The sequence below is a fragment of the Clostridium uliginosum genome, from assembly GCF_900112485.1.
Classification (GTDB): Bacteria; Bacillota; Clostridia; order Clostridiales; family Clostridiaceae; genus Clostridium; species Clostridium uliginosum.
In genome coordinates, this window is sequence record NZ_FOMG01000022.1 from 1 (window position 1) to 57,671 (window position 57,671).

A 57,671-nucleotide genomic window follows, 5' to 3' on the forward strand; every position below is an offset into this window, starting at 1 on the left:
AAGAAAACTTCGTACCAAATCTTTGGTAAGCTTCATTTATAGAGTAGCATAAATTTTATCATATTTCAAAAAAACAGATGTAAATCTGTTTATTTATTGCGCCCAAAAATATTATTTTGTGGCATGTGTAGTAAAACAAAAAAGTCACCTAAGAATATTTTCAATATCCTTAGATGATCTTGACAAGGATAAATCCTTATCTAAATGACATTGGCATTCTGACTTGTTATTTTTTTGAATATGACTTAAGTTATTTCGCTAATTTAAAATATACAGAAAATGTTGTGCCAACTTTTAATTCACTTTCTACATGAATTTCACCATTATTGCTATCTATTATTGATTTTACTATAGAAAGTCCTAATCCATATCCACCATGTTCCCTAGACCTATGGGAATCACTTCTGAAAAATCTGTCATATATTTTACTAAGATGCTCTTTTGGTATCCCTGTTCCATTGTCTATTATTTTTAAGACTGCAAAAGTTTCATCTTTTAAACTTTCTATGCTCGTAGATATTGTTATAATTCCATTGTTTTTATCTGTATGAAGCACTGCATTTTGAGTCAAATTAAATATAACCTGTTTAATTTGATTTCTATTTATATAGACCATTATATTGTTCTTCAATTCTAATTTTAATTTCCTATTCTTACAAAGAATCTGAAGCTGTGGAAATATTTCTTCTATCACATTGTTTATATTTTCTGTATTCATTTCAACAATTAATTGTTGATCTAACTTAGTTAACACCAAAAGATCATTCACCAATTTTGCAAGTCTCTCACTTTCCATTAATATACTATTTAATGCTAAATTCAATTGATCTTGATTTTTTGCTGCTCCTCTTAACAAAACTTCTACAAATCCATGAATTGATGTAAGAGGTGTTCTTAATTCATGAGATGCATCAGACACAAATCGCCTCATTTTTTCCTTAATATATTGTTCTTTTTGAAATGACGATTCTATTCTTTTAAGCATAATATTAAAGGATTTTGCTAATCTATCAGTTTCTAATTGACCATTTTCTTCTGGCAATCTTTTATCTAAATCAGTTATATTTATTCCTTCAACAGTATTTGTTATATTGTATAAAGGCTTTAATGTACGTTTAAAAATTGTGGTTCCAAGTAATGTACCTATTATTAAAATTACCATTGAAAGAGTTGTATGCACATATACTTGTTGATTTAATATAGCCTGAATATCTTCTATTGGCGTACTTAATTGTATTAATCCAGATGGCAAATCTAAATCACCTACTTTTATCCATGCAACTAATTGAAAATTACAGTTTTCGTCTTCTACAATTTCATATATTGTTTCTAAATTTCCCTTTTCATTACAAAGATTCATATAGTGTTCTTTAGAAAGTACCGGTACTGGTATTGCTTTTATTTTTTTTTCAAATAACTCCTTAAAATCCTCATCCCTATCATTATCATCTTCTGGAGCATCTACATTCCTTATTTCAAGTAACAAATCTCCATTTTTATCTATTAGGGCTGTACTCATATTTTTATCTTTTAATTTTTTTAAAATTTCTTTAGAATCACTTTCAGTTATATCTTTTATATTTTCTTTTGATAAAACCCCAAAATCTAGATTATGAAATCTTTGTTGTAAAACCTGCACTTTAGTTCTATATAAATACTCCTTCATACTTATATACTGAAAAATTCCCATTGCACCTAGTAAAATAATTAATATCATAAGGAAACGAAATAATAGTTGCCATTTTAAACTCTTTATTTTAAGTTTACGTCTTAACATTTTCATTTTGCCACCATTTTATATCCAACACCACGAACAGTTCTTATAATACTATGCTCCTTATCTTCGATTTTATCACGCAAGTATCTTATGTATACCTCAACAATATTTTCTTCTCCATTAAAGTCATATCCCCAAACTTTTTCAAGTATCAATGATTTACTTAATACTATTCCACTATTCATAAGTAAAAATCTTAATAAATTATATTGAGTAGGAGATAAATCTAATACATCCCCACAATATGTAAATTCATGTGCTTTATCATCTAAGGTAAAATCACCAATACGAATTACAGCTTCTAATTCTTTGAAATCACTTCTTATTCTTGCATTTATACGTGCTAAGAGTTCCTTGAAGCTAAAAGGCTTAGCCATATAATCATCTGCTCCAATATCTAATCCTCTTACTTTATCATCTACTTCATCTCTTGCTGTAAGCATAATAATTGATGTTTTTATAGATTTTTTAATCCGTGAACATACTTCATACCCATCCATTCCAGGTAACATAATATCTAATATAATTATATGAGGCCTTACCTTTTCTGCTAATTCAATTGCTTCCATTCCATTAAAAGCTTCATATACTAAATATCCTTCTGATTCTAAACCCATTTTAATAAATTCTACTATACTTTTTTCATCATCTACTATGAGAATAGTAATTTGTTCTTTTATTAATAAACTCATCATATATCTCCTTTCTTATTAAACTAACAATCTTGTGAACCACCACCGAAACAAGCAACGGTGGCTTCGTGAGAGGTTTGATAATTAAGTTTCCGCCTTTAACAGGCAACCCTTACTCTCAACGGGGAGGACACACTCCCCTTATCCCTCATAGTTTGAACTATTTCGGGAATACATTTTTCTTCTTTTCTTAATATATTTAATGAGCCATTTACATCACTATTAACTAATCCCAAACTTGATTTGAACAATCCTCTAACCACTCTACGAGTTTTATCATAATACTTTTTATTTATTGGTTCTAAATCGAAAGCACTACAACCACTTGTATAACTTTCCTCTTTGAACTTAACTTCAATACCTTGTAATTCTGCTTTATATTTAATTAATTCAGCAAGTCTTTGTACTGGTATTTGGACAAAAGATTTATTATAATCCATGTCTTGTTTAATACCTTTAATTTTGCCTATAACTATCTTTTTTACTTTATTCTCTATTGCTTTATCCATAATGTTTTTACTTACTTTGTGGAGATAATCATTAGCATAATTATTTCTATATCTTCTTAAAGAATTTATCATTTTCGTGTTTTTAAACTTATCTGAACCATATTTATTCATTTCAATACTTTGATAATAAGCAATTTTCTTATTTGCAAAAGAATTAATACTCTTAAGTTTTTTACCACAAAAAAGATAAGTTTCATTTCCTTCTTTGAAGGTTAATGTAGCAAGATTGTCTAATCCCAAATCTATAGACATAATATTAGTATTATTTACTGGCTTTAATTCTTGCTTATTGTAGATTACAATTAAATACCATTGTTTTAAAGAATTATCCCACTTTATTCTAACTTGTTGCAATTTATTCCAATTTATAAGGCTTTGAAGTTTATTAGAAACTTCAAAATTTAAACTGTCTACCTCAAATAGTTTCTTAATTGCTTTAGAAAGAGATAACATTAATATGTTTTTTTTAAATCTTATAGCAAGATTAGTAAATATAATCTCATTCTTTTTATCTTCCATATTTTTAAAATTAGGTGGTTTAGGAAGTCCTTTGTATTTATGTGGATTTTCCTTATAACCTTTGATACTTGCAAAATATGATTTCCAATTCTGTTCTAATAGTTTAAAACAATGTTGCCTTGTATGACTATGCAGAAAATCACAATGCCAATTAGATTTATAAGCATTTTCAATATCCACATATGATTTAAAACCTTTCTCTCTTAAATCATAATTAATTATATTGTAGAGTTTAGTTGTATGATAAGATAATTCTTCTATAATGCTTAATTGTTCTACTGTAAAACTTGGTTTAAATTTAAATGATAATTTCATTAATTCCACCTCCTTTTGTCATATTAAAACGCATGAAAATAAATAACAAGTCCAAAGTTGCAATGGATATTTTTCATCAGGCAAGGAGACGAATTGCCATCATATCAGGCTTAAAGGATATTAGAATACTTGCATTGCAAAAAGGTACTAATGCTAATGACTTAATAGAAGAAGGTATGAAATATGTCATTGAAAAATACTTAAAACAAAACAACGAGTCACAGCAAGTATAATATTAATTATCATATTGTATTTTGTCCTAAATATAGACACTCTATATTTAAAGGTGAACTGGAATAGGAATTATCTAAATGTTTTAAAGTTATATGTCATAATTATAGCTATGACCTTATTGAACAGGAGTTAATATATATAATAACTATTCCACAAAAAAGGTTATAAATGTTATCTAATAACTTTATATTGTATATTAGAAATTATTTATAACCCTTTGTGATTTAATTGTATCGCTTTTTTAAAACCGTGTTGATATTGTTATATATTGTAAAGTTGGTTAAGAAATTTAACTTAAGAATTTATTAGAATCAATCTTTTCCAAAAACTTGTTCTTTAAGTCTTAGACCTTCTTTAGTTGCTGCTATACCACCTAAAGCTGTTTCTCTAAGTGAAGGTGGTAAACTTTTTCCAACCTTGTACATTGCACTTACTGCATCATCAAAAGGAATTTTAGCAACTACACCTGCCATTACCATATCTGCTGTACATAAAGCAGTTATAGCTCCTTGAGCATTTCTTTTAGCACAAGGTATTTCAACGAGACCTGCTACTGGATCACATACTAATCCTAAGACGTTTTGAAGTATTATTGATCCTGCATCTAGACTCATTTTAGGAGTACCACCCATCATTTCAACAACTGCTGCTGCTCCCATAGCTGAAGCTGAACCACACTCTGCTTGACATCCTCCTTCTGCTCCAGATAAAGTAGCATTAAATGCTATAACAATTCCAACAGCTGCTGCTGCAAATAATCCTTTTAGAAGTTCATCCTCATTTAAATCAAGCTGTTTACCTGTTGATAAAATCACTGCGGGTAAAATACCACAAGATCCCGCTGTTGGACATGCTACTATTTTCCCCATAGATGCATTAACCTCAGATGAAGAAAGTGCCATTGCCATTGCCATTGTTGTTGCAGTACCTGTAAGTGTTTTTCCCTTACTAGCATAATTATGTAATCTATATCCATCTCCGCCTATTAAGCCACTTACTGAATAAACTTCTTTTTCCATTCCTTCATTAGCTGCTGAAGTCATGACTTTTAGATTTTTTCTCATTTTTTCTATTACTTCTTCTCTATCTAATCCCTTTTCTTCGACTTCACATCTTATCGCATACTCACTTAATGAGATATTATTATCCTTACATATTTCTAATAATTCTTCTCCACTTCTTGCAATCAAGTTTACTCACCTTCCTTTGCTGGGCTTATTGAAACTACATTTCTTACAGACTCTAAGCTTTTTATTTGATTTAATATTTCATCACTTATTTTATTATCTACCTCAAATATCATATTAGCTTCTTTACCCCTTTGGTTTCTAAATACTTTCATAAAAGCTATGTTAATATTCCCTCTATAAAGCACATCACTAACTTCGCGAATAACCCCTGGAACATCTTGGTGTGCCATAATTAATGTTTCATATACACCACTAAAATCTACTTTATTTCCATTCACTTCAGAAACTTGAATACTTCCTCCACCTATAGAAGATCCAATCACTTCGCAGGTTTTACCATCCTCTGTCTTTATTATAAATTTAACCGTATTCGGATGAACATCCCCTAAATCAAATTCCTTAAAAGTAATTTTAATCCCCTTTTCTTTTGCTATATCAAGAGAATTTTTAAGATTACTGTCACTAGGTTCCATACCTAATATTCCTGCTACTAAAGCCCTATCAGTTCCATGGCCCTTATAAGTTTTTCCAAATGATCCATGTAACAAAAAAGTTACCTCTATTATTTTCCTTTGAGCTATACTCCTTGCAATTTTTCCAAGTCTTGCAGCACCAGCTGTGTGAGAACTAGACGGCCCTATCATTATAGGTCCTAAAATATCAAAAACTCCTACATTATTCATCGTGCGTTATTTAGCGAAACACCCCCAATATTTCACCAAAAACCCCCTTTCATTTAAATTTAAATATTATTTATTTTTTAATTAAATTTTTTAATCTTATATATAGAATGCATAATTTATTTAACATAGTCAAGGGGGATTTTTATCTTTCAATTATAATGAAAGGTAAAAATTAAAATTCCACTAAATTAACTTATGAATTTTTTAAAATTACGCATTGTAAAATAAAGGGGCTGTATCATAATACAAATCATTTAATGATATGATGTATATTCCCCCAAAATAGAAGTAACATTTGTGGAAGAAGCATTGAAAAATAAGCTTAGAGTTTCTTCATTTGAAGTTGTTCCATAAATGATTGTCCTAATGCATATTAGGAGCAATCTTTTATGGGTACAACTTTAAATGTTAGAAACTATTAGGCATATTCAACAAAATAACAAGTCAGTATGTTAGTCTATTTTGAGTGATACTACGTCAGTAACATTAGCTAATAGTCTACTATTAGCTAATGTTACTTCCTTGTCTGACTCAAAATATACATCACATCTTTGACTTGTTATTTTGTTTCATATGCCTTAGCGAAATTTTTCTAGTCTTCTTTAATAAATGTTATTTCTATTTCTTTGTTATTACTTTATTTGATAATTCTGAGACAGCCCCTGTATTGGGAGATGCCTTACACATTAGTAATCTTTATAACTAAGACACATTAAAATAAATAACAAGTCAGTATGCTAGTCTATTTTGCGTGATAAAGAAGCTCGACTCGTATACACTCGCTGAGTAAGTGATTCACACAAAATCATTTTTCAATGAGGTTAACGCCCTTTGGTTGTTAACTAAGTTCGAGAAATCAAATATAAAATTTGGACTCTCACTTATCTACTCACGTCAGCAATATTAGCCCATAGCCTGCTATGAACTGACATTACCTCCTTGTTTGACATAAAGTGAAACTTTTCAGGTGGAGTTTTATACTCCACCTGAATTTAGTTGAACTTATCTTAAGACAAAATATACGTTGCATATTTGACTTGTTATTTTCTTTAATGTGCCTAACTTTTAATATTGATAAAAACAGCTTCCGCCTATAAATTCTCTTAATATAGAATTTGTAGGCACATAACACATATCCACTTCTTTAAAGAAAATTAAAATAGATTTTAATCTTACAGCTTCCTCATATACAGAACTATTTTTATTGATTTTATTTAATTCTTTTAATGCATATGGTTTTAATAAACTTAATTCATATACTAATGTAGAATTAAACATTGCATCAGCTTTATTTTGATAAACAAAAATGTTATTTTTCTCCCCTCTTTTTATTGAAGGCCACATTTTCAAAGTTGCTTCTGCATCATGTCCTCTACTTAAAGAGTCTCTAACAATTCTTCTTACTTTCCTTACATCAGTTGTAGATATTCTATTATGATTATCTAGATTCAATTGAGTTAAAGCTGATATATAAACTTTAAATATTTTTTCTTGTGGTACACTCGAAGTTAATATTGGATTCAAACCATGAATTCCTTCAAGTATCAGTACTCCATTTGATGGTAACTTAATTTTCTTCCCATTCCATTCTCTTTCACCTGTCTTAAAGTTATAAGTTGGAACTTCTACTTCTTCTCCATTCATTAATGAAATTAAAGCTTTATTAACTAAGTCTAAATCTAATGCATAAATAGATTCAAAATCATAATCCCCATTTTCATCTCTTGGAGTATTTTTTCTTTCAATAAAATAATCATCTAACGATAATGGTATTGGTACTAATCCATTAACTCTAAGTTGTATTCCTAGTCTATTTGCAAAAGTTGTTTTTCCTGAAGATGATGGTCCTGCAATGAGTACTATTTTAACCTCTTTTTTAGTTGCTATTTGATCTGCAATATTGGCTATCTTTTTTTCATGAAGAGCTTCTGAAGTCAAAATTAAATTTTGTGCCTCATGACTAGAGAGTTTTTCATTTAAAGTTCCAACTTCTCCAATGTCCAATATACTAAGCCATCTTTCTGTCTCCAGAAAAACATTACTTAATTTTCTTTGCTCCTTATATTCTGGTAAAACATGTAAATTGTCTTTTTCAGGACTTCTTAATATAAAGCCTGGTTCATAATACATTAAGTCAAAAGCCTTAATTATACCTGTAGAGTATGCCATTGGCCCATAAAAATAATCCTGTCTACCTTCTAATTCATAAATTCTAACATCTTTAAAATCCGAATATTCTAGAAGTTTAACTTTGTCTTCCATATTATATTCTTTAAATATTTTAATTGCGTCCTCTTTCAACATTCTAATACTATTTATAGGAACATCTCTTTCAATAAGTTCCTTCATTTTTTCTTTGATCAACTTAATATCACTTTCATTTAAAGGTGTTTCCTTACAAATCTCTCCAAATAACCCCTTACTTATAGAGTGCTCTATTTTTATTTTAGCCTGTGGAAATAAATCTAATGCCACCTTAATAAAAATAAATTGTAATGTTCTAGTATAAATCTTCATCCCTAACTCGGTATTAAACTCTATAATTTCTATTTCTCCAGAATCTGTCACTAAATTGCTTAACTCAAAATATTGTCCTTTTAGCTTACAAATAGCTGCATTATTAACTTTATTACCATAATTTTTACTAATTAAATCATAAAAGGTCACACTCTTACCAGATTTTACTGCATTTTTATCTATGTCAAAATATATATTAACCATATATGTTATCTCCTCCCAAATATAGTATTGGTCTTAATTATATTATATTTATTTTATTTAAAAAAGATAAAACTATTTTTATTTCGCATATTAATACGATTTTTTACAAATATTACTTTTGTGAGGTGTTTTTTTATGTTTATAGTGTTTATTAGAACTACAATACTTTATTCGTTGGTTGTGTTAGTAATGCGTTTAATGGGTAAACGTCAAATAGGAGAACTTCAACCCTACGAATTTGTAATAACAATTATGATTTCTGACTTAGCTGCATTGCCTATGCAAGATTCAAGACTTCCATTACTATTAGGAATTATACCTATTATTACATTATTATTTTTAAAAACAATATTAACTTTAATTCAATTAAAATCTCAAGAGGCTAGGAAAATTATTGATGGTGAGCCCTGTATTTTAATTTATAAAGGAAAAATAAATTATGATGCATTAAAAAAACAACAAATAAATTTAGATGAATTATTAGAGGAGCTAAGAATTGCAAATTATTTTAATCTTGAAGAAATTCAATATGCAATTTTAGAAAATGGTGGACAATTATCTGTATTGCCTAAAAACTATAATTCTAATTCTCAATCATCTAGTACTAGCGAAAACACATCTAAAACTAAAGAAGTCCAATTACCCAAAATATTAGTATCAGATGGGAAAATAAATAAAAGCTCGTTATCTCGCATGGGGAAAGATGAAAAATGGATACTTAATGTACTTAAAAATCATAATATAAATTCAATTAATGAAGTTTTAATAGCCTTATATGATACTGAAGGCAATTTTAAATATCAACTTTATGATGAATTTGAAAGGGAGTGTAGTAAATGAAAAATGCAATGATTTCTATATTTCTATTTTTATCAATTATGATACTTATATATTTTGCTAATAATTCATTATTAAAGTTATGTGGACGTATTACTACTCTTTCTGAAGATATTGAAATAACCCTTACACAAGATAACTTTGAAGAAGCTTATACTCAATCTATACAATTAATGAATTTAATTCAAAGTGAAGGTTTTATAACATCAATCTATGTAAATCATCAAGACTTTGACATATTAGTTAATGATGCAGTAAAACTTTCTGTATATCTTACTTATAAAGATGCAGAAGATGCAGATGCAACACTACATTCATTAAAATATAATGCTCAAAATATAAAAAAGCTCCAAATACCTACATTAGAGAATATATTATAATACAGAAATGCGTTATAAATGTTATTTTAACAAAAATATTTAACTAAAATTTATAAGTTCTTACAAAAATTGTGATAATGCAATGATTTTTTAAACTTTTAACTCGTTATATGTAGAAAATACATAAAGTATGGTTTATAATTAATTTGTTAAGGCAGACTATAGTTTGCTTGAATCTTTAAATTTTGAAAGGTGGTAAAACAAACATGGCATTAGTTACTACAAAAGAGATGTTTAAAAAAGCTTACGAAGGCGGATATTCTATCGGAGCTTTTAATATCAACGATATGGAAATAATTCAAGGTGTTGTTAATGGAGCAAAGGCTAGAAATTCAGCTGTAATTCTTCAATGTTCAACTGGAGCAATTAAATATGCTGGAGCTAAATATTTAAAAGCAATGGTAGATGCTGCTATAGCTGAAACTGGAATAGATGTTGCACTTCACTTAGACCACGGTCCAAGTTTTGAAGCTGTTAAAGAAGTTATAGATGCTGGTTTTACATCAGTAATGTTTGATGGATCACACTATGATTATGAAGAAAATGTAAAGAAAACAAAAGAGATTGTAGAATACGCTCACGCTAGAGGAGTTGTTGTTGAAGCTGAACTTGGAGTATTAGCAGGAGTTGAAGATGACGTTGTTGCTGATTCTCACGTATATACTGATCCAGAACAAGCTGTTGACTTCGTTACTAGAACTGGAGTTGATTCATTAGCTATCGCTATTGGAACTTCACACGGTGCTGTTAAATTCCCACCAAACGCTAAACCACAATTAAAGTTTGATATATTAGAATCAATTCAAGCTAAATTACCAAATTACCCAATAGTTCTTCATGGTGCATCAGCTGTTGATGCTAACACTGTTGCAACTTGTAATGAATTTGGTGGAAACATAGCAAACGCTAAAGGTATTCCAGTAGATATGTTAAGAAAAGCATCATCAATGGCTGTATGTAAGATTAACATGGATACTGACTTAAGATTAGCTATGACTGCAGCTATAAGAAAAACTTTCGGAGAAAAACCAGAAGTTTTTGATCCAAGAGCTTATCTAGGTGCTGCAAGAACTTCAATACAAGAAGTTGTTGAATCAAAGATTGATAATATTTTAGGTTCAAAAGATTCAATGAATAAATAATTTTATTAAAAAGCGAGGGTAATACCTCGCTTTTTTTTGTTTAGAATTACTCTATTAATAGGCTATATTTTAATTGAATGTTGATATTGTAATATAATCGCGAACTGGCATTGAAATTTGCTTTGTAGAACTCTTAATGAATATTTGTAATATTAATCGCTTGTCACAATCTTTGATTGGGAGCATGCATTATAGGACTAATATTCGTTTTAGAATTCTTAAAGCAAATTCCTCTATCCATGAGCTTTTATATTACAATACCAACACTACTTTAAAATATAGCCTATTAATTATATATAAATATTTTATTTTCAGCTCTTTAAACTTATCTTCTAATATTTAGAGCCTTACCTCTAGATAATGATTTTCTAATCTTCATATGGAATCAACCCCCCATCAAAAACTAAAAACTCTGTTATTTTCTTTACCACTCCTCATAATCTTAATTATTTATGCTCTGTTTTAATATCAACACGGTTTTAAAACATAGTCAATATTTAAATACACAATAATTTCCCGTAACGTAAAGGACATAACCCCTATTAAGGCCTGTGAAAGAAAATAATGTGTCTAATGTTGAAATTAAACATTGCTATTAGGCACATGAAAGAAAACAACAAGTCAATACTACTAAATAATACATATCTTATATTATTTAATATTTCTTTTATTAATGCCTCTCTAAATAAATCTAATATTAATACTCTATTCTTTCTAAAAAAGTTCAGCAAATTATAAAGAATTCCTATTATGCACTTATTATGTATAATTATAGTTATATTTATGCATGCATAATTAAATATATTTTACATTTATTAAATTTCATTCATTAGATTTTTTTGTTATTTTTATTTTATATTTTTTTATTAATAATTTATATTTTGAGATAATATTTTATATAAACATCATATTTCCATTGTTTTTTTTATTGTTTTATTATATCATTAAGTATAATATAATTTAATCACTTGCTTATCTATAACCATTTTATTATATATTTTATGAATAATTCTAATTTTGTTATTGATTAATTATTCATAAAAATGTATAATTATAAAAAATATAAATATTATATTCATAAAATATACATTTTTGAAATTGAAATAAGGGGGCTTTTAAAATGAAAAATTTAAATAAAGTAGTTTTAGCATATTCAGGAGGATTAGATACTTCAGTAATTATTCCATGGCTTAAGGATACTTACGGATGTGAAGTTATTGCTGTTGTTGGTAATGTTGGGCAAAAAGATGAGTTAGAAGGTTTAGAAGAAAAAGCAATTAAAACTGGGGCTTCAAAAATATTCATTGAAGATTTAACAGAAGAATTTGTAAATGACTATATTTTTCCTACTATTCAAGCAAATGCTATGTATGAAGGTAAATATCTTTTAGGGACTTCATTTGCAAGACCATTAATTGCAAAAAGAATAGTAGAAATAGCTAAAGCTGAAGGTGCAGATGCAATTTGTCATGGATGTACTGGTAAAGGTAATGATCAAGTAAGATTTGAATTAGGTATCAAAGCTTTTGCTCCAGATATGCCAATTATCGCACCATGGAGAATCTGGGATATAAAATCACGTGAAGAAGAAATAGCTTATGCAATAGAAAAAGAAGTACCAATTAAAATAAATTATGAAACAAACTACAGTAAAGATAAAAATATATGGCATTTAAGTCATGAAGGATTAGATTTAGAAGATCCGGCAAATGAACCAAAATATGCTGATATATTAGAACTTTCCACTACACTTGAAAATGCTCCTGATAAAGCAACTTACATAACATTAACTTTTGAAAAAGGAAATGCTGTTGCTTTAAATGGAGACAAAATGTCTAGTGTCCAATTATTAGAAGAATTGAATAGAATAGGTGGCGAAAATGCCATTGGAATTATTGATATGGTTGAAAATAGACTTGTTGGTATGAAATCAAGAGGTGTTTATGAAACTCCAGGTGGAACTATTCTTTATGAAGCTCATAAAGCTTTAGAAGAACTTTGTTTAGATAAGGATACATGTCATTATAAACAACAAGTTGCTTTAAAATTTGCAGAATTAGTTTATGATGGACTATGGTTTACTCCACTTAGAGAAGCATTATCAGAATTCGTTAAAAAGACTCAAGAAACAGTTACTGGAGAAGTTAAATTGAAATTATATAAAGGTAATATTGTAAATGCTGGTATGACATCTGCCTACTCATTATATAGTGAAGAATATGCTACTTTTGGCGAGGATGCAGTATATGATCAAAAAGACTCAGCTGGGTTTATAAACTTATTTGGTCTTCCTCTAGTTGTTAGAGCAAAAATGCAAGAAGTAATAAAAAAAGAGGAGAAATAATTATGAAACTTTGGGGCGGAAGATTTAAAAAAGGAACTGATGAATTAGTTAATGATTTTAACTCTTCTATAAATGTTGATTCAAGAATGTATAAAGAAGATATCGAAGGAAGTTTAGCTCACGCTTCAATGCTAGGTGAGCAACAAATAATTTCAAAAGAAGCTAGTGATAAAATCACTTCTGGTCTTCTAGAAATGTTAAAACGAATGGATAATGGAACTATTGAAATTGATCCTACTTCTGAAGATATTCATAGTTTTGTTGAAGGTACTTTGACATATTATATTGGAGAATATGGAAAAATGCTTCACACCGGTAGAAGTAGAAATGATCAAGTTACTCTAGATTTAAGATTATATTTAAAGAAAGCTTTAGTTGACTTAAAACAAGATATCTTATGTTTAGAGGAAGTAATTTTAGAAAAATCCAAGGAAAATATAGAAACTATAATGCCTGGATACACTCACATGCAAAAAGCTCAACCAATTACATTTGCTCATCATCTTTTAGCTTATGCAGAAATGTTTAAAAGAGATATTGGCAGGTTAAGTGATGCTTATAAAAGAACTGATGAGATGCCTTTAGGTAGTGGTGCTTTAGCTACTTCTACCTACCCTATTGATAGAAATATTGTAGCAAGAGATTTAGGTTTTTCAAAAGTTACTTTAAATAGTTTAGATTCTGTATCAGATAGAGATTATGCTATTGAGACTTTATCTGCACTTTCTTTGATTATGATGCATCTTTCAAGATTTTCAGAAGAAATAATTCTCTGGTGTACAGGAGAATTTAACTTTATTGAACTCGATGATGCTTATAGTACTGGTAGTAGTATAATGCCTCAAAAGAAAAATCCTGATGTTGCTGAATTAGTTAGAGGAAAAACTGGTAGAGTTTATGGTGACCTTATCACTTTACTTACTGTTATGAAAGGAATTCCTCTTGCTTATAATAAAGACATGCAAGAAGACAAAGAAGCTCTTTTCGATGCATTAGATACTGTTACTTTATCAATTAAAACTTTCTGTGGCATGATTAAAACCATGAAAGTAAAGAAAGAAAATATGAAAAAAGGTGCTGCTTTAGGATTTACTAATGCTACCGATGTAGCTGATTATCTAGTTAAAAAAGGACTTGCATTTAGAAATGCTCATGAAATAGTTGGAGAAATAGTACTTGAATGTATTAAAAAAAATAAGATGATTGAAGAATTAACTCTTGATCAACTTAAAAGCTTCTCCCCTATTTTCGAAAAAGATATATATAAAGCTATAGACTTATTAACATGTGTTGAAGAAAGAAAGGTTATAGGTGGTCCTTCTACTCAATCAGTTAAATTACAAATTGAAGCATTAGAAAATTTTATAAAGGAGCTTAAGGAGGATAATTAAAATGATTAAGGCTGGAATAATTGGTGCTACTGGTTATGTAGGTGCTGAGTTATTAAGATTATTACTAAATCATCCTTTAATAGAAATTGGAGCTATAAGCTCCGTTTCTTTTGAAGGACAAGAAATTAATAAAATATATAAAAACTTTTTAAGTAAAACTGACTTAATTTGTGAAACTATGGATGATGTCATTAAAAAATGTGATGTTATATTCACTGCATTGCCTCACGGTTTAAGTGAAGGTATAGCAAAAAAAGCAATTGATAGTAATAAAATCTGTATTGATATGGGGGCAGATTTTAGATTAACTGATGAAGAGGAATATAAACTTTGGTATGGAAAAGATTTTTCTGAGCCTGAGCTACATAATCAAAGTGTTTATGGACTTCCTGAATTAAATAAAGAAAAAATTAAAGAAGCTTCATTAATTGCTAATCCTGGTTGCTATCCAACAAGTATAGAGCTAGGATTAATGCCTTTATTAAAGAATTCTTTAATTGAATTAAAAGGAATAATTTGTGATTCAAAATCAGGAACAACAGGAGCTGGAAGAGGCTTAGCGTTAAATACTCATTTTCCTGAAGAAAATGAAACTTTTGCTCCATATAACATAGGGGGACATAGGCATACTCCTGAAATTGAAGAAATGTTATCAACTATAGCACAAGATAAGGTAACTGTAACATTTACTCCTCATCTACTTCCAATAAATAGAGGTATACTTTCAACTATTTATTGTAATCCTAAAGAAGAAGTAAATCTTGAATTTTTACACAAATTATATACAGATTTCTATAAGAATAAGCCTTTTGTAGAAATATTACCCATTGGAGAAACTGCTTCAATTAAAAATATAAGATTATCAAATAATTGTCATATATCATTACATTTAAATCATAGAAAAGATCAAATAATAATAATAAGCACTATTGATAATATGATTAAGGGTGCTGCCGGTCAGGCTATCCAAAACATGAATATTATATTAGGCTTTGATGAAACAGAAGGCTTAAACTTTATTGCACCAGCTTTCTAACAACAAGTAAGACACATTCAAACAATATTTATAAAGGGGGTTATAATTTTGGATATTAATTATATAAAAGGAGGAGTTACTTCTCCTAAAGGATTTTTGGCTTCGGGGATACATTGTGGACTTAAAAAAAGCACAATAAAAAAAGATTTAGCATTAATCTACTCAGAGGTTTGTGCAAATGCTGCTGGAGTTTATACTAAAAATAAAGTTAAAGGTGCTCCTCTTTATATAACTAAAGAGCACTTATCAAATAAAAAAGCAAGAGCAATAATAGTTAATAGTGGTAATGCAAACACCTGCAATGGTGATGAGGGTTTAAAGAAAGCTAAAAAAATGGCTTCACTTCAAGCTAAAGAATTAAAATTAAAAACAGATGAAGTTTTAGTTGCATCAACTGGAGTAATTGGGGTTCCTTTAAATATAGATGCAATTAAAAATGGCATTCCAGAGCTTACAAAAAAATTATCTAAAGATGGCTTTGATAATGCTTCATCAGCAATTATGACAACTGACACCTTTAAAAAGCAATTAGCATTAGAATTTTATATAGGTGATAAAAAAGTTACTTTAGGTGCAATGGCAAAAGGTTCTGGAATGATTGAACCAAACATGGGAACAATGCTATCATTTATAACAACTGATCTTGATATTTCACCTAATTTACTTGATGAAGCATTAAAAACAAGTGTTAAAATAAGCTACAACAGAGTTAGTGTTGATGGAGATACAAGTACTAATGATATGGTATTAATCTTAGCTAATGGCTTAGCTGAAAATGAACCTATTACAGAAAAAGATGAGAAATATGAAGCTTTTTTAAAAGCATTAAATGATTTAAATATAAATTTATCAAAGAACATTGCTAAAGATGGTGAAGGTGCTACTAAATTAATTGAATGCCAAATATTTGGTGCTAAAACTGAGGAAGATGCTATTACTCTCGGTAAAAGTGTAATTAATTCAAGTTTAGTTAAAACTGCAATATTTGGTAGTGATGCAAACTGGGGAAGAATTTTATGTTCTTTAGGATATGCAAAAGTAAATTTTAATCCTGAAACAGTTGATATATATTTTGAAAGCTGTGTTGGATCTATAAAAGTTTGTCAGCAAGGTTCATCCATAGATTTTGATGAAAATAAAGCAAAAGAAATACTTATTCAAGATGAAATTATTATTAAAGTTAACTTATTTTTAGGTGATGAAAAGGCTTATGTTTGGGGCTGTGATTTAAGTTATGACTATGTAAAAATCAATGGTGATTATAGAAGTTAGTTTAAAGGGGGGGATATTTATGCTTAATCATAATGAAAGAGCGGATATATTAATTAATGCCTTACCATATATACAAGAATATTATGGAAAAACAATAGTGGTAAAGTATGGCGGAAATGCTATGATAAGTGATGAATTAAGAGAAACTGTTATAAATGATATTATATTAATGAAATGTGTAGGTTTTGAACCTGTTGTAGTTCATGGTGGTGGCCCTGACATTTCAGACTTTTTAAATAGATTAGGCAAAAAAAGTGAATTTATTAACGGCTTAAGATATACTGATGAAAATACAATGGATATAGTTCAAATGGTTTTAGGTGGAAAAGTAAATAAAAATTTAGTTTCTCTAATAGGAAAATTTGGTGGAAAAGCTATAGGGCTATGTGGAATGGATGGCGGACTACTCAAGGCTAAAAAAATAAAGACAGATATTGATTTAGGATATGTTGGTGAAATAACTCATGTAGATACTAATATTTTAAAAACAGCTTTATCTGCTGGTTACATTCCTGTTGTTGGTAGTGTAGCTTTAGGTGAAGATGATAATAAAGCTTATAACATAAATGCAGATATATGTGCTTCAAAAATTGCTGCAGCATTAAAAGCTGAAAAATTAATATTGCTTACTGATGTGCCTGGAGTACTTATGGATCCAAAAGATAATAGTTCACTACTTAATATATTACGATTACACCAAATTCCCAAACTCTCTTCAGAAGGTGTAATAAAAGGTGGTATGATTCCAAAAATTAATTGTTGTGTAGAAGCAATTAGAATGGGTGTTGAAAAAGCACATATTATTGATGGACGTGTTCCCCACTCTCTTATTTTAGAGTTATTCTCTAATGAAGGAATTGGTACAATGATTTATTAAGGTACATTCAAAAAAATAACTAGGCAAAGATCCTTAGGATTTTTTGAACTAAACAAGGAAATGAATGCAGTTAATACTGCTGTTATTATATTCCTTTACTGACGCTGTATAGTGCACAGAAAAGACAAGAAGACTGATTAGTTAGTTGTTTATTTGGAGATACTTAAGGCATATTCTGAGTTCTAAATTATACATTGTTTATAGTTAATTGAAATTTTTATGTTAGGAGGCATTATTTATGTTATATGATTTTAATGAGGCAAAAGAACATCTTGTAAATTCATACGGTGTTTTAGAACCTATTATCTCTTATGGTGATGGAGTTTATCTTTATGATACAAGTGAAAATAAATATTTAGATTTTACAAGTGGTATTGGTGTTAATAGTCTAGGTTACAATAATGAAGCATGGGTTGAAGCTACTACTAAACAAATCAAAACTCTTCAACATGCCTCAAATTTATTTTATAATCCCACAACTGTTGAACTTGCTAAAAAATTAACTGAAAGCGCTAAAATGAGCAAAGTATTTTTAGCAAATTCAGGTGCTGAAGCTAATGAAGGCGCTATAAAGCTAGCTAGAAAATATAGTTATGATAAGTATGGCGAAGGAAGACATAAGATACTTTCTTTAGTTCAATCTTTTCATGGAAGAACGATAACAACATTAAAAGCTACTGGGCAAAATAAATTTCATAATTACTTTTTCCCATTTCCTGATGGCTTTGATTATGTAAAAGCAAATGATTTAGAAGATTTTAAGGAAAAAGCTACTTCAGATGTTTGTGCTATTATGCTAGAAGCTATACAAGGCGAAGGTGGAGTTATACCACTTGATAAAACTTTTGTTCAAGATGTTGTTAATGTATGTAAAAAGAAAGATATCCTTATAATTTTTGATGAAGTTCAATGTGGTATTGGTAGAACTGGTAAGATGTTTGGGTACAACAACTTTGATGTAGAAGCTGATATAGTTTCTGTTGCTAAAGGACTAGGTGCTGGCCTTCCTATCGGAGGAGTCTTATGCGCAGAAAAAGTTTCTAATGTTTTTGGTCCTGGTGATCATGGTTCAACATTTGGTGGAAATCCTGTTGCTGCATCAGGCGCATTAGTTGTACTTGATAAAATTTGCAATGAAAATTCATTTAATGAAATATCTGAAAAGGGTGCTTATATAAGAGAGTTATTAATACAATCTAAAAATCCTCAAATAGTAGATATTAGAGGAATGGGCTTAATGATTGGAATTAAAACTAAATGCACACCTTCCATAGTTCAAAAAGAATGTATAAAAAACGGATTATTAATATTAACAGCTGGTAAAGATGTTGTAAGACTTCTTCCCCCTTTAGTTATAACTAAAGATGAATTAAAACATGGAATAGATATTCTTTTAAATATATTAGACAATATCAAGTAATTCTTAGTTGCAAATAACTTTAAGCATCTTTAAAAAAATAACTAATCAATATGCTGTTTTTTTAAGACGCTTTATAATTACTCTTTGGTTTAAAACCGTGTTGATATTGTTATATAAAGCTCATGGACGGTGAAATTTACTTTGAGAACTCTAAAATGAATATTAGTCCTATTAATGCATGCTCCCAATCAAAGATTGTGACAAGCAATTAATAGTACAAATCTTCATTAAGAATTCTACAAAGCAAATTTCAATGCCAGTTCGCTATTATATAACAATATCAACACTCTTTTAAAACATAGCCTATAATTAAATAAAAAAATATGCAATTATCTATATTCAAAATAATAAAAATGGAGGGATAATTTTTTATGAAAAAAGATTTATTGAAAATGGATGATCTTTCTAAAGAAGAAATTTTAGATATTTTAAATTTAGCAGATCAATTAAAATATGAACAAAAACATGGAATAGAACATCATCATTTAAAAGGAAAAAGTTTAGGTATGATATTTGAAAAGTCCTCTACTAGAACTAGAGTTTCTTTTGAAGTTGGAATGTATCAATTAGGTGGAAATGCATTATTTTTAAGTAATAGAGATTTACAAATTGGTAGAGGGGAACCTATTGAAGATACTGCAAGAGTTCTTTCAAGATTTATACAAGGTATAATGATTAGAACATTCTCTCAAGAAGGGATTGAAAAATTAGCTAAATACTCATCAATTCCAATTATTAATGGATTGACAGATGAAGAACATCCATGTCAAGTGTTAGCTGATTTAATGACAATTAGAGAATATAAAAATATCCTTGAAGGATTAAATGTTGCATTTATTGGTGATGGTAATAATATGGCAAACTCTTTAATGATTGGTTGTCTAAAGGTTGGAATGAATTTTTCTGTTGCATCTCCAACAGATTACACCTCTAATGAAAAATATTTAATTCGTGCGAAAGAAATTGCTGAAAAAGAAGGAGTTAAATTTGTGGTAACAACTTCTCCTTTAGAAGCTGCTAAAGATGCTGATGTAATTATCACTGATGTTTGGGCAAGTATGGGGCAAGAGGAAGAACAACAATTGAGAGTTAAATCATTTAAAGGATTCCAAATAAATGATGAATTAATGAGTGTAGCAAAAAATAATGCAATGGTACTTCACTGCCTTCCAGCACATAGAGAAGAAGAAATCACTGCTAAAGTCTTAGAAGAACATTCTGCTGAAATATTTGATGAAGCAGAAAATAGATTGCATGCACAAAAAGCTGTGCTTGTTAAATTAATGAAATAAAATTATATTTTTATATAGAATAGATAAAGCTGAAACTTAAGCTTTATCTATTCTATTTTTTTATATATTTTTTCTTTAATTACATATGTACTAAGCCAAACATATTTCTATATGTATATTAAAAAATATGCTATAATTTATGATATACTAAACATTTTTGGTAAAATAATATATTAATTATAAATTTATACTTATATAAAATGCAAAAAAATAAATATTCATTATTTAATTATGTCAAAAACATTTTCTAATACATGATATTAATAGTATATTTTTAAAATTTATTTTATTACTTTATGTAAATTAAATTTAATTTTTATTTACATAATTCGAGGTGACATTAAAATGAATAAAAGTTTTAAAATTAATAATAAAAAATTTATTGTTGGATTATTGGTATTTTGTTTAATTATTTTTTTTATATCAATTTTAAATTCAAATAAATTCGCTCAAGATTACAATATTCAATTAATAGATAAAAATATTATAGAATTAAATAGCGATTGGAATGTTATAGATGAAGATGCGAATAGTAAAACTAATATAAACTTTCCTACCACATTAAAATATTTTAATGATAAAACATATTCTTTTTCAAAAAAGTTGAATTTAAATATAAATAATGACTCAAATATCCTCTGTCTATGTGCTGGTTTTGCAAGTTTAGATGTATATATTGATAATGAATTAATATATACTTTTTTTAATAAAGACTATGATAAATTTTTAAATAAAGGTAAAGATACAATTCATTTTATTAAATTACCTTTTGGCTTTCAAAATAAGGAATTACATTTTAAAATGAAAATGTTATCTAATAAATATTTACCTTACGATATAACTCCGCCAATTATAGGTAGTAAGTTAGCTGTTACTTATAATTTAATAACTAGTCAATCATTAAATCATTTTTTACTTTTTTTAATGGTTATTTTTACTTTAATAATATTTATTGTTTCCATAATAGCTCTATGTAAACAAATAAAGAATATATTTCATTTGCTTCATATAGGGGGTTTCGCATTATTGTCATCTATATATGCAATTTCTGAAACACATATTATTGAATTATTAATTCCTAATACACATTTATTAAATACGTTTACGTTTATGTCTTTGATGTTACTTCCAGTTCCTATTGTAATGATAATCATACAAACTACTAAAGAAAAATATACTAAATTGCTTTTTAAAACAGTATATTTATTAATTTTTAATTTTATTGTTCAAGGAATTTTAAATATTTTTGGTGTTTTTGATTTTAGAAGCATGTTAATTATTTCACATCTTATAGTAATATTAACTATTATTGTAAGTGTTTATACAGTGATAAAATCATGGAATGATAAAAATATTATAGGTAAATATTTAGCAATAGCAATAATCCCAATGTTGATTGGAACACTTTTAGATTTACTATTATTTTATTTGAGAGTATCATCATATCACGGAATTTATTTCCAATTAGGTGTATTAATATTTATTATTATACAACTTGGATATGTTATATCCTCATATTTTAATTATTATGAACTATCAATTCAATCTACTATTTATGAAAAAATGGCTTTTACTGATATTATGACTTGCATAGAAAACAGAGCAGCATTTGAATGTAAGATTAATAACTTAAACAATAATCTAAAAAACTATACTTCTATATGGTGTCTTTCTATGGATATAAATAATTTAAAAGAGATTAATGATAATCTTGGACATATTAATGGAGATAAATTAATTACTGATTTTTCTACTATTATGAAAGCTACATTTCAAGATGTAGGAAATTGCTACCGTACTGGTGGAGATGAGTTTATTGTTATGATATTAAATTTATCTAAAAATGAAATAATAAGTAAATTAAATATATTTTATGATATGATTAAAAATCATAATACGAAAAGCAGTATTAAAGTCAGCGTAGCTATTGGATATGATGATTTTAAATTCAATGAGGATACTAACGTAACAGATTTAATTACTAGAGCAGATCAGTTAATGTATAAAAATAAAAAAGTCATAAAAAATATTAACATCCTTAAACCTAGAGTAACGTACTAAATTAGGCACATGAAAGAAAATAACAAGTCAAAGATGCGACGTATATTTGGTGTCAGACAAGGAGATAAAATTAACGCATAGCAAGAAACGCATAGCAAGCTATGGGCTGATTTTATTGATGCAGTATGACGCAAAATAGACTAGCATACTGACTTGTTATTTATTTTAATATGCCTTATATAAAAACATGAGCGATGAAGACTATATAATTCTGTTTTAAAACCGTGTTGATATTGTTATATAAATTTCATGGACGGTGAAATTTACTTTGAGCACTTAAAAAGGGGCTGTATCATAATACAAATCATTTAATGATATGATATTCAAAAAAAGAAATAGAAATAACATTTGTGTAAGAAGCATTGAAAAATAAGCTTAGAGTTTCTTCATTTGAAGTTGTTCCATAAATGATTGTCCTAATGCATATTAGGAGCAATCTTTTATGGGTACAACTTTAAATGTTAGAAACTATTAGCGAAATTTTTCTAGTCTTCTTTAATAAATGTTATTTCTATTTCTTTGTTATTACTTCACTTGATAATTCTGAGACAGCCCCTTTCTTGTCTATTTAGTTATAAGGCATCTTTAAATAAACAACTAATTTAAACTCTAATTATCATTTTTAATTTCATTTATCCATTTCTTTGCACTTAAAGCATTATTTTCTTTATCTTTTTTTAGTGGATCTTGAAATAATGTTTCTCCTAGAAAGATATTTTCTTTTAATTGTTCTTTAAACTTAATAAAAGTTTTTCCTTCTCCTCCTCCACCATGACAACAAAATAATGCGATTTTTTTATCTCTAATATTATATTTTTGAAAAAATGTATTAAAAACTGGTGCAAAATTACTTGCCCATACTGGAGTTCCAAAAACAATTAAATCATATTTAGCAAAATCAACTTTTATATCCTCTATTTCAGGCTTTTCATTAAATAATACTTGTTTCCCACCCCAAAGAAATTTTCTAAATCCTTTACTAGGAATTTTTTTCTTTGGCTTAAGTTCTATTATATCTCCTTGCAATTCTTCATTTATCACATTTGCAATAAATCTTGTGTTACCTTCTAATGAATAAAAAATTATTAAAGTTCTCATAACCTCACCTCATATACATTAAAATTTTGTATTGGTTCATGTGTTATAACTTATTTAAATATAAGGCTATGTTTTAAGTGAATGTTGATATTGTAATATAAAGCTCATGGACAGTGGAATTCACTTTAAGAACTCTAAAATAAATATTAGTCCTATTAATGCATGCTCCCAATCAAAGATTGTGACAAGCAATTAATAGTACAAATATTTATTAAGAGTTCTAAAAAGTAAATTCCAATGCCAGTTCGCCTTTATATTAAAATATCAACACTATTTTAAAACATAGCCAAATATAAAATTCAAGGAATCTACTTGCTCACAGAGAAAGTGACTAGCACCAAATATAAAATTTGGGCTATCTACTTTTCTATATAGTTTATTACGTTTTTTACTATCATGTTTATGCTTCCGTCACCATTTCTTTGTATTTCAAATTTGCTTGAGTCATTATAAATCTCTTCATTTATATATAAATCTATTTTCTTATCTATATTTAATCTAACTCTCTTTAAATTTTTATCTACCCATGTTTTATCTACTGCTACTTCTTTATTTAATCCTTGTTCTTTAATATAACTAGAGAAATTTTCTTTTACTTGAGGATGCTCTGTAAATAATTCTTCTGAAAATTTATCTATGTTTATGCTATCTTCTTCTTTAAGTTTAGTTTTAATAGCAGTTCTAATTTCTTCTGCTTTTTCTGCATTGTCTGTTATATTATTTCTAGTCCAATTTTCAGCAGCTTTTACAAATGTTTTTGTCATATCTCTTTCATTTGCTATAAGGGTAGCTCCTAAGAATGTCTTTATAAAATAATTTGCTACACATTCATCTTCCTTACTACTCTTTTGTTTATCTAATACCATTAAATTAAATTCTTCATCTTCTCTAATAGGCTTAATAAATGCAGCCTTTTGTATCTTTTGACCACTTCCTGGAAGACCTGCTACTTGTGGTACTATACCTATTCCTATTTTTTCATTCACAAATTTAATTTCATGTGTGAAATTTTTAATATAATCCATCTTTAATATCCCTATCATAGGTCCTTGATCCGTAACTAGAGATACTATTATTAAGTCTCCTGATGGAATATTTTCATTACTTTTTATTGTTATAAATAATCGTCTAGCAAGTTCTTTAGATAAACCTATTAAATCATGTTCTATTCCATTTAAATAATCTTGAACTACTTCTTTAACTATATTTCTTTCTGGATTGAAAACTCCATATTTAAGTTCATCATCTTTTAAACATTTTTCTATATGTTTATATAAAAATTTATATATATCTTCATCTAAATCTAAACTGTATTCATTAAGCACAGGTTCTGAACCGTTACTATCCAATATATGTATAATTGCTTCATTTATGTTAATATCATTTATATATTCCATTATAATTTTCACCATCCCATTAATATTAATTAGGCATATGAAAAAAAATAAAAAGTCAAAGATACCACGTATATACTAACTTATTATTTTTTTGAATATGACTTACATTAGATATTATAAACTTTTATTACATTTTTAAAAAGACTTGAACCTTTATTACTTTTCAAAATTCATTAAAAAAAACTAATATATGATAATACTTTTTAACTGTTACAGCTTAATCGAATATGATGAACTATTAACAATGAAGTTCTATAAGACATATGAAAGAAAATAACAAGTCCAAAATGCCATGATTATTTTTCATCAGGCAAGGAAGCCGATTGGTCTCATAGCGCGCCTATTAGGGCAATCTGCTGATGCAGCATGATGGAAAATAGGCTTGGCAGATGGACTTGTTATTTTTTTGAGTGTGCCTAACATAAAAAGAGCACTATAAAGTGCTCTAATTGATAAATTGTTAGTTATTATTTTAAAAAAGCAGTTGCAATAGACTCAAAAGTTAAAATAGCTGTTAATATAATTAACACTACAATGGTTACCCATCCAACTGAATTTTTAATTTTATCATTTACGTACTCACCCATAATTTCCTTATTATTTACTATAAGCATCATACAAATTAACACTACTGGTAATAACATACCATTTATAACCTGTGATCCTAATGTTATCTGAATTAAAGGTGCTCCAGGAATTAATATGATAGCAATTCCAACAATAATTATAATAGTAAATAGTGTGAAAAACTCAGGTGCTTCTTTTAATGTTTTATTTATACCAGCTTCAAAACCAAAAGCTTCACAAATATAAAATGCTGTAGCCAAAGGTAGTATTGTCGCTGAAAAAATAGACGCTATAAAAAGTCCAAAAGCAAAAATTTGAGAAGAAAAAGCTCCTGCAAGTGGTTTTAACGCTACTGCTGCATCCTTAGCCTCTTCTATTTGAATTCCACTTTTATAAAGTGTTGCTCCACAAGCTACAATTATAAAGAAAGCAACTACTACTGTAATAACACTACCAACAACTACATCCCAAAATTCGTATTTAAAGTCTTCAACCTTAAGACCTTTTTCTATAACTGCTGATTGCATATAAAACTGCATCCAAGGAGCAATAGTAGTTCCTACAATACCAATAACCGTACCTATATAGTCAAAATTAGTTTCAATAGTAGGATGAATTAAAGCACTGCCTATTTCATGCCAGTCTGGTTTAGCAAGAAATGCAGAAGCAATGTAGGATAATAAAAATAAACTAAAAACCAAAAATAACTTTTCAGTAGTTTTATAAGTACCCTTTACTACCAAAATCCATACTGCAATAGCAGCCAAAGGCACCGATACATATTTACTTACTCCAAAAACCTGCATACTACCTGCAACACCTGCAAATTCAGTAGCTGTATTTCCTATATCTGCAATGATTAACCCAATAAATATAAAGAAAGTTACCTTAACGCCAAAATTTTCTCTAATTAAATCTGCCAATCCTTTTCCAGTAACTATACCCATTCTGGCATTCATTTCCTGTACTACAAGAAGCACAATAAAGCATGGAAATAATGACCAAAGCAATTTATAACCATATGTAGCACCAGCTACAGAATATGCTGTAATACCACCTGCATCATTATCTACACTACCTGTTATAATTCCAGGACCTAAAACACTTAAGAATATTAATAGATTCGCCATCCATGTTTTTCTTTTTGCATTCATTCTTTACACTTCCCTCTATCTATATCTCTTATTATGCTTAGTAAATTCATAAACAATATCATTCATACTTACAATTCCTATTAGATGCATTTGTTCATCAACTACAGGCATAGCAAATAAATTATATTTTGATATAGCCTTAACTAAATCACTTATTTTATGTGTATCCTGCATAGATATAACTTCTTTATTCATAATATCTTCTAACTTTTTATCAGCAGCAGAAACAATTAAGTCCCTTAAAGACACTACGCCAATAAGTTTATGTGTATCATTTACAATATAGACATAATAAATTTGCTCAACTTCTTCTGTTAATTGACGAATATCATTTATTACATCAGCTACTGTATAGTCAATTGGACATGATATAAAATCAGTATTCATAAGGCTTCCAACTAGATATTCCTCATATTCCATAAGTTCTCTTATTTCATCTGAAGCTTCTTTTTCCATATTATTAAGCAATTCTTCTGCTTTATCTTCATTTAATCCATCCAATACATCAGCTGCCTCGTCTGCTGGCATTTCTTCTAGAATATCAGCTGCTTTATCTGTAGACAGTGTTCTAAGTAAGCTTACCTGTACATCTTCTTCTAATTCTTCTAACACGTCTGCAGCCTTCGCATTATCTAAGCTAGAAAAAATAATTGCTCCTGTATTTACATCAAAATCTTCAATTATATCTGCAAGGTCTGAAGGATGAAGTGTGTGTAGTTTATTATAAGTTTTTGAAAGCAAAATATCTTTCGAAGCAAAGGCTGTTTGAACGTCATCCCATAACATTAGTTTGCCTGATACTTTAATTCCTAATCTTTTTAATGGTTTAGCAATTCCAATCCTTCTTAATAATCCTTCTATACCAATATCTACTGCTGCAATGAACATCCCTGAAGACAAGATAACTAATCTAACATCATTAGCTCTAACTACCTTTCTGCCGTTAACATCAATAATTTGTTTATCTAAAACATACTTTTTCAATAGCATGAAGTTCCCTAAATCTTTATCTTGAACTTTATTGCAGATTAAAACATATTGTTTTTTTTGCTTAGAAACATCAATATTATCAAAATCAATAAATTTTATTCCTTCTTTTGTTTTAACCACAGCTATAATAACTTTAGGATTTTTAAAATTCACATCAACAGCTAAATCCTTTAAAGTTCCTATTACTTCTTTATTAGCTGTATATATTTTATTACCTAATATTCTGCTTAGATAAACACTTCTAAATTGCATTGAACACACTCCTTTTCTTTTAGAGTGTACAATGCAAAGTTTAATGCAAGTACACCCTTATTATATTTTCTAATAATAAATTTCTAATTTTTATCTTGTCATATTTATAATACAGGTTAACATCCATTAAACTTATTACTTCCTTTATGTTTAGAATTTAAAATGATTTTTATACATTTTATTACACGTATACATATAAAGTGATTCATATAATAAAAAAAGAGCTCTTTAAAGCTCGTCAACATAATACAAAACTTTTTAATGTAACAGAAAAAGGAATACCTTTTTTAGATATTCCCTCCATTGTTCCTAGATAGCTTATACAATTGTTATTAATATTGAAAGTATCTACTGTCTCATTATTCATTTGAATTACTTTCTATATTTGCATAAGTTTTTTTTATTTTATTACTTTAAAATTTATAACTATTTCTAAATATCCTCGTATTGCTATTGCACTCACTGTACCGTTCATCTTTTCTGTTAATAACTTAACTATCGCTAACCCTAAACCTGTTCCTTTTTTACTTCTAGCTTTATCACATTTATAAAATCTTTCAAAAAGCTTTTCTGTATCAATATTTTCTTCATCATCAATACTATTCTTTACCTTAATCCGTACTTGATCTTTTTCTTCAAGAGTTATTATAAAATCTTTTTTTGAATACTTAACTGCATTTGAAATTAAATTTTGCATTATACGTTTTAACATAGCTTCATCTGCATATATAAACACTGGCTTATGTGAAATATTCACCTCAAGATTTAAATTTGCATCTTCTATCATTTTAATGTTTTCAAGGATAACATATGATAATAAATTTTCAACATTAATTCTAGTGAAAATAGGAGTTACCTCACTTGATTCTAATACAGATAGTTCAAAAAAATCATCTGCTAAATTTTTTAATTCATAAGATTTATTCTGTGTAATTTCTAAATATCCTCTTTGTTTTTCATCTAGCTTACTTCTACCTAGTAATTGAATATAACCAATTATTGAAGTAAGTGGAGTTCTAAAATCATGTGAAATATTTGCAATTGATTCCTTTAAGTTTTTTTCACTTTTTAGAACCTCAATTCTTAATTCATCCTTAGTATTTATAATTCTGTTTATTTCTGCAGCCAATTCTATAACATCATTATTAACTAATGAAACTGAAATATTATTTAAATCGCCACTGTTTATTTCCTTTATTTGCGATAATATATTTTTTATTTGTCTTTTAACATTATAGAGAACTACAAATAGAAAAATAATAAAAGTTATTAGAAATATTAATGCAACCTCCATTTATAATCCTCCTGTAAATCTTTTTATTTTAACTCAACTCTTCTAAATATAAAATATGATGCACATAATAAAATAGATATTATAATTAATTTTGAAATTATTATGGATGTTACTTCAGAATAAGTAAGTACTTTATTAACAATTATTCTTGCTTGACTATGAGCTGTAAAATTATAAATTGTTTTTATTAGAGCACTTTTAGTGCTTAATTGAACTAAACTAATAGCTCCTACCATAAATATAAAAAAAGAGATTCCCATTGTTTTTGCAACATCCTTAAATAAGAAAGCCACAAACACCCATAAACTTATGCAACTGGCATCTAATATCATTCTAAGCAAAATTGTTCTAACTATATATATAATAGTTGTTCCATTAAAGACCTCGCCCCATCCACTTAATATTGTATTAACAATTACACTAGTGATTGGATATATTAACATTATAATTTCTGTTGCGAAAAAAAATGTAATTGCCTTACTAACTAAAATACTTAGTCTACTATGTCCTGCTACAATCTCTTGATTAATTATCCTATCTACAAAGTCTGTTCCAATAAATATTCCAGCAAATATTGATCCTAATAACATTAGTGTAGCAATATCATACATGCTACCTTGAAAGGCCCTTGCTCCTGTTATTGATCCATTTTTTATAACATTAATAATTTCAAAAAAGATAGTAACAGCTGAAATCAACAAAAATGATTTGCTATGCTTTAGCTTATAAATTTCTAACTTTAATAAATTAATCATTTTCTTTTCCCCCTATCAATTGTACAAAATATTCTTCTAAACTATCACCTTCAACAGCAATTTGTGTAATAATTAATCCTGCCTTTGAAAGTTCAGAAGATACTCTTTTAATATCATCTAAGTTATCATACAATTTAATAGTTTCATCACTCATAACCTTAAAGTTAGATGTATTTAATTTATTTTCAATTATTGTTACTGCAAGTGAAACATTATCAACCTTTATAGCAATATGTTTTTTACACTTTTCATCTAATTCTTCTAATGTAAGTTTTTCTAAAACTTTTCCTTTATTAATTATTATATAATTAGTTGCTAATTGATAAAGTTCTGATAATATATGGCTTGAAATTATAATGGTTATCCCCTTTTCTTCATTAAGTTTTTTAATTAACTCCCTCATTTCTACAATTCCTATTGGATCTAATCCATTAGTAGGCTCATCTAAAATAAGCAAGTCAGGATTACTCAAAAGTGCCATTGCAATTCCTAATCTTTGTCTCATTCCAAGTGAAAAGTTTTTAACCTTCTTCTTTCCAACATCTTTTAGTCCTACTAATTTTAATACTTTTCCTATATTCTCTTTATTAGGAATACCCCTACAAATTCTTTCAGCTTCTAAATTTTGATATGCATTCATAGATATATATAGCGTTGGACCTTCTATTATACTTCCTATTCTTTTTCTTTGCTTTTCTAATTCCGTACCTTCTTTTTTAGAAAATAACTCAATCTCTCCGCTTGATTGAAATGAAAGGCCCATTAAAATCCTTATGAGGCTCGTCTTACCTGCACCATTTTGACCAATAAGAGCATAAACCTTGCCCTTTTCTATGGTAATATCTATATTGTCTAATACTATATTATTTTTATATCTTTTGGTTAGATTCTTTGTTTGTACCAATATGTTTTTATTCAATTTGATTTCCCCCCTTCAATGATTATAGTTTACTAGTCTTTTCTAAAGGAAATCTAAAATCAATTCTAAAGAAAATCTAAAGCTTATATAAGCGATATCCCAATCCCCATATTGTTTCAATATATTTTTCTTTATTATTAGCTCTTTTTAACTTGTTACGTATATTACTCATGTGGGTATTTAATGTATCATCATCACTATAATATTCTTCATTCCATATACTTTCAAATATATTAGCTTTTGAAAAAACTTTGTCTGTATTACTTAATAATAACTCTAAAATTTTATATTCTTTTGATGTTAAAGCAATCTCTTTACCGCTTACTATAACTTGTTTACTTTCTATATTTATTTTAATATCTTTATAATTAAGAGTTTTATTATTTTTTGTCTTTAAAGAATCTTGTAACTCACATCTTCTTATGTTACTTTCCACCCTTGCTAAAACTTCTTCTAAATCAAAAGGTTTTGTAATGTAATCATCAGCTCCAAGCCTTAATAATTCAACCTTTGTTTGTGTTAATCCTTTTGCTGATATTATAATAACTGGTATAGATGAGAATTGCCTTAATTCCTTTAATACTTCATCTCCACTTTTATACGGAAGCATTACATCCAAAATTACCAAATCAAAAACTTTATTTTTAACTAAACTTATTCCTTCAAGACCGTTAAATGAACATTCTGTTTCATATGTATTTTGCTTTAATATGTCACAAATCAAATTATTGATTTCTTTATCATCTTCTATAACTAAAATTCTTTTCGTCATTTGTGCACCCTTCTTTACAAATAATTCTATAATTGTATTCATTTATCTCTTAAAATTATAGCATAAATTTTGCTTTGTATAGTTCAAAATTACTTTTCCTTTTTACTAGTAATTCTAGAAGTTATATTATAATATTATAAATATACACTATAGCTAGGTTATACAAGGAGGATATTTAAATGCAAGAATTAGAAACTAGAATTGTTGATATTGATGTTGAAAATATAAGAAACATACTATCATCAAATGGTGCTGAAAAAGTTAAGGTGGAAGATCAAATTAATGATATATATGATTTTGAGGATGGTAGATTACTATCAAAAAAAGGATATGCTCGTATAAGAACTGTAAATGATAGACTTAATGATAAAATAGTATATTTCATGACAACAAAAAAAATGTTATCACAAGAAAGATTTAAGGTCATGGAAGAGAATGAAACTATAATAGATAATAAAAAAATGGGTGAAGGCATATTTAAATCCCTTGGATTAGTCTTAAAAGAATCTAATAAGAAGTATAGGGAAAGTTATAAATTGCATGATTGTTTAATCGAAATAGATATAAATGATAAAAGTTTTTGTCCATTTCCTTATTTAGAAATAGAAACTTCATCAGAAGAAAAGTTAGAAAAAGTAGTTACCTTACTTGGCTATAAATTAGATGATACTACGTCAAAAACTATCTATGATATTTTAGCTGAAAGAGGCTTATTTAATAAAAATAATAAAGGTATTTAAATATATATATTTAACACAATAACTACAACTTTCATATAATGTTTTTGTATCAAATATCTAAAGGACGATATAAATTGAGCAAATTAAATCCCGAAAAACTTTCGGTAGATTTTAGACCAGGCGTTACTCCTACAGAACCTATTATACCAAGGAAATATACACTTACCCATTCTGATATAACTGCAGAACTTTTTCTGGCAATTGGATTAGAATATGCTTATGATAAAATTAATCCCATGAGAGATGAAGTACTTGGAGAGTGGATTAAAATAGGAGAAAAATACTTATATTATGTGTATCTATATGTAGATGGACAATTGGAATCAGATCTAGCTTCTATACGGAATAGCATATTTAGACGAGAATTACCACTTGCCCTACAGGCTATCAGATATGGAGATAAAGATTTTTTTAATATCCATCCTGAATTAGATAAAGTTCAAATAATAATTCATTTTAACTCTGTTAATCCGTATTTTAATAAAGTAGAAAACTGGGGGACTTTTTCAGACTATAAGGCACACCAAAGAAAATAACAAATCAAAGATGCGATGTATATTTTGCTGTAATACTGACTTGTTATTTTTTTAAATATTCCTTATATTAAGTGATTCTAACAATGGTAAAAAGCTACATTTTCTTAGTAAATTTATTTAAAACTCTAATTTACTAAAAAACGTAGCTTTTTATTATTAATTAAAACATATATAATTTATTAAATTACTTAATTAATTTCCCTATTTCTTCATCTATTATTATTGTTACGTCCTTATGCATTTGCAGCATTGTAGATGGATTCTTAGTTGTAATCTTTCCACTTAATAATTCTTTTACGACTTCAGCCTTATTTTCGCCTTGTGCTAATAATAATATTTTTCTAGATTTCATTATTTGTCCAAGTCCCATAGTTAATGCACTCTTAGGTACTTCGCTTGCTGAATCAAAAAATCTTGAATTCGCTTCAATTGTACTTTCAGTTAAACCAGTTAAATGAGTACCTGCTATTAAAACATCACTTGGTTCATTAAATGCAATATGTCCATTGCTTCCAATACCAAGAATTTGTACATCTATACCATCTAATTCATCTATTTTATTATCATAATTTTTAGCTTCTTGTTCAATATTTTCTGCTAATCCATTGGGAACAAATGTATTTGATTTATTAATATTTATATACTCAAATAGGTTTTTGTTCATAAAGTATCTGTAACTTTGTGGGTCATTCTCTCCCAATCCAATGTATTCATCTAAATTTACAGTTGTAACTTTAGAAAAATCTATATCATTAGATTTATTCATTTTAATAAGTTCTTTATACACTCCGATTGGAGTACTTCCTGTTGCTAATCCTAAAATAGCAGTAGGTTTATTATTAACTATCCCTTTAATTGTTTCAGCTGCTAATTTACTCATTTCATCATAATCTTTTTTAATTACTAACTTCATTTAACACACTCTCCATTTCAAATTTTTTTTATCATTTGACTATGTTTTAATTTAATGTATTCTTCAATATATCTTACTAAAATCATAATATTCTATCCTAACTGGATATGATATCATTACCAGTATATATAAAATTCTTTATTCATTATTTAAGCATACCCTATATTTGAATTTATCTCCTCTTGCTATGCTCAATGTATACTCAATAACTTGTTTATTTTCATATGTTATTCTCCCAATTTTCAGACCTGGTTCCCCCTGTGGTATATCTAAATAAATACTTTCCAACTTATTTATTAAAACACTTTCAAGTACTTCTTCTGCTGATGTTATATGAATTTTAAAATTATTCTTAAAAATTTCATACATAGGATTTTCTGCTAAAATATCTTTTGTCATTCCTATAAATCTTTCATATGGTAAATATGTTACTTCATACATCATTGGTATGTCATCAGCTATTCTTATTCTTGATATCTTATATACCAGCTCATTTTCTTGCATTTTTAACATTCTTAATATTTTGTCATCAGCCTCTGCAATTTCAAAATTTAATAGTTTTGATGTTGGCTTTTTTCCGAGCTTCTTCATCTCATCAGTAAATGAATAAACCTTTATTAAATCTTGTTCAACTCTTCTTGATGCTATAAAATTTCCTTTTCCTTGAACCCTATATATATATTTTTGTTTTTCAAGCTCGTCCAAAGCCTGTCTTACAGTTGTTCTACTAACACCATATTTTTCACAAATTTCTCTTTCTGAATCTAATTGATCATTTTCTTCCATATAACTTTCTATTTTATTAATGAGAATATCCATTAATTGTACATATAAAGGAATTTTAGAGTTTTTATCAATTTTACTCATTTAAATAGTACCTCTTTCTAACTTCATCTAATTGTTATAATTATAACACATTCTTATTAAATAGAAATTAGTTTTTTAATAAGGAGCTACCTCAAAATGTTTTAGATATTATTTGAGTCAGCTTTTTTCTATGGGGTTAATAATATAATTGTAACTAAACTAAATAGGAATAAGCATTTACTCGAATTGCTGAAAAATTCAGTAACTTTTTTTTGTATAAACATTAGTAATCAATACTAAAATAACTATATTTAATATTAACCATTCTTATTAATACCAGTCAATATTTATCTAAGTGGTAACTACCATATAACAATAGTAAATCTTTATATAAAACATGTCAATACTTTTTTTATTTTCTCATAAAAATGATTGATTTTATTACGTTAATATTTCTTATTAAAATAACTACTTAGGCACAATCAAAAAAATAACAAGTCCATTTGCCAGCCTATTTTCCATCATGCTGCATCGGCAAATTGACCTAATAGGCCCGCTATGAGGGCAATTTGTCTCCTTGCCTGATGAAAAATATTCATGGCAATTTTGGACTTGTTATTTATTTTCATGTGCCTTATTATGCTATATACAAGCATTTTTATAATAAATTCTTTAATGAAAATTATAAATATACTTGCAATAGACATGATAAGTATTTTATAATTAGATATGTCAACTGGTAATATCCAGTTAGATACTTTTAAAAATTTATATAATATTTTTTAAATTTAATTATACTATTAATAATTTTTAATTTTTTACAATTTATTAATAGTAAACTTTTTCTAATATTATTTAGGAGGTTTTAAAAATGTTAATTAAAAACTGTAATATTATTTATATAAATAAAATAGAAAATGGTTCAATACTTATTGAAGATGATAAAATCAAAGAAATTAACCCTATTGATTTTACTGATGATAATACCATAGATGCAAATGGTCTATATGTTTCACCAGGATTCATTGATGTTCACATTCATGGAGCTGGTGGATGTGATACTATGGATGGAACTATAGAGTCTATTAATACTATTTCAAAAACAATAGTTAAGCATGGAACAACTTCCTTTACCCCTACTACTATGACAGTTTCAATTGATGCTATAAAGAAATCTATGAAAGTAATAAAGAAATTAAAAGAAGAAGGTTCAAAAGGAGCTCATGTTTTAGGTGCTCATTTAGAAGGACCTTTTATAAGTCCAAATGCAATTGGTGCTCAAAATCCAGAATATCTTCTGACTCCTTCCATTTCTGCTTATAATGCTATGGTTGAAGGCTCTGAAGATGCTGTTATTTCAATTACATTAGCACCTGAAGTTGATGGTGCTAAAGAGCTTATTAAATATCTTTCTGCAAAAGGTATTGTTTGCTCATTAGGTCATACTAAAGCTACATATGAAGAAGCAATGGAAGCTATTAAATGTGGAGCTAATCATTCAACTCATCTTTATAATGCAATGACTCCTTTAACTCATAGAGCCCCTGGAGTTATTGGTGCTATATTTGACAGTAATATAACAACTGAAACCATTTCAGATGGCATCCATATTTCATATCCAGCACTAAGAGTTGCTTATAAGCAAAAAGGAACTGATAATGTTTTATTAATAACTGATGCTATGATGGCATGTTGCATGCCCGATGGTGAATATTCATTAGGAGGGCAAGATGTTATAGTAACAAATGGTGCTGCAAGACTTAAAACTGGTTCACTAGCAGGTTCTGTACTTACTCTTGATAAGGCTGTTAATAATGTCTATAAGAACTCTAATTTACCTCTAAATGAAATTGTAAAGATGGCCTCATATAATGGAGCTAAGCATTGTAAAGTAGATGATCATAAAGGACAAATTAAGGAAGGCTATGATGCTGATTTAATATTATTCGATGATAATATTGACATAAAAAAAGTATTTATTTTAGGTAAAGAAGTTTATAGTAAGTAGCTAATTTAAAGGATATATAATTGCTATTTCAAAATAGATACTGCACATAAAAAAATAGAGATATAATTTGGAATGTTAATTTCTCAATTATATCTCTATTTTTGCTATTAGGTGAACATGCTAACATAGTATACTAACTTATTATTTTTTTGAATATGCTTTATCTATATTTAAAATTACGCTATGTTTTAACAAAGTGTTGATATTGTTATATTTTTGTAAATTGGGCTTTTAGAACTCTTAATGAGTATTGTCCCCTTTTCCGCTTGTCCAAAGCTTGCCTTTGGAGCAAGCTAAAAGGGGACTATACTCATTTAGACGTTCTTAAGTTCAATTTCTTAGCCCGCTTTACAATATATAACAATATCAACACGGTTTTAAAACAAAACCTAAAATTATAGAATAAAAAATCACCTGAATTTATCCTATGGCTACCGACTCTAACACTTGATTATAATAATCGCTAAGTCCTAGATATTTAATTGCTAGGCTATAATTTTTCACGTCTTTTAGTTGATTTTATAAATAATGTTTTTAAAGCTTCCTTGTCATCATGTTTTATTGCATCTTTTATTTTATCTAGTTCTACTTCAAAGCTTTCTATACAATTCAACAAATTCTCTTTATTTCCTAGGAAAAGTTCACTCCATAAATCTTCATTTATGTTAGCTATTCGAGTTAGATCTCTATAGCTATCTCCAATAAAACTGCCAGTTTCCCTGCCTTCTATATCACTATTAACTAATGCTACAGCTAATGAATGTGGAAGTTGACTTGTATATCCAATCATTTCATCATGATGCTGTGGGGTTATTCTTCTAACTCTTTTAAAACCTAATTTATAAACTAAATCTTCTATAGTCTTTAAATTTTCTTCTTTATTCCTAGCTACTGGAGTTAAAATATAGTTTGCCCCTTTAAATACTTCATTGGTTGCAAAATCTATACCTTTTTTCTCTCTTCCTGCCATTGGATGTCCAAAAACAAAATCAATATTTTCAGGCAATATATTTACTATGTGTTCAATAAACATTTTCTTGATTCCAGTAGCATCTGTAATGATTGCTCCATCTTTAAAATTATTTTTGTTATCATTAATAAACTTTTTAACTAATCCTGGATATAAAGATATGATTATCAAATCTGCACTTTTAACAATCTCTTCTCCACTTGTAAAACCTTCTTTTATTAGACCAAGATTCTTAGCTTTAACTAATGTCTCTTCATTAACATCAATTCCATAAACATCATCATATCCAGCTTCTTTTAAAGCCATGGTAAATGATCCGCCAATTACTCCGAGACCTACAACTACTATTTGCATATTTATAGCACCCTAAAGAATTAAAACATATGAAAGAAAATAACAAGTCAAACATGCAAAATAAACTAACATACTGACTTGTTATTTTTTTGAATATGCCTAAATTTCTTTCCCTTCTAAATTAGCTACAGCCTTAACTTTAGTCATCAGTGTATCAAATTCTTCTGGCTTAAGTGATTGTTGTCCATCACTTAATGCATTTTCCGGATCATTATGAACTTCTATCATAAGTCCATCAGCACCTGCAATAATAGCAGCTTTAGCCATAGGTTCTACTAAGTAAGCATATCCTCCAGCATGACTTGGATCAATAATTATAGGTAAATGTGATAATTTCTTAATTACTGGAATAGCTTGTAAATCTAATGTATTTCTAGTTATGGTTTCAAATGTTCTTATCCCTCTTTCACAAAGAATTACATTTTCATTACCTCCAGCCATAATATATTCTGCTGACATAAGCCATTCTTCTATAGTTGCAGATAAACCTCTCTTTAATAGTATTGGCTTATTAGTTTTTCCAATTTGCTTTAATAAATCAAAGTTTTGCATGTTTCTAGCACCAATTTGAATCATATCAACTTCATCAACAAAAGTATCAATATAATCTGTGGACATAAGCTCTGTTACTATTGGAAGTCCCGTTTCTTGCTTTGCTGTCTTTAAAAGCTTTAGTCCCTCAAGCTCTAATCCTTGGAAACTATATGGTGAAGTTCTTGGCTTAAATGCTCCTCCTCTTAAGAAATTAGCACCTGATGCCTTGACCTTTCTTGCAATTTCAATAATTTGTTCTTCACTTTCAACAGAACATGGTCCAGCCATTATTCCTAATTTTCCACCACCAACTATTGAACCTTGAACATTAACCACAGTATCTTCTGGTTTAAATATTCTATTTGCCTTTTTAAATGGTTCTTGTACCTTCATAACTCTATCTACACCTTTAAGCACTTGTACTTTTTTAGGATCTATTATAGAAGTATCCCCTACAACACCTATGATGTAGTATGTATCTCCTCTAGAAAGATTAGTCTCTAATCCTTTTCCTTCAATAACTGCTTTAACCTTTCCTATTTCTTCTTCGCTTGCTTTTGGTTTCATAATAATTATCATTTTAAATTCCTCCTGTACTTCTTCTTAAATTTGATTTTACTTTTTCTACTATTCTTCTATACTACTTAGGCATATGAACGAAAATAACAAGTCAAAGATGCGACATATATTTTTCATCAGACAAGGAGATGAAATTAACGCATAACAAGCTATGGGCTGATTTTATCGACATGAGTAGAGAAACAAGATCTATGATTTTGTTTGAATCACTTACTCAGCGAGTATATACGAATCAAGCTTCCTTATGATGCAAAATAGACTAGCATACTGCCTTGTTATTTATTTTCATATGCCTTAGGCACATGAAAGAAAATAATATACCACTGTGCCTAAATATATAATATAAACTATTCAGCTAGATTTTTCAATTCTAAAGCCTTCATAGCTAATATATAACCATGTTCTCCAAATCCACACATTTGTCCTATGCAAGCTGGTGCTGTTACAGACTTCTTTCTAAAATCTTCTCTTGCATGAACATTTGATAAATGTACTTCAACAGTGTCAATGTTAATCCCCTTTATAGCATCATGAATTGCATAGCTATAATGAGTGTACGCACCTGGATTAATTATTATTCCATCATACTTTTCTAAGTATGCCTTTTGAAGTTCATCTATTATTTCACCTTCACAATTACTTTGAAATAATGTTATTTCATGACCTCTTTTTTCACCCTCTGTATTAATATATTTACATATATCTTCAAAAGATTTTGTTCCATAGACACCTTTTTCTCTGACCCCAATCATATTCAAATTAGGACCATTAATAACCATAATTTTCATTTTAATCACCTATTTCTAATATTATAAATAATATTACTTTAATATATTAAATTTAATAAAAGTCTTTATTTGGTTTATTGCCTCTCTTATTTCATCATCATTCTTAATAATTTCATCGGCTACCTTTTTATAAAGATCATATCTTTCTTCATATAATTTAATCAGTCTTTCTTTTCCATCTTTAAGTAATGGTCTTCCTGATATATCTACATCTTCTAAAATATTTTGAATTGGTCTATCAATAAAAATAATCCACGATTCTTTTTTTAATACCTCAATATTTTCTATTCTCTTAATGATTCCTCCACCAGAAGAAATCAAAGCATTTTTCATTTCTGCTAATTCCTTACAAGCTAAAGTTTCAAAATTTCTAAAATTCTCTTCTCCATCTTCAAAAAGCTGAGTTACAGTTTGTGATGATATTTTTTCGATATAATCATCCATATCAAAAAATTTAAGATTTAATTCTTTACTTAACATTTTACCAATTGTAGTTTTTCCACATCCCGGCATACCAATAAGTACTATTTTATTTTTCATAAGCACCCTCCTAATTAAAGCATCTTTGACTTGTTATTTTTTTGAATATGCCTTATTTTATTTCAGATGACTAAACTCTTCTTGAAAGTCTAGATATAGTTTTTCAGTTGCCTTATCATCAATCGGTATTCCTTGCCATATTTCTTCTGCTTTTATTGCTTGACCAACTAACATTTCAATTCCACCACATACTTTTTTATTTAAGCTTTTTCCTATTTTTAAGAATCTAGTTTCTTTAGGATTATATATTATATCTATTAAAGCATCAAAATTAACTATTACATCTTCTCCAACAGGAGTTCCATCAAAATGTGGATACATACCTAGCGGAGTAGTGTTAATTAAAATATCACCTTTAATATTATTTATTTCGTCATAAGACCTACATTCAATTCTTTCATCATCATATCCACAATTTTCTTTGCTTCTTCTTGATACTAAATAAATTTTCTCTATTCCTTTATCTAAAAGAAAAGTAATTACAGCTTTAGCCGCTCCACCATTTCCAAGAACCATTGATATTCTGTCTTTAACTATAATATTATTATTTTTTATAATAGTACCAAAACCAAAATAGTCTGTATTATAGCCATATAACTTTCCTTCATTTAAATAAATAGTATTAACCGCTTTTATCTTTTCAGCTTCTGGAGATATAAAATCTAAGTATTTCATTACATCTTCTTTATAAGGAATCGTTACATTAACACCTTTTATTTTAAGGACTTTTAATGAATCTATAGCTTTACTTAAATTTTCTTTTTCTACTTCAAAAAGTTTATAAGCAGCATCAACATTTATCATAGAAAAAAGTGTATTATGAATCTTCGGCGAAAGACTGTGTTGTAACTTTTCCCCTATTAATCCGTAAAATTCCAACTAAGTTCCTCCTCTTACACATCTTAAAAAATAACTGATAACTATTTTAATATAATATTGATATTTTAATATTATGTTGATATTTTAATATAAAGGCGAACTGGCATTGGAATTTACTTTGTAGAACTCTTAATGAATATTTGTACTATTAATTGCTTGTCACAATCTTTGATTGGGAGCATGCATTAATAGGACTAATATTTATTTTAGAGTTCTTAAAGTGAATTCCACTGTCCATGAGCTTTATATTACAATATCAACATTCACTTAAAACATAGTCTAATATATTTTTTCAGATGTACTATATTTTTTATATCCACCAATAAGTTTAAAGTATGCACTACCTTGTTCAATTAAACTTAAAGCTGTTGTCACCTTTTCACTTTGGATATTTCCTTCAAAATCAACATATAAGAAGTATTTCCAAGCACCATTTTCCATAGGTCTAGATTCAATCTTAATCATGTTTATATTATTTTCAGCGAAATGTCTTAATAATTTATATAAAGTTCCAGCTTTGTCTTCAAGCGAAAATACAACACTTACTTTATTACAACTTGCATTTGATTCAAGATTTTTTGAGATAACTATAAATCTTGTAGAATTCTCACTTTGATTATTTATATTTTCTTTAATTATATCTAAATTATATATATTTGCAGCTCTTTGACTAGCAATGGCTATCTTTGATGTATCCTTTAAGTCGCTAACAAGTTTAGCACTTACAGATGTACTGTGGAATGGTATTAACTTCCAACCGCTGTAGTTTCTTAAAAATTCAGAACTTTGTTCAAAGCCTTGTGGATGTGAATAAACCTCTTTAACATTTTCTAAATTTGTTCCTTTAATTCCAATCAAATGTTGATTTATTTTAATACATTGTTCTCCAACTATATAAAATCCATACTTATATAAAAGATCATAAACTTGTGAAATAGCACCTGTTGAAGAATTCTCTATTGGTAAAACTCCATAATCAATCTCACCATTTTTTACTGCTAAAAATACATCTTCAAATTCATCATACGCTTTTGCATTATCTGTATCTCTAAAATACTTAAGCATAGCTTCTTCACAAAAAGATCCAATCACACCAAAAAATCCAATATTACCAGATTTTTTATTATTAGAATTTTCTAACCTAACATTATCTTCTTTAATATTTTCTTCCATTTTCCTGCTTTGAAGTCCTCTAGAAACCTCCATCAAGTCTGTAAAAAACTTTTTTGTTTCTTTAGCATAGTCATTATTTTTAAGATATCCTATATTTTTTTTAATAACCTCGTCTTCTCTATTTTTGTTAAAAATAGGTAAATTATTACCTTGTTTGTACTTAGCAATATTAATAACCGTATCCATTCTTTCTTCAAAAAGTCTAGTTATTTCTCTATCTATCTCATCAATTTTCTTTCTATAACAATCTATATCCCCCATTTTACATCTCCTTAAATATCTTTATAAATATTAAGCATTTAATATTAAATCAAGTATTCCAATTGCAGTTACTGACTCAATTACCGGAATTGCCCTTTGTACTATACATGGGTCATGTCTTCCTTCAATTACAAGTTCGGAATCTTTCTTTTCAGCTATATCTATTGTTCTTTGCTTCTTTGATATTGATGGTGTTGGTTTTATACAAGCCTTAAATAATATTGGCATTCCATTAGTTATTCCACCTGTAATTCCACCATTATTATTGGTATATGTTCTAATCTTGTCACCCTCATAATAATATTCATCATTACATTCTGAACCTCTTAATTCACTCATCAAAAACCCTTTTCCAAACTCTATACCTTTAACAGCAGGAACTGAAAACATAAGATGAGCTAATGTTGATTCTACTGAATCAAAAAATGGATTTCCAATTCCCGGGTTAATTCCAATAACAGTACATTCAATAGTCCCTCCTATTGAATCTCCATCTTTTCTTGCTTCAAGAATTGTGTTTCGCATTTCATCTTCTTTTTCAGTAAGTATAAGTGGTAATTCATTGCACTTTAGCTTATTTAAAAGTTCCTTATTTAATTCAATTTGATCGAAACTCTTATCTTGAATTTTTCCAATACTCTTAACATGAGCACCTATAATTATTCCTTTTGCTTCTAATATTTGTTTGCATATAGCACCTGCAAATACTAGTGGTGCTGTTATCCTTCCTGAAAAGTGTCCTCCACCTCTGTAATCATTAAAACCATTATATTTAATAAATCCTGGATAATCAGCATGTCCTGGCCTAACCAAATCCTTAAGCTTACCATAATCCTTAGAGTGCATATCTGCATTTCTAATTACAGCACATAAAGGTGTTCCAGTAGTTTTACCTTCAAAAAATCCACTTAAAATTTCAGGTGCATCTGTTTCTTTTCTTGCTGTAGATAAATTGCTCTTACCTGGTGCTCTTCTTGCCATTTCCTTCATAACATCTTCCATGTTAATTTCAACTCCAGCAGGAAGCCCATCTATTGTAATTCCTATTCCTACTCCATGAGATTCACCAAAGATTGAAAACTTTAGTTTATTCCCCCACATTCCACTCATTAAATACACCTCCTATTGCTTTGAAATCTTCCCAAAACTCCGGATAAGACTTTGAAACACATTCATAATCCTTTAATATTATAGGTAAATCACATACAGTAGAAGCTATAGCTAAAGTCATTGCAATTCTATGATCTTTGTGGCTCCAAACCTCTACTCCGCCTTTAAGTTCTTTAACTCCTTTTATTATTAATCCATCTTCTTTTTCTGAAATTTTTGTTCCTAATTTATTAAGTTCACACGTCACAGCACTTAATCTATCACATTCTTTAATTCTAAGTCTTCCAGCATTTATTATTTCTGTAGTACCTTCACTTAAAGCTGCAACTAACGAAATTACTGGAATTATATCTGGGCATTGAGATCCATCAATAACCGTTGCTCTCAGATTTCCTTCAACTTTTCCTATTAATCCAGAATTTTTATATCTTAGACTTAATCCCATTCTCTCTAAGATATCAAGTACTTCTTTATCACCTTGAAGAGAATCTAATTTTAAGTCATTGACAATAACATCATTTGAAATTGCATCAGCAGAAAGGAAAAAAGCAGCTTGAGAATAATCTCCCTCAACCCTATAATCCCTACTCTTATAACTTTGGTTACCCTTTATTATAAATTCTTCATAGTTGTTATTTATAATATCTACACCAAAATCTTTAATAGCACTTAAAGTTAAATCAATATATCCCTTCGATTCCATTTCTGTTGTTATTATAATTTTAGAATCTTCATCTAAAAGAGGAAGAGTAAATAGTAATCCTGTTATAAATTGTGAACTAATATTTCCTTTTACTTTAAATTCTCCTGACTTTAATCTTCCTTCTGTCTTTAAATCTAAAATTCCATCTTTATAGCTATACTTTATACCTTGCTTATCAAATATATTGTAATATGTATCTAGTGGTCTTTTTCCTAAATTACCCCTTCCAACAAATCTGTTAACTCCATCAAACAAAGCAGCAATCGGTACTAAAAACCTTAATGTTGAACCTGATTCATTACAATCTATAATTCTTTCACTATTTGATTTTAAATGTAATTTGCTACATTCATCATTATTAGAAGGATTCCATTTAACTCCACAAACCTCAAGATAATCTTCTTTTTTTGTTATCTTTGCACCTAGAGATGACATTGCATCAATAGTTGCAATAATATCATCTGAATAATCTATATTCTCAATCTTACTTATCCCATTTCCAAGTGCTGCACAAATTACGGCTCTATGAGCCATGCTCTTAGATGGTGGTATCTTAACTTCACCTTCTAATTTCTTAGGGTATAATTTTAAATTCCCCATAATCTTCCTCCAAATCTCATACTCAGTATACTCAATTATTGTTGCACATTACCACTCTATATTCTTTATCCAATTTGTTCTGCTCCATTATAAAGATTAAATTATTATTATTTATTTAGCGCTTATTATCATTTAAAAAATTCTACATTTGTGTTTTCTAAAAATGCTTCTCCCATATTCTTAAGTAACACTACTTTAAGAACATCATCAATATTTTTTTTATCCAATGCTATAGTTTCTAGAATTTCTGAATTATCCTTAATATCTACTTGATAAGGAAGAGAATATTGAATTAAGATCTCTTTGATATCATCAGCTACTCCTTTTTCCGTAAATCCTTTTTCCTCTGAAAGTTTAGTTATGTTATACATTCCTATTCCAACAGCCTCACCATGACTAAACTTCTTAAATTTATAATAAGTTTCTATAGCATGACCTAAAGTATGACCAAAGTTTAATAGCATTCTTTCTCCAGTATCTTTCTCATCATTCTGCACAACACATTTCTTAATGAAGCAACATCTGTGGATAATTTTATCAATACTGTTCATAACTTCTTTTTTACTTTTTAAGCTTTTTAAAAAATAGAAGAATTCCTTATCCTTTATGCATCCATATTTTATAACCTCAGCCATTCCATCTAAAAAGAATCTATCACTTAAGGTATATAAAACATTTGAATCTATTAAAACTAATTTAGGATGATAAAAACTTCCTACTAAGTTTTTGCCTCTTTCTAAATCTACTGCAACTTTCCCTCCTACGCTACTATCAACTTGAGCAAGTAATGAGGTAGGTATTTGTACAAAGGCTACTCCCCTCAAGAAAGTAGATGCAGCAAAACCTCCAAGATCTCCAATTACTCCACCCCCAAGTGTTATAATCAGATCACTTCTTGTTAGTTTAAAATCTAAAAATTCATTATATATTGAAGGAAGAGTATCAAAAGACTTAGTTTCCTCACCAGGTTCTAAAGCCATTAATTTAACATCATACCCCGAATTACTCAAACATGATTTAACCTTATCGCCATAGTGAAAACCTACATTTTTATCTGTTAATATAAATATCTTTTTCCCTTTATAAATCTTCTTTATCTCTATATTAATATTATCAATTAATCCTTTTTTAATTATAATAGGATAGCTTCTCTCCTTTAAATCAACAATTAAGTCTTGCATCTCTAACTCTCCTCTTTATATCTGGTATAGTATAATTTACACTTAAATTTTTAATATAAATTATGGATGAAATTCTTACTAGAATTCTTACAATATATTTTTAAGTTACATTAGAATTTATTCCTTAATTATGCATTAACAATTACCTTAAATTTCTCTTCCAACTGCATTTGCAATAACTTTTAATTCTTCAAAAAGTTTTTCATACTTACTTGGTTTAATTGATTGTGGACCATCACATAACGCATGAGCTGGATCATTATGTACTTCAATAATAAGACCATCTGCTCCAATTGCAACTGCAGCTTTAGCCAAAGGTGCTACCATCCAGTACTTACCTGTTGCATGGCTTGGATCAACAACTACTGGTAAATGACTTAATTTCTTAAGAGCAGGTATTGCACTTAAATCTAAAGTATTTCTAGTGTAAGTTTCAAATGTTCTTATTCCTCTTTCACATAAAATAACATTTTCATTTCCACCAGCCATAATGTATTCAGCACTCATTAATAGCTCTTCAAGTGTAGCTGATAAACCTCTCTTTAAAAGAATTGGCTTATTTATTTTTCCAAGTTCCTTAAGTAAATCAAAATTTTGCATATTTCTAGCTCCAACTTGAATTACATCAACATTTTCATTAAATACTTCTATATCATAAGGTGACATGATTTCTGTAACTATAGGTAACCCTGTCTTTTCTCTTGCAACCTTTAAAAGATTTAATCCATCATACTTTAATCCTTGGAATGCATATGGTGAAGTTCTTGGTTTAAACGCACCACCTCTTAAGAAGTTAGCCCCAATCTCCTTAACATCTTTAGCTATTTCAGTTATTTGTATTTCACTTTCAACTGAACATGGCCCTGCAATCATCGCTATTTTATTTCCACCAATTTTTGCTCCATTTACATCAACTATTGTATCATCTGGATGAAACATTCTGTTTGCTTTTTTAAAAGGTTCTTGTACATGCATTACTTTTTCAACTATTGTATTTGCTTCAATTTTTGATGGATCAATTCTGCTCGTATCTCCGACCAATCCTAAAATACTTATTTCAGTTCCTATAACTGGATTTACCTTAACTCCTTGAGCTTCTAATTCCTCTGTTAATTTTATTATCTTTTCTTGTTCTATTTTTTGCTTTAATATTACTATCATTTTCATTGCCCCCTTAAATTTTAGGTACATGAAATAAATAACAGACCAAATATGCGTTAACTAAGTTCGAGAAATGATTTTGTGTGAATCACTTACTCAGCGAGTGTATACAAGTCGAGCTTCCTTATGACACAAAATAGACAAGCATACTGATCTGTTATTTTTTGGATGTGCCTTATATAAAAAAAATAGAGCTCATTATGAGCTCTATTAACTACTAAACTTTTAATAATTTTAAACTTCTTAAAGTTGTTCTATAATTTAAGCACCCATTAAAGATATATTATTCAGTTTTCTGCAAAATAAATAGCCAGCGCTAAAATAAAAGCCCCAGAATGTAAAATAGAAAAAACTATAAAATTTTGCTGTAACTGTTTTATTAATATCTCTTTTCATGATGCCCTCCTATTACACTAATAATATGATAATATATTTGTTTTTAATTATAGCCACTTATTATATTTTGTCAATATTTTTTGATATTTTTTTATAATTTCTCCAATATTTTTATTAATTTAATTATAATATTGGAGAAACCAATCTGACTATCGACTCTTTTATTCTAAGGTAAATACTCCTATTAGCATGACTTTCTATTGTTATTTCTTCTGAAGACTCAATGTCTTTCATAAATTGACTCTCTAATTCCTTCGCTATTCTTTCATCATATATGAATGCATTAACTTCAAAATTCAATTTAAAACTTCTTATATCCATATTAGCTGTTCCTATTGTAACTACTGAACTATCTGCAACTATTGTTTTTGCATGAATAAATCCATTTTCATAATTATACATCTTTATTCCAGCATTTAAAAGTTCTCCAATATATGAACTAGTTGCCCATTTCATAAAAAAATGATCTGGATTTCCTGGAATAATTATCCTTACATCAACTCCAGATAGTGCTGATATTTTCAGCGCCTCCAATATAGGTAAATCCGGAACTAAATATGGTGTCTCTAAATATACATTTTTTTTTGCATTATTGATAAGCTTAATATAACCATTTCTAATATATTCTTCTTCATGATCAGGACCACTTGTTACAATTTGAATGCCAACATCTCCAACTTCATGTAAACCTCCTGATAAATATTTCTTATAATCCTCTATCTCTTCTCCTGATGCATAACACCAATCTAATAAGAATCTTTCATTTAGATCATTTACAGCCTCTCCTTGAATTCTAACATGAGTATCTCTCCAAAAGCCAACTTTAGGATCTTTATTTATATACTCTTTTCCAACATTGAATCCTCCAACATAACCATATTCACCATCTATTACAACTATTTTTCTATGATTTCTATAATTTATACGAGTATTTATATGTGGCAATATTCCCGGAAAAAATATTGCAAATTTTCCACCAGCATTTAAATATTGCTTAAGAGCCCTTTTAGTTAAAGTATGTGATCCCATACTGTCAGTTAAAAGCCTAACTTCAAGTCCACTTTTAGCCTTTTTAGTAAGTTCTTCAATAATTACTTTACCTAAACAATCATTACGAAAAATATAATATTCTACATGAATATAATATTTTGCATTCTTAATATCCTCTATTAATTGTTTAAATTTATCTACTCCATTAACATATACAGTTACATCATTATTAGTTGTATATTGTGCTCCCGAATGATTAAAGTTCATTTTTCTCAAATCAAAAAATCTCTCTCCTCCATCATGTGAGTTAGTATTTACAATATATCTACTACTTAAGTCCCTTTTCTTATTTTCATCTATTTGTATCTTTTCCTTAAAAATCTTTTGTCTACTTAAATTTTGACCTAATAAAAGATAAAGCATAAATCCAAAACCTGGTAATATGATTAATATTAATAGCCAGGCCCATGTTGTTGTTGGATCTTTTCTTTCTATAAATACTAGTGATAAGGAAAATAAAATGTTTAACACTAAAACAATCACACCTATAGCTAAAAGCGCATTCATATTACTTCATCTCTTTTCTATAAGTTAATCAAAAATTAACTTTTAAATAATTTCATAAGGTATCTTCAAAAAAATAATTAGTGAATATGCTAGTCTATTTTTGACTGTTATTTTTTTGAGATTACTAAATTAATTTAATTTTATATTATGTACGTTATTATTGTAAATAGACCATATTACTAAAATAAAATGAATAATTTTTATTAGAATATATATATTAAAATATACAAATATAACAAGCATGTGTATACTTTATTCTATTATATTGTACCATGATGTACTAGTATTAAATTATATATTTTGCAAAAAGTTCACCTTCTTGACTTTTTCATCTTTTTTAATATATAATAATCTAAAAATACAATATACTAAACTATGAATAGGAGTAGTAATATTTAATATATCTTAAAGAGAGCTATTGTTTGGTGAAAAATAGTGATATAGCTATATGAACTTGCCTAGGAGTTTACTTGTTAAAGCAAGTACGGTAATGCCGTTATAATATCAAGTGAGAAAAATTAATTAAATTTTTCTAATAAGAGTGGTACCACGGAAATGATGCTTTTCGTCTCTTAATCGAGATGAAAGGCTTTTTTTATGCACTAAATTAGGCATCTGAAATAAAACGTATAAAATAAAATAACAAGTTAAAGATGCATTATATAAGGAGGAATTAATAAACAATGGCGAATTACGGAACAAAAACAGATAAAAAGTGGCAAGAAAAGTGGGAAAATGATCAAACTTATAAATTTGATTCTAGTAAATTAGATAAAAAGCTTTATACACTTGAAATGTTCTCATATCCATCAGGTGCTCAATTACATGCAGGTCACTGGTTTAACTATGGTCCTGTTGACTCATGGGCAAGATTAAAGAGAATGCAAGGATATAATGTATTCCAACCAATGGGTTTTGATGCATTTGGATTACCAGCTGAAAATTATGCAATAAAAACAGGTATTCATCCTCAAGATTCTACATTGAAAAATATAGAAACAATGGAAAAACAATTAAAAGCTATGGGTGCTATGTTTAACTGGGAAAGTGAAGTTGTAACTTGTCTTCCTGATTACTATAAATGGACTCAATGGTTATTCTTAAAACTACTTGAAAAAGGATTAGCTTACAGAAAAAATGCTCCTGTAAACTGGTGTCCATCTTGTAATACTGTTTTAGCTAATGAACAAGTTTTAGATGGTGTATGTGAAAGATGTGAAACTGAGGTTATTAAAAAGGACTTAACTCAATGGTTCTTTAAGATAACTGATTATGGTGATGAATTATTAGAAAAATTAGATACTTTAGATTGGCCTGAAAAAACTAAATCTATGCAAAAACATTGGATTGGTAGATCAACTGGTGCAGAGGTTACTTTTAAAGTTAAAGATTCTGACATAACATTTGGTGTCTTTACAACAAGAGTTGATACTCTAAATGGAGTAACTTATGTTGTTTTAGCTCCTGAAAATAAATTAGTTGATAATCTAACAACTCCTGAACATAAAAATGAAGTTGAAGAATATAAACTAGTTTCTAGCAAGCAAACTGAAATTGAAAGACAATCTATTTCAAAAGAAAAAACAGGAGTCTTTACAGGTTCTTATGCAATAAATCCTATTAACGGTAAAGAGGTTCCTATTTGGATTAGTGATTATGTACTTGCAACTTATGGTACTGGTTGTGTAATGGCTGTACCTGCTCATGATGAAAGAGACTTTGCTTTTGCTACAAAGTTTAACTTACCAATAGAAAGAGTTATAACTGATAGAAAAGGAACTAATCCAGAACTTCCTTATTGTGAACATGGTGTTCTTGTTAACTCTGGTGAATTCGATGGTTTAAGTACTGCTGATGCTAAAGTTAAAATAGTTCAAAGTTTAGAAAAAGATAATTTAGGAAAAGAAAAAGTTAACTATAGATTAAGAGACTGGTTAGTTTCAAGACAAAGATATTGGGGTGCTCCAATTCCTGTTGTTTATTGTGAGAAGTGTGGTATAGTTCCAGTTCCTGAAAAGGATCTTCCTGTATTGCTTCCATACGATGTAGAATTTACACCAGACGGAAAATCACCACTTGGAAAATCAGAAGAATTTATGAATACAACTTGCCCACATTGTGGTGGTCATGCAAGAAGAGAAGCTGATACCCTAGATACATTTGTATGTTCATCTTGGTACTACTTAAGATATGCAGACAATAAAAATACAGATGCTCCATTTGACCCAGAAATAATTAATAAAATGCTTCCTGTAGATAAATATGTAGGTGGACCTGAGCATGCTTGTATGCATTTATTATATGCAAGATTCATAACTAAAGCTTTAAGAGATATGGGATACTTAAAATTTGATGAACCATTCTTAAGCTTAACACACCAAGGCTTAATCTTAGGACCAGATGGATTAAAAATGAGTAAATCAAAAGGAAACACCATCTCTCCTGATGATTATATTAAAGAATATGGTGCAGATGTATTTAGAATGTATCTAATGTTTGGATTCTCATACACTGAAGGTGGTGCTTGGAGTGATGATGGTATTAAATCCATAGGTAGATTTGTAGATAAAATCGAAAGAACTTTAGATTCTGCTAGATCTTTAATAGAACATAATGACAATGATAAAACTTCTATTGATGCTACAGAAAAAGAATTAAATTATTGGAGACATCACACTATAAAGGGTGTTACTGAAGATACTGATAAGATGCAATTTAATACTGCTATTGCAAGATTAATGGAATTTGTTAATGCTTTTACTAAATATCTTCAAGAAGATAAAAAGAATTCAATCTTCTTAAAAGAATCAATTATTGATTTCTTAAAATTATTATCACCATTTGCTCCTCACTTTACTGAAGAACACTGGAGTTTACTTGGATTTAATTCAACAATCTTTAATGAAAAATGGCCAGAATTTAATCCTCAAGCTTTAGTTAAAGATGAAGTTGAAATAGCTATTCAAATAAATGGTAAGATTAAAGCAAAAATAAATATACCTTCTAATTTAAATGAAGATGAAATTAAAAAAGTTTCATTAGAAAATCAAACTATAAAAGAAAATACTGAAGGTAAAAATGTACTTAAAGTAATTGTTATAAAAGGACGACTTGTTAATATTGTCGTTAAATAAAGGATATAAAAAAAAGAACTTATGCTATAATCTAGCATAAGTTCTTTTATATTTCATCATTTAAAATTTCTTTAAAAGCTAATAATACTTCTTTAACCTTATTTTCTTCCAGTTGCTTGTAATATTTAATATAACCGGAATCATCAAGTGCTGTATACAGATGTTTGCTCATTTCAATCCAAACTTCAGGTACATACACCCATACTATATCTTCATACTTACAACTTAAAAGAAAATGCTCAATTCCCCAAAATGAATATTCCTTAATATCATGTAATTTAATTAATTTTTTATAATCTTCCACAACTTTTAAATCTAATTTATATTCATAAATATCAACATAGAAAAAATCAAAACATTCTGAGTTGGCTTTAAAAGCATCACCTTGTATAATTTTGATTTTATTATTTTCTCCAAAGTTTTGCTTGTATAGGCTAATCACTTCTTCACTTATCTCATATACAATTACTTGTTCTACCTGTGATTTCTTTGCAATTTTTTGTACTACATATCCTAGTCCAAGTCCTACAATTCCAACTTTTCCTTTAGCAAATTTTATTATTTCATAAGAACTTTGTATTTCTTTAGGACTAAGTCTCATCAAACTTACTTTATCTTTTAATAATTGAATTATAGGAAGATTATATTCTTCTTGTTCATTTTCATACATATATCCTTGTAATTTATGTCCTAAGCTATTTTCTTTTAGGATTCCATAATCTCCACAAGTACATTCATTTATCAAACCATTATATTCCTGTATCTCTTGGCTTATAAAATTTTGGTCGTATGGTTTCATAGCTTTTTCCCTTCTAAATCTAGTGTGAAACTTACTCAATAATTCCTTAATTCTTATATGGATTTGGCTAAGGTTTCTTTATAAGTTTTAATATATTATTTAAAAATATTCATTGACAAGTTTTAAAGTTAAATTATATCGTATATTGCATTTTTATTCTATATTTTTTTATAATTAAACATAATCAAATATTAAATTTAGGCATATTAAAGAAAACAACAAGTCAAAGATGCGACGTATATTGGGTGTCAGACATAGTAGTTAAGCACTCTACTTAAATCATATTATACCATAGTATGTTACAATTTTGGTATAATTTAACTTAAAATTATATACTATTTAGAGCTGTATTCAAATAATCTTTTCTTTTTATTTTAAATTTTGTATGTTATACTTATTGCGTTGACCTTAAGTCAACCATTTTATTTTAAGTAGGTGATTTATATGAAAAACATTACTATAAGTGAAGAAGCTTATAACGAATTTAAAGGTTTTTTAGAAGAAAATAGCATAGTGGATTTTAATATTAGGATAAACTTTGCAGGCTCTGCATGCAGTGGTCCTGTATTTAACATATCAGTTTCAGAAACTACTGAAAATGATGTAGTTGAAAAAGTTAATGATATATCTTTTATCATTGAAAAAAACCTAATAGATGAATTTGGTGGCTTTATTATTATTTCTACTAATGAAAATGACGGCAGAGGACTAAGTTTAAAACCAGTTATTGCACCTGAAGGTGGATGTGGCGGATCTTGTAACGGTTGTCATTAAATTTAATATCAAAAACTTACAACTACTTTATAATAAGTAGTTGTATTTTTATTTAGCCTTATTTTCTTTAGTATTAACATTATCTGTTGTATTTACACTTTTTTTATTTTTAATGTTTATAGAGTTACGTGCAATCTCTTCATCATTTATACTCTCTACATTATTTACATTTTTTGCATCACTTACAACCCATTGAACATTTGTATAGTCACCACTTATATCATATATTCCTTCTAACATATCTATCCAATAATGATTTTTAACAACTTCTTTTTCTCGTTCTTCTCCAACAATGTTTGGTAAAGTTTGTGAATTGAATTTTTCAAAATAATTATAAATTTTTTCCGATAATTCCTGCATTGTACTAAAATGATTTAAATAATCATCAGATAATACTAGTTTTGTTTCTTTATTTTTCATTGCTTCATTCAAAGTAACTGACATGTATTCTTTTATTTTCCCATGAATATCATTTTCTATGACTTTTTTAGTATCAATTTTTTTTGAAAATAAAGAAAGACTATTTTGTTTATATGCAGCATATTGCTCCCATAATGCCATTACATCACTTGTTATAACATCATAATTTTTATATAATTTTAATAAATCTTCATTCTTAATATTACCTTGTTCTATACTCATATTAAGTACATCCATATTACTTTCATTTCTTTGTTTTATATCTTCTATTTTTAAATAAGACTCTCTACCAATTCTATATTTATAATTAATCATATTTATGCCTATGTAAATATTTACAATAAAACTAATAACAAGAAGTATGCTTAATATAATTATATAATCTTTTAATTTAATCTTTTTAATCATAGTAGCCTCCTTAATTTATAGAATAATTTTATCATATAATTTAAAATTAAACTACTCGATTTTATGATTTTAATGTTAGGTCTGTTTTATCTAGCCCACTCATGAATTACTTCATTAACCATTTGTAGTCCAATATTTCCTTCATGAACTTCTTCTTTTTCTTTATATATTCTCTTAACCTGACCATATGGATTATTTAATGAAAATTCTTCATTTCCAGTTAATACCCATACTATCTTCTTATTTATTGGTTTTATAGACAGTTCCTTCTCTCCAACTCCATCTGTAAAATATATCAATACAGCATTTCTTAAATTATTTTCAAGTATATATTTAAACACTGGTGTAAATGCAGTTGCTCCATTATTATGGCTTCTCTTTTTTATATCTTTCTCACCTCTTAGCTTGTATACTCTTTCAATATTATCATCACATTCAATTATTGTAATTTTATTTTTTGTATTCCTACTTATTGATAAAATCTCAATTAAAATTTTATGTAACTCCTCTTCTTTCATGCTTGCACTTATATCTATAGCAACAATAAGTTCTGCTTCATTATTAGGTAATCTTCCTCTTAAATCTAATCTATCTTGTTGTCTCCTATCCCTTCTCATTACAGTCTTTTTATAACCAGACCTTAAAGATGGTAAAATATTTCTAAGAACAAGTTGCCATGGAATTTCTGCTCTTTCTTTATATCCTAAAATTATTTTTTGAAAATTACCAGGTGTATCTTTATCACCTATACTTATTGCAGTTTTCTTAGTTAAACTTTTAATCTCCTCTTCTGATATATCAATCTCTTCCCATATATCATGAGCATTTTCTAAGTTAATTTCATTATATAATTCATCTTTATTATCTGTTATTTTAGGTTCTTTAATCCTTGATTTAATTGATTTATAAATTTCCTCACCATATTCTTCTGCACTTCTATCACCTTTTAGCATTAAATTATATTCCATATTTATCGCATTAATTTTTTTACTCCACGAAGGCAAATTTTTTATATATTGATTTATAGAAATATCTAAAGCAATATTTATAGATTTTTTATTTAAACTATATTTCATCTTTTTTTCTCTTTCAAAATGAGAATACATTATATGATAAATCTCATGTTTAAATAATGCTACCATTTCATCTTTGTCACACTGTAAAAACAAAACTGGATTAAAAAACATATTAAATCCATCCCGCTTTGGAATTGTTGCTATTGGATAAGTTATATCAATACGTATATTTCTTTTAATTTTTAACATGAATTGACCAAAAAATAAATCATCGCCTTCTAATAAATAAAGAATAACCTCTTCCACTAACTTAAAAAATTCCCTAGTATAGCTACTATCAAATTCTCTTATATCTTTTACATCATATGCCTGCTTTAAGAGCTGTTCTCTTTTTTCATTAAAGTTCATCTATCCCATTTCTCCTCATTCTACTCATTTAGATGTTCTTAAGTTTAATTCTTTAGTCCACTGAACAATATGTAACAATATCACATGGTTTTAAAACAGGGCCTTATTTTATAACCTGAAACGCAACTCACATACGCTTTTGCTAAGTAAGTTCGAGCAGCCAAATACAAGATGACCACAGGGAAAGTTCTGTTATCCAAATACAAGATTTGGAACATCACTTTTGGACTCTTGTTTGAAACTCGACTCACATACGTTCACTGAGTAAGTTCGAGTAACCAAATGTAAAATTTGGACTCTTACTTAAATATATTAAAGAAGCTTTCTATAAATTCTTCTTGGTTTAATAGTAGTTGGTATATTCCTTCCTTATAGTCTCTTTTTATTTCTTTCATTATTCCAAGTCTTAAGTCTCTTGGATATAAATCTAGCATTTTAGAAAACAATATTAAATTCTTTTCTGATGAATGATTTTCCAAAAAGTTCATTGCATTTTTAGCTAATATATATAATCTTGAATGATTTTCATTATTCAACTTTTCTTTTAATTCAAAACTTAAAACTTCATTTTCAAATAAATCCTCTACTTTTATCAAAGGTTTCTTTATGTGAATTAAAAAATTTCCTAAATCACTAGCAATATTAGCTCCAACATTTCCTCTAACAACATTCAAAAAAGTATTAAATTGATATTTATCTTTGTTTTTTAAATAAACATCGTAGGATTTAGATACTCTATGCCAACTTCTTGGAGTTGCTTTTATACTTTCATCTGAATTAGGCATATGTAGATATTGTGGAAATGTTGATATAAATTCTATAATATGCTCATTTACATTTCCATTTTCACTCATACCCCACTTAATCCATTCTTTAACATCTAAATCCATCTCTATCCATACAAATCTATCTTCTTGCGCGGGGTCCATATCTACAACTTCATATTGGCTATCTGCAAATCCATCATATTTATTTGATGGATTCATAGCAGCAATTACCTTAACTCTATCATGTAAAATATACCCGTTTATC

General features: G+C 28.1%; 50 protein-coding genes and 1 other annotated feature (1 of these 51 running past the window's edge). Of the genes, 18 read left to right on the top strand and 32 right to left on the bottom strand.

Annotation, left to right across the window (positions count from 1 at the left end; all coding sequences use genetic code 11):
• Positions 1 to 250 precede the first annotated feature (250 nt).
• From BM027_RS13070 to BM027_RS13080, 3 genes are all read right to left on the bottom strand, one after another.
• Positions 251 to 1,783: a sensor histidine kinase gene (locus tag BM027_RS13070; RefSeq protein WP_090092633.1), complete on the bottom strand. Its 1,533-nt coding sequence runs from the start codon at positions 1,781 to 1,783 to the stop codon at positions 251 to 253.
• Entirely contained in the window at positions 1,780 to 2,469 is a 690-nt protein-coding gene (locus tag BM027_RS13075; protein ID WP_090092636.1) for a response regulator transcription factor, read from the bottom strand. The genes BM027_RS13070 and BM027_RS13075 overlap by 4 nt, the downstream gene beginning before the upstream one ends.
• A gap of 98 nt (positions 2,470 to 2,567) precedes the next feature.
• Complete coding sequence (locus BM027_RS13080; protein WP_090092638.1) at positions 2,568 to 3,812, bottom strand: RNA-guided endonuclease InsQ/TnpB family protein; 1,245 nt, start codon at positions 3,810 to 3,812, stop codon at positions 2,568 to 2,570.
• Between BM027_RS13080 and BM027_RS18015 the strand changes: the two genes are divergently transcribed.
• Complete coding sequence (locus tag BM027_RS18015) at positions 3,800 to 4,045, top strand: hypothetical protein (RefSeq protein WP_139209551.1); 246 nt, start codon at positions 3,800 to 3,802, stop codon at positions 4,043 to 4,045. The genes BM027_RS13080 and BM027_RS18015 overlap by 13 nt on opposite strands.
• 13 nt (positions 4,046 to 4,058) lie before the next feature.
• A complete protein-coding gene (locus tag BM027_RS18925) occupies positions 4,059 to 4,112 on the top strand; it encodes a hypothetical protein (protein WP_423230334.1) in 54 nt (17 codons plus the stop codon).
• A 245-nt stretch (positions 4,113 to 4,357) separates the two neighbouring features.
• Here the strand turns inward: BM027_RS18925 and sdaAA are convergent, their stop codons facing one another.
• The 3 genes from sdaAA to BM027_RS13100 form a co-directional block, all read right to left on the bottom strand.
• Positions 4,358 to 5,236 (bottom strand): L-serine ammonia-lyase, iron-sulfur-dependent, subunit alpha, encoded by an 879-nt coding sequence (sdaAA, locus tag BM027_RS13090; protein WP_090092660.1) that lies wholly within the window; start codon positions 5,234 to 5,236, stop codon positions 4,358 to 4,360.
• 2 nt (positions 5,237 to 5,238) lie between these two features.
• Positions 5,239 to 5,919 carry an L-serine ammonia-lyase, iron-sulfur-dependent subunit beta gene (gene sdaAB, locus BM027_RS13095; RefSeq protein WP_090092663.1) on the bottom strand — a complete coding sequence of 227 codons (681 nt, stop codon included), beginning with the start codon at positions 5,917 to 5,919 and terminating at the stop codon, positions 5,239 to 5,241.
• A gap of 1,065 nt (positions 5,920 to 6,984) precedes the next feature.
• Positions 6,985 to 8,640 (bottom strand): nucleoside kinase, encoded by a 1,656-nt coding sequence (locus BM027_RS13100; protein WP_090092666.1) that lies wholly within the window; start codon positions 8,638 to 8,640, stop codon positions 6,985 to 6,987.
• A 135-nt stretch (positions 8,641 to 8,775) separates the two neighbouring features.
• Between BM027_RS13100 and BM027_RS13105 the strand changes: the two genes are divergently transcribed.
• From BM027_RS13105 to BM027_RS13155, 11 genes are all read left to right on the top strand, one after another.
• On the top strand, positions 8,776 to 9,480 hold the full coding sequence (locus BM027_RS13105) for a DUF421 domain-containing protein (protein WP_090092668.1): 705 nt from the start codon (positions 8,776 to 8,778) through the stop codon (positions 9,478 to 9,480).
• Entirely contained in the window at positions 9,477 to 9,857 is a 381-nt protein-coding gene (locus BM027_RS13110; RefSeq protein WP_090092671.1) for a DUF4363 family protein, read from the top strand. The genes BM027_RS13105 and BM027_RS13110 overlap by 4 nt, the downstream gene beginning before the upstream one ends.
• 206 nt (positions 9,858 to 10,063) lie before the next feature.
• Positions 10,064 to 10,999: a class II fructose-1,6-bisphosphate aldolase gene (fba, locus tag BM027_RS13115; protein WP_090092674.1), complete on the top strand. Its 936-nt coding sequence runs from the start codon at positions 10,064 to 10,066 to the stop codon at positions 10,997 to 10,999.
• Between the two features lie 1,120 nt (positions 11,000 to 12,119).
• Entirely contained in the window at positions 12,120 to 13,343 is a 1,224-nt protein-coding gene (locus BM027_RS13120; RefSeq protein ID WP_090092678.1) for an argininosuccinate synthase, read from the top strand.
• Positions 13,344 to 13,345: 2 nt separating this feature from the next.
• Positions 13,346 to 14,734, top strand: coding sequence for an argininosuccinate lyase (gene argH / locus BM027_RS13125; RefSeq protein ID WP_090092681.1), 1,389 nt, complete (start codon positions 13,346 to 13,348; stop codon positions 14,732 to 14,734).
• A 1-nt stretch (position 14,735) separates the two neighbouring features.
• Positions 14,736 to 15,770 carry an N-acetyl-gamma-glutamyl-phosphate reductase gene (gene argC / locus BM027_RS13130; RefSeq protein WP_090092683.1) on the top strand — a complete coding sequence of 345 codons (1,035 nt, stop codon included), beginning with the start codon at positions 14,736 to 14,738 and terminating at the stop codon, positions 15,768 to 15,770.
• 48 nt (positions 15,771 to 15,818) lie between these two features.
• Positions 15,819 to 17,042 (top strand): bifunctional glutamate N-acetyltransferase/amino-acid acetyltransferase ArgJ, encoded by a 1,224-nt coding sequence (gene argJ / locus BM027_RS13135; RefSeq protein WP_090092684.1) that lies wholly within the window; start codon positions 15,819 to 15,821, stop codon positions 17,040 to 17,042.
• 19 nt (positions 17,043 to 17,061) lie between these two features.
• Positions 17,062 to 17,919: an acetylglutamate kinase gene (gene argB / locus BM027_RS13140; RefSeq protein WP_090092686.1), complete on the top strand. Its 858-nt coding sequence runs from the start codon at positions 17,062 to 17,064 to the stop codon at positions 17,917 to 17,919.
• A 238-nt stretch (positions 17,920 to 18,157) separates the two neighbouring features.
• Entirely contained in the window at positions 18,158 to 19,339 is a 1,182-nt protein-coding gene (locus tag BM027_RS13145) for an aspartate aminotransferase family protein (RefSeq protein WP_090092689.1), read from the top strand.
• Positions 19,340 to 19,710: 371 nt separating this feature from the next.
• Positions 19,711 to 20,631 (top strand): ornithine carbamoyltransferase, encoded by a 921-nt coding sequence (gene argF, locus BM027_RS13150; RefSeq protein ID WP_090092691.1) that lies wholly within the window; start codon positions 19,711 to 19,713, stop codon positions 20,629 to 20,631.
• 345 nt (positions 20,632 to 20,976) lie between these two features.
• Positions 20,977 to 22,692 carry a sensor domain-containing diguanylate cyclase gene (locus BM027_RS13155; RefSeq protein ID WP_090092694.1) on the top strand — a complete coding sequence of 572 codons (1,716 nt, stop codon included), beginning with the start codon at positions 20,977 to 20,979 and terminating at the stop codon, positions 22,690 to 22,692.
• Positions 22,693 to 23,301: 609 nt separating this feature from the next.
• Here the strand turns inward: BM027_RS13155 and BM027_RS13160 are convergent.
• From BM027_RS13160 to BM027_RS13195, 8 genes are all read right to left on the bottom strand, one after another.
• The gene (locus BM027_RS13160) at positions 23,302 to 23,790 is read right to left on the bottom strand and encodes a flavodoxin family protein (protein WP_090092696.1); all 489 of its coding nucleotides are present in this window, start codon (positions 23,788 to 23,790) and stop codon (positions 23,302 to 23,304) included.
• A gap of 359 nt (positions 23,791 to 24,149) precedes the next feature.
• Complete coding sequence (locus tag BM027_RS13165; RefSeq protein WP_090092699.1) at positions 24,150 to 25,187, bottom strand: nucleoid-associated protein; 1,038 nt, start codon at positions 25,185 to 25,187, stop codon at positions 24,150 to 24,152.
• A gap of 467 nt (positions 25,188 to 25,654) precedes the next feature.
• Positions 25,655 to 26,908, bottom strand: a complete 1,254-nt coding sequence (locus BM027_RS13170) for an Nramp family divalent metal transporter (protein ID WP_090092701.1) — start codon at positions 26,906 to 26,908, stop codon at positions 25,655 to 25,657.
• Between the two features lie 15 nt (positions 26,909 to 26,923).
• Positions 26,924 to 28,150, bottom strand: a complete 1,227-nt coding sequence (locus tag BM027_RS13175; protein WP_090092704.1) for a magnesium transporter — start codon at positions 28,148 to 28,150, stop codon at positions 26,924 to 26,926.
• A 400-nt stretch (positions 28,151 to 28,550) separates the two neighbouring features.
• On the bottom strand, positions 28,551 to 29,444 hold the full coding sequence (locus tag BM027_RS13180) for a sensor histidine kinase (protein ID WP_090092705.1): 894 nt from the start codon (positions 29,442 to 29,444) through the stop codon (positions 28,551 to 28,553).
• A 23-nt stretch (positions 29,445 to 29,467) separates the two neighbouring features.
• Complete coding sequence (locus BM027_RS13185) at positions 29,468 to 30,199, bottom strand: ABC transporter permease (RefSeq protein WP_090092707.1); 732 nt, start codon at positions 30,197 to 30,199, stop codon at positions 29,468 to 29,470.
• Positions 30,192 to 31,118: an ABC transporter ATP-binding protein gene (locus BM027_RS13190; RefSeq protein WP_090092710.1), complete on the bottom strand. Its 927-nt coding sequence runs from the start codon at positions 31,116 to 31,118 to the stop codon at positions 30,192 to 30,194. Before BM027_RS13190 ends, BM027_RS13185 begins: the two co-directional genes overlap by 8 nt.
• A gap of 76 nt (positions 31,119 to 31,194) precedes the next feature.
• Positions 31,195 to 31,890, bottom strand: a complete 696-nt coding sequence (locus BM027_RS13195; protein WP_090092792.1) for a response regulator transcription factor — start codon at positions 31,888 to 31,890, stop codon at positions 31,195 to 31,197.
• 179 nt (positions 31,891 to 32,069) lie between these two features.
• On the opposite strand from BM027_RS13195, the gene BM027_RS13200 reads away from it, so the two are divergent.
• Both BM027_RS13200 and BM027_RS13205 read left to right on the top strand, forming a co-directional pair.
• Positions 32,070 to 32,630 (top strand): class IV adenylate cyclase, encoded by a 561-nt coding sequence (locus BM027_RS13200; protein WP_090092712.1) that lies wholly within the window; start codon positions 32,070 to 32,072, stop codon positions 32,628 to 32,630.
• A gap of 74 nt (positions 32,631 to 32,704) precedes the next feature.
• Complete coding sequence (locus BM027_RS13205) at positions 32,705 to 33,166, top strand: staygreen family protein (RefSeq protein WP_090092715.1); 462 nt, start codon at positions 32,705 to 32,707, stop codon at positions 33,164 to 33,166.
• A 184-nt stretch (positions 33,167 to 33,350) separates the two neighbouring features.
• Here the strand turns inward: BM027_RS13205 and nagB are convergent, their stop codons facing one another.
• Positions 33,351 to 34,079 carry a glucosamine-6-phosphate deaminase gene (nagB, locus tag BM027_RS13210; RefSeq protein WP_090092717.1) on the bottom strand — a complete coding sequence of 243 codons (729 nt, stop codon included), beginning with the start codon at positions 34,077 to 34,079 and terminating at the stop codon, positions 33,351 to 33,353.
• 138 nt (positions 34,080 to 34,217) lie between these two features.
• On the bottom strand, positions 34,218 to 34,946 hold the full coding sequence (locus BM027_RS13215) for a GntR family transcriptional regulator (RefSeq protein WP_090092719.1): 729 nt from the start codon (positions 34,944 to 34,946) through the stop codon (positions 34,218 to 34,220).
• Positions 34,947 to 35,757: 811 nt separating this feature from the next.
• Between BM027_RS13215 and nagA the strand changes: the two genes are divergently transcribed.
• Complete coding sequence (gene nagA / locus BM027_RS13225; protein ID WP_090092723.1) at positions 35,758 to 36,894, top strand: N-acetylglucosamine-6-phosphate deacetylase; 1,137 nt, start codon at positions 35,758 to 35,760, stop codon at positions 36,892 to 36,894.
• Positions 36,895 to 37,384: 490 nt separating this feature from the next.
• Here nagA and BM027_RS13230 read toward each other — a convergent pair whose 3' ends face one another.
• The 12 genes from BM027_RS13230 to cls all read right to left on the bottom strand — a co-directional run bounded on the left by BM027_RS13230 (position 37,385) and on the right by cls (position 49,680).
• Positions 37,385 to 38,218, bottom strand: coding sequence for a prephenate dehydrogenase (locus tag BM027_RS13230; RefSeq protein WP_090092725.1), 834 nt, complete (start codon positions 38,216 to 38,218; stop codon positions 37,385 to 37,387).
• 99 nt (positions 38,219 to 38,317) lie between these two features.
• The gene (aroF, locus tag BM027_RS13235) at positions 38,318 to 39,331 is read right to left on the bottom strand and encodes a 3-deoxy-7-phosphoheptulonate synthase (protein WP_090092727.1); all 1,014 of its coding nucleotides are present in this window, start codon (positions 39,329 to 39,331) and stop codon (positions 38,318 to 38,320) included.
• 347 nt (positions 39,332 to 39,678) lie between these two features.
• Complete coding sequence (gene aroQ / locus BM027_RS13240) at positions 39,679 to 40,119, bottom strand: type II 3-dehydroquinate dehydratase (protein WP_090092730.1); 441 nt, start codon at positions 40,117 to 40,119, stop codon at positions 39,679 to 39,681.
• Positions 40,120 to 40,152: 33 nt separating this feature from the next.
• Positions 40,153 to 40,659: a shikimate kinase gene (locus tag BM027_RS13245; protein WP_090092733.1), complete on the bottom strand. Its 507-nt coding sequence runs from the start codon at positions 40,657 to 40,659 to the stop codon at positions 40,153 to 40,155.
• Positions 40,660 to 40,716: 57 nt separating this feature from the next.
• Positions 40,717 to 41,538, bottom strand: a complete 822-nt coding sequence (gene aroE / locus BM027_RS13250; RefSeq protein WP_090092735.1) for a shikimate dehydrogenase — start codon at positions 41,536 to 41,538, stop codon at positions 40,717 to 40,719.
• 279 nt (positions 41,539 to 41,817) lie between these two features.
• On the bottom strand, positions 41,818 to 42,972 hold the full coding sequence (gene pheA, locus BM027_RS13255; protein ID WP_090092738.1) for a prephenate dehydratase: 1,155 nt from the start codon (positions 42,970 to 42,972) through the stop codon (positions 41,818 to 41,820).
• Between the two features lie 30 nt (positions 42,973 to 43,002).
• Positions 43,003 to 44,082, bottom strand: coding sequence for a chorismate synthase (gene aroC / locus BM027_RS13260; protein WP_090092741.1), 1,080 nt, complete (start codon positions 44,080 to 44,082; stop codon positions 43,003 to 43,005).
• On the bottom strand, positions 44,060 to 45,385 hold the full coding sequence (gene aroA / locus BM027_RS13265) for a 3-phosphoshikimate 1-carboxyvinyltransferase (RefSeq protein WP_090092745.1): 1,326 nt from the start codon (positions 45,383 to 45,385) through the stop codon (positions 44,060 to 44,062). The genes aroC and aroA overlap by 23 nt, the downstream gene beginning before the upstream one ends.
• A gap of 128 nt (positions 45,386 to 45,513) precedes the next feature.
• A complete protein-coding gene (aroB, locus tag BM027_RS13270; RefSeq protein ID WP_090092748.1) occupies positions 45,514 to 46,566 on the bottom strand; it encodes a 3-dehydroquinate synthase in 1,053 nt (350 codons plus the stop codon).
• Positions 46,567 to 46,713: 147 nt separating this feature from the next.
• Positions 46,714 to 47,727 carry a 3-deoxy-7-phosphoheptulonate synthase gene (gene aroF / locus BM027_RS13275; RefSeq protein ID WP_090092750.1) on the bottom strand — a complete coding sequence of 338 codons (1,014 nt, stop codon included), beginning with the start codon at positions 47,725 to 47,727 and terminating at the stop codon, positions 46,714 to 46,716.
• A gap of 261 nt (positions 47,728 to 47,988) precedes the next feature.
• Entirely contained in the window at positions 47,989 to 48,123 is a 135-nt protein-coding gene (locus BM027_RS18725; protein ID WP_278320248.1) for a hypothetical protein, read from the bottom strand.
• Positions 48,124 to 48,246: 123 nt separating this feature from the next.
• Positions 48,247 to 49,680 carry a cardiolipin synthase gene (cls, locus tag BM027_RS13280; protein WP_090092753.1) on the bottom strand — a complete coding sequence of 478 codons (1,434 nt, stop codon included), beginning with the start codon at positions 49,678 to 49,680 and terminating at the stop codon, positions 48,247 to 48,249.
• Positions 49,681 to 50,046: 366 nt separating this feature from the next.
• Positions 50,047 to 50,256 (top strand) — a binding site (T-box leader).
• Between the two features lie 107 nt (positions 50,257 to 50,363).
• On the opposite strand from cls, the gene leuS reads away from it, so the two are divergent.
• The gene (gene leuS / locus BM027_RS13285) at positions 50,364 to 52,814 is read left to right on the top strand and encodes a leucine--tRNA ligase (protein ID WP_090092758.1); all 2,451 of its coding nucleotides are present in this window, start codon (positions 50,364 to 50,366) and stop codon (positions 52,812 to 52,814) included.
• A 46-nt stretch (positions 52,815 to 52,860) separates the two neighbouring features.
• On the opposite strand, the gene BM027_RS13290 is transcribed toward leuS, so the two are convergent.
• Positions 52,861 to 53,613: a methyltransferase domain-containing protein gene (locus BM027_RS13290; protein WP_090092761.1), complete on the bottom strand. Its 753-nt coding sequence runs from the start codon at positions 53,611 to 53,613 to the stop codon at positions 52,861 to 52,863.
• A gap of 444 nt (positions 53,614 to 54,057) precedes the next feature.
• On the opposite strand from BM027_RS13290, the gene BM027_RS13295 reads away from it, so the two are divergent.
• Positions 54,058 to 54,387, top strand: coding sequence for a HesB-like protein (locus BM027_RS13295; protein ID WP_090092764.1), 330 nt, complete (start codon positions 54,058 to 54,060; stop codon positions 54,385 to 54,387).
• Positions 54,388 to 54,435: 48 nt separating this feature from the next.
• On the opposite strand, the gene BM027_RS13300 is transcribed toward BM027_RS13295, so the two are convergent.
• From BM027_RS13300 to BM027_RS13310, 3 genes are all read right to left on the bottom strand, one after another.
• Positions 54,436 to 55,215: a hypothetical protein gene (locus BM027_RS13300; RefSeq protein WP_341465530.1), complete on the bottom strand. Its 780-nt coding sequence runs from the start codon at positions 55,213 to 55,215 to the stop codon at positions 54,436 to 54,438.
• Positions 55,216 to 55,301: 86 nt separating this feature from the next.
• Complete coding sequence (locus BM027_RS13305) at positions 55,302 to 56,639, bottom strand: vWA domain-containing protein (RefSeq protein WP_090092767.1); 1,338 nt, start codon at positions 56,637 to 56,639, stop codon at positions 55,302 to 55,304.
• A 299-nt stretch (positions 56,640 to 56,938) separates the two neighbouring features.
• A protein-coding gene (locus BM027_RS13310) for an ATP-binding protein (RefSeq protein WP_090092769.1) crosses the window boundary here: on the bottom strand, positions 56,939 to 57,671 show its 3' portion. It continues 353 nt past the right edge of the window; only the last 733 of its 1,086 coding nucleotides appear in the window; the start codon falls outside the window, past its right edge; its stop codon occupies positions 56,939 to 56,941.

Excerpts from the sequence above, each read along its gene's own strand:
- BM027_RS13070 (WP_090092633.1), bottom strand. The coding sequence starts at position 1,783 with ATGAAAATGTTAAGACGTAAACTTAAAATAAAGAGTTTAAAATGGCAA.
- BM027_RS13075 (WP_090092636.1), bottom strand. The coding sequence starts at position 2,469 with ATGAGTTTATTAATAAAAGAACAAATTACTATTCTCATAGTAGATGAT.
- BM027_RS18015 (WP_139209551.1), top strand. The coding sequence starts at position 3,800 with ATGATAATTTCATTAATTCCACCTCCTTTTGTCATATTAAAACGCATG.
- BM027_RS13080 (WP_090092638.1), bottom strand. The coding sequence starts at position 3,812 with ATGAAATTATCATTTAAATTTAAACCAAGTTTTACAGTAGAACAATTA.
- sdaAB (WP_090092663.1), bottom strand. The coding sequence starts at position 5,919 with ATGAATAATGTAGGAGTTTTTGATATTTTAGGACCTATAATGATAGGG.
- BM027_RS13100 (WP_090092666.1), bottom strand. The coding sequence starts at position 8,640 with ATGGTTAATATATATTTTGACATAGATAAAAATGCAGTAAAATCTGGT.
- BM027_RS13105 (WP_090092668.1), top strand. The coding sequence starts at position 8,776 with ATGTTTATAGTGTTTATTAGAACTACAATACTTTATTCGTTGGTTGTG.
- BM027_RS13110 (WP_090092671.1), top strand. The coding sequence starts at position 9,477 with ATGAAAAATGCAATGATTTCTATATTTCTATTTTTATCAATTATGATA.
- fba (WP_090092674.1), top strand. The coding sequence starts at position 10,064 with ATGGCATTAGTTACTACAAAAGAGATGTTTAAAAAAGCTTACGAAGGC.
- BM027_RS13120 (WP_090092678.1), top strand. The coding sequence starts at position 12,120 with ATGAAAAATTTAAATAAAGTAGTTTTAGCATATTCAGGAGGATTAGAT.
- argH (WP_090092681.1), top strand. The coding sequence starts at position 13,346 with ATGAAACTTTGGGGCGGAAGATTTAAAAAAGGAACTGATGAATTAGTT.
- argC (WP_090092683.1), top strand. The coding sequence starts at position 14,736 with ATGATTAAGGCTGGAATAATTGGTGCTACTGGTTATGTAGGTGCTGAG.
- argB (WP_090092686.1), top strand. The coding sequence starts at position 17,062 with ATGCTTAATCATAATGAAAGAGCGGATATATTAATTAATGCCTTACCA.
- BM027_RS13145 (WP_090092689.1), top strand. The coding sequence starts at position 18,158 with ATGTTATATGATTTTAATGAGGCAAAAGAACATCTTGTAAATTCATAC.
- argF (WP_090092691.1), top strand. The coding sequence starts at position 19,711 with ATGAAAAAAGATTTATTGAAAATGGATGATCTTTCTAAAGAAGAAATT.
- BM027_RS13155 (WP_090092694.1), top strand. The coding sequence starts at position 20,977 with ATGAATAAAAGTTTTAAAATTAATAATAAAAAATTTATTGTTGGATTA.
- BM027_RS13160 (WP_090092696.1), bottom strand. The coding sequence starts at position 23,790 with ATGAGAACTTTAATAATTTTTTATTCATTAGAAGGTAACACAAGATTT.
- BM027_RS13165 (WP_090092699.1), bottom strand. The coding sequence starts at position 25,187 with ATGGAATATATAAATGATATTAACATAAATGAAGCAATTATACATATA.
- BM027_RS13170 (WP_090092701.1), bottom strand. The coding sequence starts at position 26,908 with ATGAATGCAAAAAGAAAAACATGGATGGCGAATCTATTAATATTCTTA.
- BM027_RS13175 (WP_090092704.1), bottom strand. The coding sequence starts at position 28,150 with ATGCAATTTAGAAGTGTTTATCTAAGCAGAATATTAGGTAATAAAATA.
- BM027_RS13180 (WP_090092705.1), bottom strand. The coding sequence starts at position 29,444 with ATGGAGGTTGCATTAATATTTCTAATAACTTTTATTATTTTTCTATTT.
- BM027_RS13185 (WP_090092707.1), bottom strand. The coding sequence starts at position 30,199 with ATGATTAATTTATTAAAGTTAGAAATTTATAAGCTAAAGCATAGCAAA.
- BM027_RS13195 (WP_090092792.1), bottom strand. The coding sequence starts at position 31,890 with ATGACGAAAAGAATTTTAGTTATAGAAGATGATAAAGAAATCAATAAT.
- BM027_RS13200 (WP_090092712.1), top strand. The coding sequence starts at position 32,070 with ATGCAAGAATTAGAAACTAGAATTGTTGATATTGATGTTGAAAATATA.
- nagB (WP_090092717.1), bottom strand. The coding sequence starts at position 34,079 with ATGAAGTTAGTAATTAAAAAAGATTATGATGAAATGAGTAAATTAGCA.
- BM027_RS13215 (WP_090092719.1), bottom strand. The coding sequence starts at position 34,946 with ATGAGTAAAATTGATAAAAACTCTAAAATTCCTTTATATGTACAATTA.
- nagA (WP_090092723.1), top strand. The coding sequence starts at position 35,758 with ATGTTAATTAAAAACTGTAATATTATTTATATAAATAAAATAGAAAAT.
- BM027_RS13230 (WP_090092725.1), bottom strand. The coding sequence starts at position 38,218 with ATGCAAATAGTAGTTGTAGGTCTCGGAGTAATTGGCGGATCATTTACC.
- aroF (WP_090092727.1), bottom strand. The coding sequence starts at position 39,331 with ATGATAATTATTATGAAACCAAAAGCAAGCGAAGAAGAAATAGGAAAG.
- aroQ (WP_090092730.1), bottom strand. The coding sequence starts at position 40,119 with ATGAAAATTATGGTTATTAATGGTCCTAATTTGAATATGATTGGGGTC.
- BM027_RS13245 (WP_090092733.1), bottom strand. The coding sequence starts at position 40,659 with ATGAAAAATAAAATAGTACTTATTGGTATGCCGGGATGTGGAAAAACT.
- pheA (WP_090092738.1), bottom strand. The coding sequence starts at position 42,972 with ATGGGGGATATAGATTGTTATAGAAAGAAAATTGATGAGATAGATAGA.
- aroC (WP_090092741.1), bottom strand. The coding sequence starts at position 44,082 with ATGAGTGGAATGTGGGGGAATAAACTAAAGTTTTCAATCTTTGGTGAA.
- aroA (WP_090092745.1), bottom strand. The coding sequence starts at position 45,385 with ATGGGGAATTTAAAATTATACCCTAAGAAATTAGAAGGTGAAGTTAAG.
- aroB (WP_090092748.1), bottom strand. The coding sequence starts at position 46,566 with ATGCAAGACTTAATTGTTGATTTAAAGGAGAGAAGCTATCCTATTATA.
- aroF (WP_090092750.1), bottom strand. The coding sequence starts at position 47,727 with ATGATAGTAATATTAAAGCAAAAAATAGAACAAGAAAAGATAATAAAA.
- BM027_RS18725 (WP_278320248.1), bottom strand. The coding sequence starts at position 48,123 with ATGAAAAGAGATATTAATAAAACAGTTACAGCAAAATTTTATAGTTTT.
- cls (WP_090092753.1), bottom strand. The coding sequence starts at position 49,680 with ATGAATGCGCTTTTAGCTATAGGTGTGATTGTTTTAGTGTTAAACATT.
- leuS (WP_090092758.1), top strand. The coding sequence starts at position 50,364 with ATGGCGAATTACGGAACAAAAACAGATAAAAAGTGGCAAGAAAAGTGG.
- BM027_RS13290 (WP_090092761.1), bottom strand. The coding sequence starts at position 53,613 with ATGAAACCATACGACCAAAATTTTATAAGCCAAGAGATACAGGAATAT.
- BM027_RS13295 (WP_090092764.1), top strand. The coding sequence starts at position 54,058 with ATGAAAAACATTACTATAAGTGAAGAAGCTTATAACGAATTTAAAGGT.
- BM027_RS13300 (WP_341465530.1), bottom strand. The coding sequence starts at position 55,215 with ATGATTAAAAAGATTAAATTAAAAGATTATATAATTATATTAAGCATA.
- BM027_RS13305 (WP_090092767.1), bottom strand. The coding sequence starts at position 56,639 with ATGAACTTTAATGAAAAAAGAGAACAGCTCTTAAAGCAGGCATATGAT.